Source organism: Oscillibacter acetigenes, from assembly GCF_025567605.1.
Taxonomy (GTDB): Bacteria; Bacillota; Clostridia; order Oscillospirales; family Oscillospiraceae; genus Oscillibacter; species Oscillibacter welbionis.
This window is the reverse complement of record NZ_JAOQKG010000003.1, coordinates 342,525-400,195: the sequence shown is the minus strand read 5'-3', so window position 1 is coordinate 400,195 and position 57,671 is coordinate 342,525. Positions and strand designations below refer to the sequence as shown.

53 protein-coding genes (1 of these 53 only partly in view) are annotated in these 57,671 nt (G+C 63.3%); 43 read left to right on the top strand and 10 right to left on the bottom strand.

Annotated elements, in window-relative coordinates; translation table 11 throughout:
- On the top strand, positions 1-218 hold the final stretch of the coding sequence (locus OCV80_RS08700; protein ID WP_158629831.1) for a helix-turn-helix domain-containing protein. It extends 667 nt beyond the left edge of the window; only the last 218 of its 885 coding nucleotides appear in the window; the start codon falls outside the window, past its left edge; its stop codon occupies positions 216-218.
- Positions 219-270: 52 nt separating this feature from the next.
- Here OCV80_RS08700 and ygfK read toward each other — a convergent pair whose 3' ends face one another.
- Positions 271-3,222 carry a putative selenate reductase subunit YgfK gene (gene ygfK, locus OCV80_RS08695; protein WP_119310859.1) on the bottom strand — a complete coding sequence of 984 codons (2,952 nt, stop codon included), beginning with the start codon at positions 3,220-3,222 and terminating at the stop codon, positions 271-273.
- A 72-nt stretch (positions 3,223-3,294) separates the two neighbouring features.
- Positions 3,295-4,638: a putative aminohydrolase SsnA gene (ssnA, locus tag OCV80_RS08690; RefSeq protein WP_021747815.1), complete on the bottom strand. Its 1,344-nt coding sequence runs from the start codon at positions 4,636-4,638 to the stop codon at positions 3,295-3,297.
- 324 nt (positions 4,639-4,962) lie between these two features.
- Between ssnA and OCV80_RS08685 the strand changes: the two genes are divergently transcribed.
- From OCV80_RS08685 to trhA, 3 genes are all read left to right on the top strand, one after another.
- On the top strand, positions 4,963-6,156 hold the full coding sequence (locus tag OCV80_RS08685) for an immunoglobulin-like domain-containing protein (RefSeq protein WP_119310860.1): 1,194 nt from the start codon (positions 4,963-4,965) through the stop codon (positions 6,154-6,156).
- A gap of 158 nt (positions 6,157-6,314) precedes the next feature.
- Positions 6,315-7,721: an alanine/glycine:cation symporter family protein gene (locus OCV80_RS08680; protein ID WP_021747812.1), complete on the top strand. Its 1,407-nt coding sequence runs from the start codon at positions 6,315-6,317 to the stop codon at positions 7,719-7,721.
- 188 nt (positions 7,722-7,909) lie between these two features.
- A complete protein-coding gene (gene trhA / locus OCV80_RS08675; protein ID WP_021747810.1) occupies positions 7,910-8,569 on the top strand; it encodes a PAQR family membrane homeostasis protein TrhA in 660 nt (219 codons plus the stop codon).
- A 96-nt stretch (positions 8,570-8,665) separates the two neighbouring features.
- On the opposite strand, the gene OCV80_RS08670 is transcribed toward trhA, so the two are convergent.
- The 4 genes from OCV80_RS08670 to tsaE all read right to left on the bottom strand — a co-directional run bounded on the left by OCV80_RS08670 (position 8,666) and on the right by tsaE (position 11,140).
- Complete coding sequence (locus tag OCV80_RS08670) at positions 8,666-9,253, bottom strand: hypothetical protein (protein ID WP_036629516.1); 588 nt, start codon at positions 9,251-9,253, stop codon at positions 8,666-8,668.
- A 65-nt stretch (positions 9,254-9,318) separates the two neighbouring features.
- The gene (upp, locus tag OCV80_RS08665; RefSeq protein WP_021747808.1) at positions 9,319-9,951 is read right to left on the bottom strand and encodes a uracil phosphoribosyltransferase; all 633 of its coding nucleotides are present in this window, start codon (positions 9,949-9,951) and stop codon (positions 9,319-9,321) included.
- Between the two features lie 65 nt (positions 9,952-10,016).
- A complete protein-coding gene (tsaB, locus tag OCV80_RS08660; protein ID WP_021747807.1) occupies positions 10,017-10,715 on the bottom strand; it encodes a tRNA (adenosine(37)-N6)-threonylcarbamoyltransferase complex dimerization subunit type 1 TsaB in 699 nt (232 codons plus the stop codon).
- Positions 10,712-11,140, bottom strand: a complete 429-nt coding sequence (gene tsaE / locus OCV80_RS08655) for a tRNA (adenosine(37)-N6)-threonylcarbamoyltransferase complex ATPase subunit type 1 TsaE (protein WP_021747806.1) — start codon at positions 11,138-11,140, stop codon at positions 10,712-10,714. Before tsaE ends, tsaB begins: the two co-directional genes overlap by 4 nt.
- 154 nt (positions 11,141-11,294) lie before the next feature.
- Here tsaE and OCV80_RS08650 point away from each other — a divergent pair, with 154 nt between their 5' ends.
- The 18 genes from OCV80_RS08650 to OCV80_RS08565 all read left to right on the top strand — a co-directional run bounded on the left by OCV80_RS08650 (position 11,295) and on the right by OCV80_RS08565 (position 31,674).
- Positions 11,295-12,470 (top strand): FtsW/RodA/SpoVE family cell cycle protein, encoded by a 1,176-nt coding sequence (locus OCV80_RS08650; protein WP_119310861.1) that lies wholly within the window; start codon positions 11,295-11,297, stop codon positions 12,468-12,470.
- 117 nt (positions 12,471-12,587) lie between these two features.
- Positions 12,588-13,568 carry an Ig-like domain-containing protein gene (locus OCV80_RS08645; protein ID WP_119311894.1) on the top strand — a complete coding sequence of 327 codons (981 nt, stop codon included), beginning with the start codon at positions 12,588-12,590 and terminating at the stop codon, positions 13,566-13,568.
- A 181-nt stretch (positions 13,569-13,749) separates the two neighbouring features.
- Positions 13,750-14,805, top strand: coding sequence for a D-alanine--D-alanine ligase family protein (locus OCV80_RS08640; RefSeq protein WP_119310862.1), 1,056 nt, complete (start codon positions 13,750-13,752; stop codon positions 14,803-14,805).
- A 5-nt stretch (positions 14,806-14,810) separates the two neighbouring features.
- On the top strand, positions 14,811-16,184 hold the full coding sequence (locus OCV80_RS08635; protein WP_119310863.1) for a UDP-N-acetylmuramoyl-tripeptide--D-alanyl-D-alanine ligase: 1,374 nt from the start codon (positions 14,811-14,813) through the stop codon (positions 16,182-16,184).
- A complete protein-coding gene (gene abc-f / locus OCV80_RS08630) occupies positions 16,177-18,084 on the top strand; it encodes a ribosomal protection-like ABC-F family protein (RefSeq protein ID WP_119310864.1) in 1,908 nt (635 codons plus the stop codon). Before OCV80_RS08635 ends, abc-f begins: the two co-directional genes overlap by 8 nt.
- The gene (locus tag OCV80_RS08625) at positions 18,065-18,886 is read left to right on the top strand and encodes a YdcF family protein (protein WP_136891701.1); all 822 of its coding nucleotides are present in this window, start codon (positions 18,065-18,067) and stop codon (positions 18,884-18,886) included. The genes abc-f and OCV80_RS08625 overlap by 20 nt, the downstream gene beginning before the upstream one ends.
- A gap of 19 nt (positions 18,887-18,905) precedes the next feature.
- Positions 18,906-19,394: a flavodoxin family protein gene (locus tag OCV80_RS08620; RefSeq protein ID WP_021747798.1), complete on the top strand. Its 489-nt coding sequence runs from the start codon at positions 18,906-18,908 to the stop codon at positions 19,392-19,394.
- Positions 19,395-19,436: 42 nt separating this feature from the next.
- Positions 19,437-20,504, top strand: coding sequence for a peptide chain release factor 1 (prfA, locus tag OCV80_RS08615; RefSeq protein ID WP_119310866.1), 1,068 nt, complete (start codon positions 19,437-19,439; stop codon positions 20,502-20,504).
- A 155-nt stretch (positions 20,505-20,659) separates the two neighbouring features.
- On the top strand, positions 20,660-22,336 hold the full coding sequence (locus OCV80_RS08610; protein ID WP_119310867.1) for an L-threonylcarbamoyladenylate synthase: 1,677 nt from the start codon (positions 20,660-20,662) through the stop codon (positions 22,334-22,336).
- Positions 22,317-23,723 (top strand): aminopeptidase, encoded by a 1,407-nt coding sequence (locus tag OCV80_RS08605; RefSeq protein WP_267288356.1) that lies wholly within the window; start codon positions 22,317-22,319, stop codon positions 23,721-23,723. The genes OCV80_RS08610 and OCV80_RS08605 overlap by 20 nt, the downstream gene beginning before the upstream one ends.
- 205 nt (positions 23,724-23,928) lie before the next feature.
- Positions 23,929-24,369: an ACT domain-containing protein gene (locus OCV80_RS08600; protein WP_021747794.1), complete on the top strand. Its 441-nt coding sequence runs from the start codon at positions 23,929-23,931 to the stop codon at positions 24,367-24,369.
- Positions 24,370-24,388: 19 nt separating this feature from the next.
- On the top strand, positions 24,389-25,582 hold the full coding sequence (locus tag OCV80_RS08595) for a homoserine dehydrogenase (protein WP_025545204.1): 1,194 nt from the start codon (positions 24,389-24,391) through the stop codon (positions 25,580-25,582).
- An 85-nt stretch (positions 25,583-25,667) separates the two neighbouring features.
- Positions 25,668-26,879, top strand: coding sequence for an aspartate kinase (locus OCV80_RS08590; RefSeq protein WP_021747792.1), 1,212 nt, complete (start codon positions 25,668-25,670; stop codon positions 26,877-26,879).
- 110 nt (positions 26,880-26,989) lie between these two features.
- Positions 26,990-27,463 carry a hypothetical protein gene (locus OCV80_RS08585; RefSeq protein WP_021751668.1) on the top strand — a complete coding sequence of 158 codons (474 nt, stop codon included), beginning with the start codon at positions 26,990-26,992 and terminating at the stop codon, positions 27,461-27,463.
- Between the two features lie 108 nt (positions 27,464-27,571).
- A complete protein-coding gene (locus OCV80_RS08580; protein WP_025544749.1) occupies positions 27,572-27,841 on the top strand; it encodes an ACT domain-containing protein in 270 nt (89 codons plus the stop codon).
- A 250-nt stretch (positions 27,842-28,091) separates the two neighbouring features.
- On the top strand, positions 28,092-29,447 hold the full coding sequence (locus OCV80_RS08575; protein ID WP_333635502.1) for a PFL family protein: 1,356 nt from the start codon (positions 28,092-28,094) through the stop codon (positions 29,445-29,447).
- Positions 29,448-29,634: 187 nt separating this feature from the next.
- On the top strand, positions 29,635-31,227 hold the full coding sequence (locus tag OCV80_RS08570) for an amidohydrolase (protein ID WP_119310871.1): 1,593 nt from the start codon (positions 29,635-29,637) through the stop codon (positions 31,225-31,227).
- Between the two features lie 102 nt (positions 31,228-31,329).
- Positions 31,330-31,674 (top strand): cyclic-di-AMP receptor, encoded by a 345-nt coding sequence (locus OCV80_RS08565; protein ID WP_021749406.1) that lies wholly within the window; start codon positions 31,330-31,332, stop codon positions 31,672-31,674.
- Between the two features lie 80 nt (positions 31,675-31,754).
- On the opposite strand, the gene OCV80_RS08560 is transcribed toward OCV80_RS08565, so the two are convergent.
- Positions 31,755-32,339 carry an epoxyqueuosine reductase QueH gene (locus OCV80_RS08560; protein ID WP_119310872.1) on the bottom strand — a complete coding sequence of 195 codons (585 nt, stop codon included), beginning with the start codon at positions 32,337-32,339 and terminating at the stop codon, positions 31,755-31,757.
- Between the two features lie 229 nt (positions 32,340-32,568).
- On the opposite strand from OCV80_RS08560, the gene OCV80_RS08555 reads away from it, so the two are divergent.
- The 9 genes from OCV80_RS08555 (at position 32,569) to OCV80_RS08515 (ending at position 43,605) form a co-directional block, all read left to right on the top strand.
- Positions 32,569-35,502 carry an acyl-CoA dehydratase activase gene (locus OCV80_RS08555; RefSeq protein ID WP_051319934.1) on the top strand — a complete coding sequence of 978 codons (2,934 nt, stop codon included), beginning with the start codon at positions 32,569-32,571 and terminating at the stop codon, positions 35,500-35,502.
- A 3-nt stretch (positions 35,503-35,505) separates the two neighbouring features.
- Positions 35,506-36,846 (top strand): 2-hydroxyglutaryl-CoA dehydratase, encoded by a 1,341-nt coding sequence (locus tag OCV80_RS08550; protein ID WP_394802912.1) that lies wholly within the window; start codon positions 35,506-35,508, stop codon positions 36,844-36,846.
- 175 nt (positions 36,847-37,021) lie between these two features.
- Positions 37,022-38,743 carry a glycosyl hydrolase family 18 protein gene (locus tag OCV80_RS08545; protein ID WP_267288355.1) on the top strand — a complete coding sequence of 574 codons (1,722 nt, stop codon included), beginning with the start codon at positions 37,022-37,024 and terminating at the stop codon, positions 38,741-38,743.
- A 124-nt stretch (positions 38,744-38,867) separates the two neighbouring features.
- On the top strand, positions 38,868-39,449 hold the full coding sequence (locus OCV80_RS08540) for a flavodoxin family protein (protein WP_136891706.1): 582 nt from the start codon (positions 38,868-38,870) through the stop codon (positions 39,447-39,449).
- A 150-nt stretch (positions 39,450-39,599) separates the two neighbouring features.
- Positions 39,600-40,463 carry a class I SAM-dependent methyltransferase gene (locus OCV80_RS08535; protein WP_025544755.1) on the top strand — a complete coding sequence of 288 codons (864 nt, stop codon included), beginning with the start codon at positions 39,600-39,602 and terminating at the stop codon, positions 40,461-40,463.
- Between the two features lie 4 nt (positions 40,464-40,467).
- Entirely contained in the window at positions 40,468-41,058 is a 591-nt protein-coding gene (locus OCV80_RS08530; RefSeq protein ID WP_267288354.1) for a VanZ family protein, read from the top strand.
- Between the two features lie 16 nt (positions 41,059-41,074).
- Complete coding sequence (locus tag OCV80_RS08525; RefSeq protein ID WP_025544872.1) at positions 41,075-41,923, top strand: energy-coupling factor transporter ATPase; 849 nt, start codon at positions 41,075-41,077, stop codon at positions 41,921-41,923.
- Positions 41,924-41,941: 18 nt separating this feature from the next.
- Positions 41,942-42,808 (top strand): energy-coupling factor transporter ATPase, encoded by an 867-nt coding sequence (locus tag OCV80_RS08520; protein WP_021749415.1) that lies wholly within the window; start codon positions 41,942-41,944, stop codon positions 42,806-42,808.
- Entirely contained in the window at positions 42,802-43,605 is an 804-nt protein-coding gene (locus tag OCV80_RS08515; RefSeq protein WP_021749416.1) for an energy-coupling factor transporter transmembrane component T family protein, read from the top strand. Before OCV80_RS08520 ends, OCV80_RS08515 begins: the two co-directional genes overlap by 7 nt.
- Here the strand turns inward: OCV80_RS08515 and OCV80_RS08510 are convergent.
- Positions 43,598-43,846: a hypothetical protein gene (locus OCV80_RS08510; RefSeq protein WP_119310876.1), complete on the bottom strand. Its 249-nt coding sequence runs from the start codon at positions 43,844-43,846 to the stop codon at positions 43,598-43,600. The two genes, OCV80_RS08515 and OCV80_RS08510, sit on opposite strands and share 8 nt — an antisense overlap.
- A gap of 132 nt (positions 43,847-43,978) precedes the next feature.
- Between OCV80_RS08510 and OCV80_RS08505 the strand changes: the two genes are divergently transcribed.
- Together OCV80_RS08505 and OCV80_RS08500 are read left to right on the top strand one after the other, a co-directional pair.
- Positions 43,979-44,206, top strand: a complete 228-nt coding sequence (locus OCV80_RS08505) for a helix-turn-helix domain-containing protein (RefSeq protein ID WP_021749418.1) — start codon at positions 43,979-43,981, stop codon at positions 44,204-44,206.
- Positions 44,207-44,398: 192 nt separating this feature from the next.
- A complete protein-coding gene (locus tag OCV80_RS08500; protein WP_021749419.1) occupies positions 44,399-45,295 on the top strand; it encodes a L,D-transpeptidase in 897 nt (298 codons plus the stop codon).
- Between the two features lie 107 nt (positions 45,296-45,402).
- Here OCV80_RS08500 and OCV80_RS08495 read toward each other — a convergent pair whose 3' ends face one another.
- The gene (locus tag OCV80_RS08495) at positions 45,403-45,651 is read right to left on the bottom strand and encodes a hypothetical protein (protein ID WP_025544875.1); all 249 of its coding nucleotides are present in this window, start codon (positions 45,649-45,651) and stop codon (positions 45,403-45,405) included.
- 161 nt (positions 45,652-45,812) lie between these two features.
- Here OCV80_RS08495 and OCV80_RS08490 point away from each other — a divergent pair, with 161 nt between their 5' ends.
- The 8 genes from OCV80_RS08490 (at position 45,813) to OCV80_RS08455 (ending at position 53,670) form a co-directional block, all read left to right on the top strand.
- Entirely contained in the window at positions 45,813-46,040 is a 228-nt protein-coding gene (locus tag OCV80_RS08490) for a helix-turn-helix domain-containing protein (protein WP_021749421.1), read from the top strand.
- A 70-nt stretch (positions 46,041-46,110) separates the two neighbouring features.
- Positions 46,111-46,866, top strand: coding sequence for a tRNA pseudouridine(38-40) synthase TruA (gene truA, locus OCV80_RS08485; protein WP_119310877.1), 756 nt, complete (start codon positions 46,111-46,113; stop codon positions 46,864-46,866).
- Positions 46,859-48,058: a DUF5711 family protein gene (locus tag OCV80_RS08480; RefSeq protein WP_021749423.1), complete on the top strand. Its 1,200-nt coding sequence runs from the start codon at positions 46,859-46,861 to the stop codon at positions 48,056-48,058. Before truA ends, OCV80_RS08480 begins: the two co-directional genes overlap by 8 nt.
- 58 nt (positions 48,059-48,116) lie before the next feature.
- Positions 48,117-48,818, top strand: coding sequence for a CvpA family protein (locus OCV80_RS08475; protein WP_136891709.1), 702 nt, complete (start codon positions 48,117-48,119; stop codon positions 48,816-48,818).
- Positions 48,819-48,870: 52 nt separating this feature from the next.
- Positions 48,871-51,189 (top strand): ATP-dependent Clp protease ATP-binding subunit, encoded by a 2,319-nt coding sequence (locus OCV80_RS08470; RefSeq protein ID WP_267288353.1) that lies wholly within the window; start codon positions 48,871-48,873, stop codon positions 51,187-51,189.
- A gap of 25 nt (positions 51,190-51,214) precedes the next feature.
- Positions 51,215-51,424: a hypothetical protein gene (locus tag OCV80_RS08465; RefSeq protein WP_021749426.1), complete on the top strand. Its 210-nt coding sequence runs from the start codon at positions 51,215-51,217 to the stop codon at positions 51,422-51,424.
- Positions 51,425-51,496: 72 nt separating this feature from the next.
- Positions 51,497-52,318, top strand: a complete 822-nt coding sequence (locus OCV80_RS08460) for an EFR1 family ferrodoxin (protein ID WP_119310880.1) — start codon at positions 51,497-51,499, stop codon at positions 52,316-52,318.
- Entirely contained in the window at positions 52,315-53,670 is a 1,356-nt protein-coding gene (locus OCV80_RS08455) for an esterase/lipase family protein (protein ID WP_025545558.1), read from the top strand. Before OCV80_RS08460 ends, OCV80_RS08455 begins: the two co-directional genes overlap by 4 nt.
- 18 nt (positions 53,671-53,688) lie before the next feature.
- Here OCV80_RS08455 and OCV80_RS08450 read toward each other — a convergent pair whose 3' ends face one another.
- Positions 53,689-54,873, bottom strand: coding sequence for a D-alanyl-D-alanine carboxypeptidase family protein (locus OCV80_RS08450; protein ID WP_119310881.1), 1,185 nt, complete (start codon positions 54,871-54,873; stop codon positions 53,689-53,691).
- A gap of 212 nt (positions 54,874-55,085) precedes the next feature.
- Here OCV80_RS08450 and OCV80_RS08445 point away from each other — a divergent pair, with 212 nt between their 5' ends.
- The gene (locus tag OCV80_RS08445) at positions 55,086-56,153 is read left to right on the top strand and encodes a hypothetical protein (RefSeq protein ID WP_119310882.1); all 1,068 of its coding nucleotides are present in this window, start codon (positions 55,086-55,088) and stop codon (positions 56,151-56,153) included.
- A gap of 118 nt (positions 56,154-56,271) precedes the next feature.
- Positions 56,272-57,671 (top strand): RecQ family ATP-dependent DNA helicase (locus OCV80_RS08440; RefSeq protein ID WP_267288352.1); only part of this gene is annotated, 1,400 nt, incomplete at its 3' end.

Here is a 57,671-nt window from a genome sequence, read left to right as displayed (position 1 = left end):
CGGTGCGGCAGTTTTGGCGGCTGGGCGGGGAGCCGGACGAGACCCGCAGGCGGCAGGAACGGATCATTGCCCTGCTATACACCGTCGCACAGGGAGTCCTTCTCCTGCTGACGGCGGAGGCGGGCTTTGGCCTGGTGGCGCTGGTGCTCCATATTGGGGTGTATTTCATCTGCGCTGCAGCCATAACCTGGAGGCGGTCCGGCAGGGGAAAGCACTAAACACAAAAACAGGAGGCCGGTCTCCCGGCCTCCTGCCTTTGTGTCTGTTCGGTTATCCCATCAGATAGGCGTACTTGGTCAGCACCGTCCAGATGAACACCTCGATGTCGGCGGGCAGGTCGTTCTTGGCGTCCAGATCTGCCTCGAACACCTTGCTGTCCAGGCGCACCAGCACCTTCTTCCCGCCCAGAGGCAGGAAGCCCTGATTGTTTACACTCTCGTCAAAGCCCTCCCGGGTCAGGAACAGGGTGAACTTCTCCCGGTAGGGGGCGGAGTCGTAGGGGCAGAACACGGCGCAGTTGCCGCACTCGTTGCACATCCGGTCCACATGGAGGATCTGCTGGCGGCCGTCCGGCAGCTCGATGACCACATTGGCCCGGTTGGGGCACACGTCGGCGCAGACCTGGCACACCACGTTGCAGGTCAGGCACCGGTTGCCCTCGCACTTGGCGCTCTCGCAGAGGACGCCCTTCTTGGCGACGGCCTCCTCCCGGGTGGCTACGGCCTTGGCGGGGATGGCAAACTTGTGGGCCTCGCCGATGACGGCATTGGCGAAATACTGGGCGTCGGCAATGCCCTCCACCACGGTGGCGGGCCCGCGCATGGCGTCGCCGCCGGCGTAGACGCCCTCGAGATTGGTCTTGAAGGCGGGGATGCCCTTCTCGTCCACGGTGATGCCGTTCCGGGTGAAAACCTCGCTCTCAACCTTCTCGCCCACGGCGGAGACCACGGTGTCGCAGGGGATCTCCACCATTTCGCCGGTGGGGACGGGCTTGCGGCGGCCCTTGTCGTCCGGGTCGCCCAGCTTCATCTTCTCACAAATCAGCTTGCCGTCCTTCTGCTCCACAGGGGCTACCAGCTCCAGGAACTCCACGCCGTCGGCAATGGCCATCTCCAGCTCCTCCGCATCGGCGGGCATATACTTCTTCGTCCGGCGGTACACCAGGGTAGAGGATTTGGCCCCGGCCCGCAGAGCGGCCCGGGCGGCGTCCATGGCGGTGTTGCCGCCGCCCACCACGGCCACATGGCCCAGGGAGACGTCCTTACCCGCCTTCATGTCGCGCAGCCAGCCGATGACCGGCACCACGTTGCCGGGGATGTCCAGCCGTCCGGCCTTCCAGGCGCCTACGGCGAAGAAGATGTGGGTATAGCCCTGTGCCTTCAGCTCTGCCACAGAGGGGGCCTCGGTGTTCAGCTTTACCTCCACGCCCATCTTCTCCATCAGAGCCACGTCCTTGTCGATAGCCTCGTCGCTGATGCGGAAGGCGGGGATCACCTGCCGGACGATGCCGCCCAGGCGGTCCGCTTTTTCAAACAGCGTCACGGGGATGCCCGCCCGGCCCACGAAGTACGCCGCGGACATGCCGGTGGGACCGCCGCCGATGACGGCCACCTTCCGGCCGTCCGTCACCGGCGCGGGAGGCGTGATCTTGGACATGTAGGCGTCATAGCCCTTTTCGGCCGCCACCAGCTTGGTGGCGCGGATGTTCACGGGCTCGTCGTAATAATTCCGCATACACTTGGTCATGCAGTTGTGGGCGCAGATGGTGCCCGTGATGAAAGGCAGGGGGTTCTTCTCGGTGATGAGCCGCAGGGCGGAGGCGTACGCGCCCTTCCGGCACAGCTCGATATACTCCGGAATGTCCTGGTGGATGGGGCAGCCGCCCTTGCAGGGAGCGGTGAAGCAGTCCAGCAGGGGCACCTTGTCATACAGCTTGCGGCGGGGCAGGGGCTTGATGGCTTTCACATGGTACTTGTCGGACCGGGCCGCCAGAGAGAGGGCCTCGATGCCGACCACGTCCACGCCGGTGAAGGGCTTGAAGTCCAGAGCGTCCAGCTTGTCTCCGATCTGGGTGAACCGCTGGTAGCCGCCGGGCTTCAGCTCGGTGGTGGCCATGGTGATGGGCCAGATACCGCAGGCGAACAGCTTGTCGATGTTGAAGGCGTCGGCACCGCCGGCATAAGAGAGGCGCAGCTTCCCGCCAAACTCCTTGGCCATCATGGCGGCCATGGTGGTGGTCAGGGGGAAGAGGGACTTGCCCGCCATGTACATCTCCTCGCTGGGCAGTTCCCCGGCCTTCACGTCCACAGGGAAGGTGTTGGAGAGCTTCAGGCCGAATTCCAGCCCCTCCTTGTCTGCCAGGGCCTGGAGGCGGTGGAACATGGGCACCGCGTCGGCGTACTGCAGGTCCTCCTTGAAGTGGTGATCGTCGAAGGCGATATAGTCATAGCCCATGGAGTCCAGAATGGACCGGGCGGTCTCGTACCCCAGGATGGTGGGATTGCACTTGACGAAGGTGTGCAGGTGCTTCTTCTCCAGCAGGTAGCTGGCGATCCGCTCGATCTCGTCCGGCGGGCAGCCGTGGAGGGTGGACACCGTCACGGATCCGGACACATGGGGAGTGATCGTGTCGATATAATCGCTTTCTCCCGGGAAGAACTCCTTCAAAACAGCGATGCACTCCTGGAAGATGGGCGTCTTGGAGGCGTCCACCATGCCGTTCAGGAAGGTGTCGATCTTCTCACCCTGGATGCCTGCCAGGTCATAGCCCACGGACATGTTGAACACGAATCCGTTGGGATCGCCCAGACCATAGACCTTTGCCATGATCTTCAGGGCGCACCAGGCCTTCACATACTCCTCAAAGGCCTGCTGGACATACAGCTCCGTGGACCACTCGCAGTTGTAGCACTCATCCTCCGCCAGGATGCAGGGGCGGTTGATGCAGGCGGCCAGATCCGCGCCGTCCATCTTCTGGACGGTCTTCAGCTCGAAGAACCGGGCGCCGGCGAAATAGCCGGCAATGATGTTCTGGGCCAGCTGGGTGTTGGGGCCGGCGGCGGGGCCGAACGGAGTCTCGATGGTCTCCCCGAAGATGGGGAGCTTCTTCATGCCGGCCTTGTAGGGCTTGTGGACGCCGAACACGGCGCCGTCCCGGCGGTATTCGGTGGTGATCCAGGTCATCAATTCCCGAAAGGGAATGGGGGTCATTAACTCAGACATAGTTTTTCCTCCTCAGAATAACTCCTGAAATACGAATGCGCACTGCTTCCGCAGGGGCACATCGGCCGGTCATCAATACTCCTTGTGGTTCAGCCGGCCCCACAGACGCTTGCTGCTCTCCAGAATGTGGGCATTCACGGCCTCCTCGTCGATCTCCGTCAGGACCCGGTCCTTCATCAGGATTCTGCCGTTAATCATGGTGGTCTGGCACTGCCGCCCCGTCATGCCGAAGAGCATGTGTCCGTCGATGTTGGCATCAGAGAACGGTGTGAAGGGCTTGTAGTCCATGACGATCACGTCCGCCGCCGCGCCGGGCTTCAGCACGCCCAGAGTGGGGAAGCCGGTGCGCTCCGCCATCTTGGCGTTGTTGCGGAACAGCATGTCCGTCACCTCGCACCAGCCCACGTTGGGCATACAGGCGTTGTGCCGCTGGGAGCACAGGGCCACCTTGATGGACTCCAGCATGTCGTTGGTGTAGGCGTCGGTACCCAGACCGATCAGAATGCCCTTCTTGTAGAGCTGCAGCACCGGAGAGATACCCACGGCGTTGCCCATGTTGCTCTCCGGGTTGTTGACGCACATGGTGTCCGTGGCCTTGATGATATCCATTTCCGCCGTGTTCACATGGATGCAGTGGCCCAGGATGGTCTTGGGTCCCAGGATGCCGTGGTCCTGGAGCCGCTGGACGGGCCGGCGGCCGTAGTTCTGGAGGGAGTCGTACACGTCGTTCATGCCCTCGGACACGTGGATGTGATAGCCCACCCGGCCGCTGTTGGCCGCCGCCATCCGGTCAAAGGTCTTGTCGGAGATGGTGAACAGGGCATGTCCGCCGAACATGGCCTTCAGCATATCGGAGGGGTTCTGCTCGCAGTAGTCGATGAAGTCCTTGTTCTCCTGCACGGACTGAAGGGATTTCTCCTCCCCGTCCCGGTCGCTGACCTCATAGCACAGGCACGCCCGCATCCCGAATTCCCTCGTCACCTCGGCGATCCGCATCAGGGAGCCGGGGACCTCACAGAAGCTGGCGTGATGGTCGAAAATGGTGGTGACGCCCTGCTTGATGGAGTCGATCACCAGGGCCTGGGCGCTGGCCTTGGTGGCCTCCAGGTCCAGATTCCGGTCAATGTACCACCACTGGCCGTCCAGCACCTCATAGAAGCTGGTGGGGTTGTACCCATCGATGGAGAGGCCCCGGGCCAGGGCGGAGTAGATGTGGGTGTGGGCATTGATAAGGCCCGGCATGATGACGCCGCCACGAGCGTCCACAAATTCCGCCTGGGGGTACTTGGCCTTCAGATCCGCGGTGGTGCCGACCTCCACGATCTTGCCGCCATCGGTGACCACGCCGCCGTCCGGCAGGTAGCCGATGCCCTCCGGATCCCGGGTGATGACCTTGCCGTTTGCCAGTAAAATCATAAAAATGACCTCCTTTTGTCCGTCTTTTGCATATCTGATAAAAAGAAAAGGCGCTTCAAACCGCTGTCGGTTTGAAACACCTACCAAAAGACCGGAATGATAGGTGTCAGCCCGTGCGCGCAGCACTTCGTTGCAGCTATCATTCTTCCCTTGTACTTGTATTTTACCGGACAGCAGCCTAAAATGCAAGCAGGGAAGCTCAAAAATTTTCAGATGGATTTTGTGTAGTTTGCCGGAAAGCGGCGGAACTTATTCCCAACCGGGTCCGTCTACATGAAATGAAATAAAGAAAGCGATGGAATCAGAGAAAGAGGAGGCGTCAGAATGAAACGGCTTTGGATTTGCCTGCTGGCTTTTGCGCTGCTGACGGGATGCGGCGATTCCGGCGACATTGCGGTGACAACGGTATACGAAACAGATGACCCGCCCCGGACCGCCCTGACCACGGAGTGGGAGACTTACGACCCGTCGGTGGAGACGGTGTGGTGCATCCTGTCCTATGAGGGGGAAGGGGAATCTCTGGAGTATGGGGCGCCCTATTGGCTGGATGTGCGGGAGGCGGACGGCAGCTGGACCCAGGTGCCCCTGGCTGAGAACGCCGGATGGGATGCCATGCTGTATACCCTGCCGTCCGGTGAAAAGCAGGCGTTTCCGTGCATCCTGTCCCTGTTTGACTACGACTTCTCCGGCGGCAGTACGTTCCGCGTCATCAAAGAGATCGGAGAATATACGGCCGCGGCGGAGTTCACCCTGACAAAGGGGGCGGTCATCTCCGCAGAGACGCCTTACGGCTTCGGCCCCATGGAGGAGGTGCCGGAGTACGGCGACCCGGCGGAGCTCTCCGCCGGCGGTGCCGTGGTGTTTACCGAGGCGGGAACGGAGAATGCGGATGCGGCGGAGATATTTTTGGAGAAGGTCTCCCTGGGCATCCCCTGCCAGCTGCGGACCCTTCAGAACTACTATGAGAGCTGGCCCATGCTGATCGACGTCATCTATGACGGCCGCGGCTTTCTCTGGCGGATGCGGACCGGCGGAGAGATCACGGAGAAACGATTTTCCTACATCGTGACGGACGGCACGGACGTATACCTCTCCAACGGCGCAGACTGGGAGAGCACAGAACAGTACGACAGTGAGAAGGCGTTTCTGCTGCCCTCCGGCTCCGGATCCTTCCTGGTACCCGCGGCGGAGGCGATGACAGATGACCGGCTGGCGGAAAATACCGCCCGCTATCGGATCTGGTCAGGCGACGGGATGCGGGCTGCTTCCCTGACGGAGGACCCTGCAGAATTCAGCGTCATACGCTGTGACCCGGAGAGCGGAACATGGAGCAGGTCCTGGACCATCCGGGAGCTGGATGACCGGGCCACGGCAGTGAGGGACCTTTCCTGGCTGGAATCCGGAGCACTCCTGCACATCACTTATGAAACGGAGAAGGACGGCACGCTGACGGTTGACTTTGTGCCGGACGCTGAACTGACTGATCCCGGCGATCTCTGCGGCTATCCGGCGGAATAGAGACTGCGGGGCCGGCGGTTTGCCGGTTTTTCCGTAGAATACTGCAAAATCTTGGGATTTTCCATTGACAAGGGCACAAAAGCTCTGATATTCTATTCGGGCTGATTGAAACGATTTCCCGACCATTCCCCAACATTAAAAAGGAGAGAGATGCACACATGCTGGGAGAGATCATTGCGGATTTGAGCAACTGGATGTATACCTACCTGCTGGTGATTCTGCTGGTGGCCGCCGGACTGTTTTTCACCATTCGGAACCGGTTCCCGCAGCTGCGGCTGCTGCGGGAGGCCATCCGCGTGGTGGTGGAGCGGCCGGAGAAGGAGGGAAGCGTGTCCTCCTTCCAGGCGCTGATGGTGTCCACCGCCTCCCGGGTAGGTACGGGCAACATTATCGGCGTGTCCGTGGCCATCTGCATGGGCGGCTACGGCGCCGTGTTCTGGATGTGGCTCATCGCCCTGCTGGGCGGCGCCACGGCCTTTACCGAATCCACGCTGGCGCAGATTTACAAGCGCCGGAACCCGGAGACCGGCGAGAGTTACGGCGGCCCTGCCTATTATATTGAGGCGGCCCTCCACAGCCGTCCCCTGGCGGTGCTGTTTGCCCTGAGCCTCATCGCCACCTACGCCGGCGGCTTCAACATGCTCTGCTCCTACAACCTCCAGTCCACCTTCTCCGGATACAGCTTTTATTCCCCGGAGTGGACGCCCTGGATCATCGGCGGCATCGTGGCGCTGCTGACCGGGTACTGCGTCATGGGCGGCGGCAAGCGGATCATCGCCTTCGCCTCCACTCTGGTGCCCATCATGGGCGGACTGTACGTGCTGGTGGCCCTGGTGGTCATCGTCATGAACGTGGGGCTGATTCCCCAGGTGTTCGGACGGATCTTCTCCGAGGCGTTCGATTTCCAAGCCATCTTCGCCGGCTTCACCGGCTCTGCCGTGATGCAGGGCGTGAAGCGGGGCCTCTTTTCCAACGAGGCCGGCGTGGGCTCCGCCCCCAACGCTGCCGCCTCTGCCAATGTCAGCCATCCGGTGAAGCAGGGGCTGGTCCAGATGCTGTCTGTCTTCCTGGACACGCTGGTGATCTGCTCCGCCACCGCCTTCATGCTGCTGTGCTCCGGTGTGGAGCCCGCAGTGGAGCTGCAGGGCGCCCCCTATGTGCAGTCGGCCCTGGCCGCCTCCTTCGGCACCCTGGGTCCCGTTTTCATCACCGTGGCCATGGTGCTCTTTGCCTTCACAACTCTGATCGGAAACCTCTACTATGTGGACAATGCCCTGGCGTATCTGCTGGGGCACGTGCCCTCCAAGCGGTTCATGGTGGTGTTCCGCCTGATTGCCATGGGACTGATTTTCCTGGGCGCCGGCCTCACGCTGGATCTGGTGTGGAACCTGTCTGACGTGCTGATGGGCGTCATGGTGCTCATCAACATTCCGGTGATCGCGGTCCTCTCCCGTCCGGCGGCGGCAGCCCTGCGGAACTATACCGAGCAGCGCAGGGCCGGCAAGAACCCCGTGTTCCGGGCCGCGGACATCGACCTGAAGGAAAAGACCGAATACTGGAACTGAAATAAAAACGGCAGGGCTTTGAAAGCGGACGCTTCGGCGTCCGCTTTTTTTGCATAGAATGGAATAGAAACAGAAAATTTACAAAAACTACTTGAAATAAAAAACGAAATCGCTTAATATAATATCGAAAACTATATTATATGATGCGGACGGCATGATGCCGGATTTCAAGAAGGAGAGACCATTCCATGCGCAAACTGTTTGCAAAGGCCCAGGACCCCATCAGCTGTGAAACCCATGCGCTCGGCGCGGTGGCCGCCCTGGGGGGCGGTCTGCTGTATCTGCTTCGGGGCGTCTGGACGGATGCGGCCATACCGGCGGTGGCGGCGGCCCTGTGCTTCTGTCTGTCTATGGCGGCACTGTATGCCGCCAGCGCCATCTATCACTACTATCCCGGCACTGCCGCCAGCGGCGGAGTGAAGCGGGTGCTGCGGAAAATGGACCACAGTATGATCTATGTGCTGATTGCCGGCAGCTACACGCCCTTCTGCGTGGTGCTGCTGCCCCAGCCCAGGGGAACACAATTCTGCCTGATCCTCTGGGGCGTGGCCCTGGCGGGGGTGCTGGCGAAGATGCTGTGGATCAACGCACCACGGATGCTGTCCACGGCAGTATATCTCATCATGGGATGGTCTGTGGTGTTTGTGGCAAAGGACTTCACCGCTCTGGGCCAGCCCTGCCTGACGCTGGTGGCTCTGGGCGGGATCTGCTACTCGGTGGGAGCGGTGTTCTACGCCGTCAAGAAGCCAAACATCTCTGCAGAGTGGACCTTCCACGAACTGTTCCACCTGTTGATTCTGGCGGGGTCTTTCTTCCACTATCTGGCGGTATATCTGTATGTGCTGTGACGCAGTGGCGAAAAATCTGACTGAAAACGAAAGCAGCCCGGCGGAATATCCGCCGGGCTGCTTTTGGAATCTGTGCAATTGGAACACTGGCGCTGTTTATTGCGGGCTTTCATCCGGTATCGGAAGGCCGTGCGACTCCATCAAGCCGTACGACTCCAGCAGAGCTTTTGCCTCGTCCAGAGATGCTGCCGGAGCGACATAGACGGAGGAGCCGGCTACGTAGGTTGACGTTCCGTCGTCCTCGCCGGGGACCCGCTCAAAGGGGAACAGGAAGAACTGCGTATATTCCCGGTCTGTGTACAGTTCCCCGAAAAACGTGTGGGCGGGGAACTTTCCGTATTCGAGCAGGCCCCGGTTGAGGCCGCCGCCCTCATGGGCCATGGTCAGCCAGACCTTGCTGGCTTCCTCAGAGGTGAAGGGCTGTTCCTCCAGTTCCAGATAGCCGCTGAAGCTGTCATCCTGCCCCCACTGCTTCACCATCTCCCCGTGGAAATGCAGAGTGGTGTTCACGGCCGTGGCCTCGCCATCCTCCCACAGGACCGCCGGGAGTGTCACGTCCACCTGTGACCGGAATTTCACCATGCGGGCAATGACCAGTGCGGCAGCGAGAATCAGTACCAGACAGATCACCGTCGTGGCCCGGTTGGGGCCGTGCCGTTTGGCGTTCGTCTGCTCTGGGGCCATGGTATGCTCCTTTCCGCCGGACGGGACCGGCCTGCCGTGCATCACACACGTAAAGGGAGAGCGCCTTATTTTGTCCCGAAGATCCGGTCACCGGCATCGCCCAGACCGGGGACAATATAGCCGTGCTCGTTCAGATGGTCATCCACGGCGCCGCAGTAGATGTCCACGTCCGGGTGGGCCTTCTGGATGCGCTCCACACCCTCCGGCGCGGCCAGCAGAACCATCAGCTTGATGTTTTTGCAGCCCCGCTTCTTCATCTCGGTGATGGCGGCCTCGGCGCTGCCGCCGGTGGCCAGCATGGGATCCACGATCATGATGTCCCGCTCCGCAATGTCCTTGGGCATCTTGCAGAAGTAGACATGGGGCTCCAGCGTCTCCTCATCCCGGAACATGCCGATGTGGCCCACACGGGCGGAGGGCACCATCCGCAGCACACCGTCCACCAGCCCCAGGCCCGCCCGGAGGATGGGCACCACAGCGAACTTCTTGCCTTTCAGGGTGGGGGCGATGGTCCTGCAGATGGGGGTCTCCACCTCCTTGGTGGTCAGGGGCAGATCCCGGGTGGCCTCATAGGTGATCAGCATCCCGATCTCGGAGACGATCTCCCGGAAATCCTTGACGCTGGTGTCCTTGTCCCGTAGGATGGTCAGCTTGTGGGCCACCAGGGGGTGGTCCATCACATGCACTTTGCCGCTCATACTTATAAACTCCTTTTCTCTGATATCCTTGATGTAAACCGTTCCCTACGATCTAAACCGTTCCCTCAGATCTGGGGCGGCTGCCGCAGACGCTGGGCCTGGGGAGGGCGGAGATAGACCGGAAGCAATTCCTGGGCGGAGACCAGCTTTCCCGCCCGGGCCAGGTCCTCGGCGCACAGGGCCACGGACATGGCGTTCTGCATCACCAGTTGGGGCGGTGCCAGGCGGCAGGGCAGTCCCGACTCTGTCAGCGCCTTCTCACAGAGGACGGCGCCGTCCCCCACGATCACCAGGGGCAGTGGCTCGCTCCGCAGCTCCTCCGCCAGCTCCGCAAGGCCGATGGCGCGATCCGGCGTCCGGCGGGTCAGGCGGCCATGTTCGGAGGTGAAGAGGGCGTTGTAGATCTGGCTACGCCGGGCGTCCATGGCGCAGACCACCAGGGCGTCCATGTGGGCCACGTTCCGGGCCATGGCCTCCAGGGTGGAGACGGCCGCGCAGGGCTTGTCCGCGGCAAAGGCCAGTCCCTTGGCAGCCGAGACGCCGATGCGGATGCCGGTGAAGGACCCCGGGCCTGCCGCCACAGCGACGGCGTCGCAGTCCTGAACGGTCAGGCCGGTGTTTTTCAGCATGGCCTCCACAATGGGCATCAGGGTGCGGCTGTGGGTGAGGCCGGTGTCCTGATAGCCGGAGCAGAGGACTTTCCCATCCTCCGTCACGGCGGCGGAGACCGCCTTGGCGGAGGTTTCCAGTGCCAAGATCCTCATTGTGCAGCACCTCCTTCCACGGTGATGCTCCGCCAGCCGTCGTGCTCCGGATGGCGGGTGAGGGTCACATAGACCGTGCCCTCCGGCAGGGCGTCCGCCACCTGCTCGCTCCACTCCACGGCGCAGACGCCGCCCCGGGAGAGATAGTCCTCCCAGCCGATGTCGAACAGGTCCTCAGACCCGTTCAGCCGGTACATATCGAAGTGGAACAGAGGGGTAGGGCCCTCATATTCGTTGACGATAGTGAAGGTGGGGCTGGTGACCCGACCTCGGCATCCCAGGCCACGGGCAAGGCCACGGGTAAAGGCGGTCTTGCCCATGCCCAGACCGCCCCGGTAGGCCACCACGGCGCCGGGAGAGAGAGCGGCGGCCAACCGTTCACCAAAGGCCTCCGTCTCCGCCTCGCTGTGGGAAATATACTCCACGAAGCAGCGCTCCTTTCCAGTGATATTTCCAAATCCGATTCAGTATACCATATTTTGAACAGTCTGTAAAAACAAATTTGCGGCGTTTACACATCTTTTCATTTGTGGTATACTGCATTCGTCAAATTCTGCGCCGGAGGAAATGGAAACGCCCATGTGGAACCGACTGAAAGCCATTCTGGCAGACTTCATCCAGCAGGCCGACCTGGTGCTGCTGGGGCTCTGCTGCGCCGCCACCCTGTACGGCATGGCGCTGATCGCCAGCGCCACCCGGTATCTGAACATCGGCGGCATCGTGCGATATGTGGGCGTCCAGGGGGCGGCCATGGTGCTGGGCATCTGCGCCTATATCTTCATGTCCATGTTGGACCTGGAGCGGCTGATGCGACGGTGGAAGTGGCTTGTGGCCTTCAACGTCGTGTTCATCGCCCTGCTGCTGACACCTTTTGGCGTCTCGGACAACACGGGCAACACCGCATGGCTGAAATTTCCCTTTCTCCCCTTCAGCATCGGCCCGGCGGAGGTGGTGAAGATCACCTTCACCCTGCTGCTGGCCAAGCAGTTGGAGTGGCTGCGGGAGGTGAAGCGGGATCTGAAATCCTTCCCCTCCGCCCTGATGGTGGCGGGGCACACCATCGCCCTGATGGGGTGGTACGTGGGGATTTCCGGGGATATGGGCAACGGCCTGACATTTTTCTTCATCTTTCTGTGCATGGCCTTTGTGGCAGGCTTCGCTCTGCGGTGGTTCGTCCTGCTGTTCGCCGGCAGCGGGGCAGCCATTGCCGCCTCGGTGGCTCTGGGCCTGATGCCGGACTATATGATCAACCGTTTCCGGGTCCTGTTTGACCACTCCTATGATACCCTGGGAGCAGGCTGGCAGCAGACCCGGGGCCTGCTGGCCCTGGGCTCCGGCGGCCTCTTCGGCCAGGGATACATGCAGGGCACCCAGACTCAGGCGGGGGAGGGGTCCCTGCCGGCCCGGCACACGGACTTCATCTTCTGTGTCTGCGGGGAGGAGCTGGGGATGATCGGCTGTCTTGTTGTGATCGCCCTGCTGGCGGCCATCATCATCCGGGTGCTGCTGGTAGCCCGCCGGGCTGAGACGCCCTTCCACTGCTATGTCTGTGTGGGTGTGGCGGCCATGCTGATCTTCCAGACTGTGGTGAACATCGGTATGTGCCTGTTTGTGATGCCCGTGATCGGTCTGACCCTGCCGTTCTTCAGCTACGGCGGGTCCTCGCTGTTGACGCTGTATGCCGCCATGGGCGTGGTGTCCGGCATCAAAAAGCGATCCCCTGTGGTCCGCCGTCCGGGCAGGCCCCTGGGGTGAGCGGAAGGAGCTCCCAAACACGGCCGGAGTGCGCTCCGGCCGTGTTTTTCTGCATATTTCCGGCGGGCGGGAAGAAACTAGCGGTGCACCCAATTCAATACAGGAGGTATGATCGCCTTGAAGACCCAACTGATGAAACGCGCCGCCGCCCTGTGCCTGGCGGTAGTCCTGACCCTGTCCGTCAACGCCGCCGCCCTGTTCGGCGGCAAGGAGAAGGCCCAGCCGGCAGAGGGGAGCCCCACGGCCCAGGCGCTGGAGATCCGCACCTACCGGGGCATTCCCTATCACGCCCAGTTTCTGGCCGCGGGCGGCGAGGGAGAGGACCTGACCTTCACCGTGGAGAAAGAGCCCAAAAAGGGCACCGTCCAGATTGACGGCGCCAGCTTCACCTATACCCCAGAGGGGGATTCCACCGGAAGCGACAGCTTCACCTATACCGCCACCGACAGCGCCGGACGCGTGTCTCAACCCGCTACGGTGAGCGTCACCATTGAGAAGGCCAAGTCTGGCGTCACCTATGCGGACACGGCGGACAGCACCGCCGCGGTGGCCGCGCAGGACCTGGCGGAGGCGGGGATTTTCACCGGTGCCAAGATCGGAGACCAGTACTACTTTGAGCCGGATAAGCCCGTCTCCCGCAGCGAGTTTCTGGCCCTGGTAATGGAGACCGCCGGGGACGAACCCACCGCCGTTACCATGACCGGCTTCTGTGATGACGCGGCCATCCCCACCTGGGCCAAGGCCTACGCCGCGGCCGGCGTCGCGGACGGCATCATTCAGGGCGTCTCCACAGCGGAGGGCGTGGCCTTCCAGGGAGATGAGCCCATCACCTTCAATGAGGCGGCTACCGTGCTCAACCGCGTCCTGGCGGTGGAGGATGTGGATCTGGCCAGCTGGTACGCAGACCGGGAGGCAGTGCCCTCCTGGGCAGCCCAGGCCGTGGGGAACATGGAGGCGGTCAGCGTCCTCGCCGCGGGCAGCTTCGGCAGCGCCGCCATGGGAGAGACCGTCACCCGGGCGGACGCGGCCCAGATGCTCTCCGCCGCCGGCACCCTGCTGGAGGGAGAACCGGCCGGCCTCTTCGACTGGCTCCTCTGAGCCGGAAATTTCCAGCAGAACAAACAGCCCTCCGAAAAAGCGCCCGTGCTTTTTCGGAGGGCCTGCGGCGTTTTAACAGTTGTATTTGGGGGCGGTTTGTGCTAAACTATGGAACATTAAAATAGGATGATTATGACTACCCATCGGAGAGCAGTCAAGATAGAAGGGACTGGAAACGAGCATGAAGATCGTTGTATTGGCGGGGGGAATCTCCACAGAGCGGGCGGTCTCCCTGGTGACGGGCACCGGCGTGTGCCGCGCCCTGCGGGAAAACGGCCATCGGGCCATCCTGGTGGATCTGTTCCTGGGGCTGGAGGAGGTCCCGGCGGACCTGGAGACCCTGTTTGACGCGCCCGACGGCCTGTGCCCCGACGCGAAGATCGAGGTGGAGGCGCCGGACCTGGAGACGGTGAAGCGCGGCCGGAAGGATCAGGGCCCCAGCCACATCGGCCCCCACGTGCTGGACATCTGCCAGAAGGCGGACCTGGTGTTCCTGGGCCTCCACGGTATGGACGGGGAGGACGGCCGCATCCAGGCCGCCCTGGATTTACTGGGCGTGCCCTACACCGGCGCGGGTCATCTGGCCTCCGCTGTCGCCATGGACAAGGCGGTTTCCAAGCAGATTCTGGACGCGTGCGGCATCCCCACCCCCAAGTGGCGGCTGCTGTCCTATGGACTGGATGAGGCGGAGCCCCTGGCCCAGACGCTGCCTATGCCCTGCGTCATCAAGACCATCGGGGGCGGTTCGTCCCTGGGGGTGTACTTACCGGAGGACCGGACGGAGCTGAAGCGGGCCCTGGAGGAGGTGCTGCGCTACGGCGCCAAGGTCCTGGCGGAGGAGCGGATCTACGGCCGGGAGCTGACAGTGGCGGTCCTGGGGGACCGCTGGCTGCCGGCGGTGGAGACCGTGCCCGCCGGAAAGGAATTTGACTACGTGGCCAAGTACCAGGCCGGCGCGGCGGTGGAGACCTGTCCGGCCGATGTGCCGCCCGCGGTGATGCAGGCCGCCGGTGAGCTGGCCCTGCGGACCCACCGGGCGTTGGGATTGGAGGTCTACTCCCGCACGGACATGATTCTGGACAAAGACGGAAATCTGTGGGTGCTGGAGGCCAACTCCCTGCCGGGCATGACCCCCAACAGCTTTGTCCCCAAGGAGGCCGCCGCCGTGGGCATGAGCTACAACCAGCTCTGCGAGGAGATCGTGCGGCTCTCCTGCGACGTGAAGAGAAGAGGGTGAACTGCATGCAGCCAATGACCATTCCTGAGATCATATCCGCTGTGGACGGCACCTGGCTGAATCCCCGGAAGGGGGCGGCCCCCGTCACCGCTGTGTGCACCGACAGCCGGAAGATTGCCCCCGGCTGCCTGTTCCTGCCCTGGGTGGGGGAGCGGTTCGACGGCCATGACTTCATCGACAGGGCCCTGGACGCGGGAGCCGCCGGGTGCTTGTGCGCCCGGAGGCCGGAGCTGCTGCGGCCAGACAAGTTCTATATCCAGGTGGCGGACACCCGGCTGGCCCTGCGGGCCCTGGCGTCCGCCTACCGGGACCGGTTCGCCATCCCCTTTGTCCAGGTCACCGGCAGCGTGGGCAAGACCACCACAAAGGAGATGCTGGCGGCGGTGCTGGGGGCGAAGCTCCGGGTGCTGAAGACACCGGAGAACTTCAACAACGACATCGGCACGCCCCTGACCCTGCTGGGCCTGGGGCCGGAGCATCAGGCGGCGGTGATCGAGACCGGGATGAACCACTTCGGGGAGATCCGCTATTTGGGGGAGATGGTGCGGCCGGACATCGCCGTCATCTCCAACATCGGTGACGCCCATATCGAGCATCTGGGCAGCCGGGAGGGGATCCTCAAGGCCAAGAGCGAGATTTTTGAGAACCTGAAGCCGGAGGGACTGGCGGTCCTTAACGGGGATGACGCCCTGCTGAACACCCTGGACCTGCCCTTCCGGACCGTCCGCTGCGGACGGTCGGAGCACTGCGCCGTCCGGGTGATGGACATGGCCGACCACGGCGTGGCGGGAATTACCTGCACCGTCGTGTCCCCCCGGGACACCTATCACCTGACCATCCCTGCGCCGGGAGAGCACATGGCCTACTCTGCCGCCATCGCCGTGGCGGTGGGAGAGGAGCTGGGCCTTTCCACGGAGGAGATCACCCGGGGCGCGGCTTCGTATGAACCCGCCGGATCCCGGATGCGGGTGCTTCGTCTGCGGGACGGGCGGCTGGTGCTGGATGACTGCTACAACGCCAATCCCCAGTCCGTCACTGCGGCCCTGGAGATCCTGGCCAAGACTGAGTGCGGCCGGAAGGTGGCCGTGCTGGGGGACATGGGGGAACTGGGGGACCTGACGGACCAGGCCCACTACAACATGGGCGCCCTGGCCGCCATGCTGGGCATCGACGAGGTGGTGGCCATCGGCGCCAAGGCGGAGAAGATCGCCGACGGCGCCGCCCAGAGCGGCGGCTCCGTCACCCATTTTGCCACCAAGGAGGAGGCCGTCCACGAATTGACTGACCAGCTGGGCACCGACACTGCCATGCTGGTGAAGGCGTCCCACGCCATGCACTTTGGCTGGATCGTGGAGCAGTTGAAACAAGCGTATGATTGAGATTCAAGTGAACAACCTGGTGAAGTCCTTTGAGGTGGGGAAGAACGTCCTGGACGGCCTCACCTTTCAGGTGGACCAGGGGGAGCGGGTGGGGCTGCTGGGCCGCAACGGCGCGGGCAAGACCACCCTGTTCAAGATACTGACCGGCGAGCTGGACTACGACGAGGGCACCGTCGTGGTGGGCCAGGGCCGGCGGGTGGGCCTGATCTCCCAGATCCCCGTCTACCCCGCCGGCTGCACAGTAGAGGATGTGCTGCGCTCCGCCTTCGCCCGGCTGGAGAGCCTGGCGGAGGAGATGCGGGCCCTGGAGGCCCGGATGGCCGCCGGGGAGAGCGACCCTGCCATTTTGAAGCGGTACGGCACATTAAGCGAGCGGTTTGAGGCATTTGGCGGCTATGACACAGATGTGGCGGTGAATAAGATCGCCAACGGCCTGTCCATTCCGGACAGCCAGCGGTCCCAGCTGTTCGACAGCCTCTCCGGCGGGGAAAAGACCCGGGTGAACCTGGGCCGCCTCATCCTGGAGGACACGGACATCCTGCTGCTGGACGAGCCCACCAACCACTTGGACCTCCACGCTACCGAGTGGCTGGAGGAGTACATTCGCTCTTTCCACGGCACGGTGGTCACCATCTCCCACGACCGGTATTTCCTGGACCGCACCGTCACCCGGGTCATCGAGATCCAGGACGGGAAAGCGGAGTTTTACAGCGGGAATTACAGCTTCTACGCCGTGGAGAAGGAACGCCGCTACCAGGAGCGGATGAAGCAGTACGAAAAAGAGCAGGCCAAGATCGCACAGTTGGAGAAGGCGGCGGAGCAATTGCGGGTCTGGGCTTTCATGGGCATGGACAAGACCTACCGCCGGGCCATCTCCATGGAAAAGCGCATCGAGCGGATGCGGACCACCTCCAAACCCACCAAGGCGCGGAAGATGGACGCCCGGTTCTCCTCCGCAGAGTTCCACGGGGACGAGGTGCTGGGCATCCGGAACGTGTCCAAGTCCTACGGGGACAAGCACCTCTTTGAGGGCATCAGCCTGAAGGTGGAGGGGGGCGAGCGCATCGCCCTCATCGGCGACAACGGCACCGGAAAGTCCACCCTTATCAAGATGATCGTGGGGGAGCTGTATCCGGACGACGGCCGCATCAAAACCGGCCCCCAGGTGAAGGAGGCATACCTGCCCCAGATCGTCCGCTTCGACCACCCAGACTGGAACCTGGTGGAGAATATGATGGCGGCGAAAAAGGGCCTCTCGGCCCAGTCGGCCCGAAACCGGCTGGCGGCATACGACTTCCGGGGCGAGGACGTGTTCAAGCCGGTGTCGGTGCTCTCCGGCGGGGAGCAGAGCCGCCTGCGGCTGTGCATGCTGATGGATGACGAGATCAACTTCCTGATCCTGGACGAGCCCACCAACCATCTGGACATCGACTCCCGGGAGTGGATCGAGGAGGCGGTGGAGGCCTACGACGGCACGCTGCTGTTTGTCAGCCATGACCGGTACTTCATCAACCGCTTCGCCACCCGGATCTGGGAGCTGACGGATGGCACCATCACGGATTATCCCTGCGGCTTTGCCCAATACCGGCAGATGAAGGCTCAGGAGGAGGCGGAGAAGGCCGCCGCTCCCAAGCCGGAGAAGGAGCGGGAAAAGCCCGCTGCGGAGCGGCCCCAGCGGGGCAACAAGGCTCAGCAGGCGGCCCGACGGCAGCTGACCATCTGTGAGCGGGACATCGCCAAGGCGGAGGAGCGCATCGCCGCTCTGGAGGCAGATATGGAGGCCGCGGCCTGCGACTATGAGAAGCTGAACGAGCTGGTGGGGCAGAAGGACGCCGCCCAGGCGGAGCTGGACGCCCTGTACGAAAGGTGGGAGCAGCTCAGTGAAGAGGCAGAGGGCTAAACAGCGGCCCCTGTACCGGTACGATGTCTACCGGGGCCGCAGAAGAGGACAGGCCCGGCTGATCGGGGCGGCGGGCTGCGCCGTTTTCGGCCTGCTTCTGGTGCTGATCCGGAGCCTGGGCATCCGGTTTTCCGGCTTTCTGCTGCTGGGGCTGGCGGCGCTCCTGGTGCTTTCCTGGCTGCTGGATCGCCTGGCCGCCGGAAATCACCGCTGGCGGCTGATCCGCCGGGGCTTTTATGGCTGCCTTACGGTGGGACTGGCTGCGCTGCTGGGGCTGGAGGTCTTTATCATTAACCGGGGGCGCAGCGACATGACGCCCCTGCCGGCAGACGCGGTCATCGTCCTGGGAGCGGGGGTCAACGGCACGGAGCCGTCGTTGTCCCTGCGGACCCGGCTGGACGCGGCCCTGGACTATCTGGAGGCCCACCCGGAGATCCCGGTGGTGCTCACCGGCGGCACCGGCTATGGCGAGGAGATCAGCGAGGCGGCGTGCATGTACGACTACCTCACGGCCCATGGCGTGGAGCCGGGGCGGCTGATTCTGGAGGATCAGGCATCCAACACGGCGGAGAACTTCGCCCTCTCCAAGCCCCTGCTGTATGAGGCGGGGGTCGACCCAGCGGAGGGACGGGTGGCTGTTGTCACCAACGACTTTCACATCGCCCGGTCGGAGCTGATCGCCGCCCGGGAGGGCTACGGAGACGTGGCCGGGATCCCAGCGCCGCTGCCCTGGGTTCATTTGGAGATCAATTACACCCTGCGGGAGGCCTTTGCCATGGTAAAGACCTTTCTGTTTGACTGAGCGGATACGGAGGAACCAAATGAGCGATATCTTATGTATCTATTACTCCCGGACGGGGAACACCAAGAAGGCCATGGAGGAGATTGCCGCCGCCCTGGACGCGGAGCTGGCGGAGCTGCGGGACAACGCGGACCGGAGCGGCTGGCGGGGCTGGCTGCGCTGTGGGCTGGACGCCATGCGCAAAGACACCCGCCCCGTGGCCCCGTTGGAGACAGCCCGTCCCCTGGGGGACTACCGCTTGGTGATTCTGGGCACACCGGTGTGGGCCGGGCGATCCAGCGCCGTCATGCGGTCGTTTCTGAAAGACCGGGGCGGGGAGATCCGCAACGCGGCCTATGTGCTGACCCGCAGCAGCGGCTCCCAGTACCAGGAGGTTTATCGCCAGATGGATCTCTGTGTGCCCGCCGGTCATCTGGCGGCGGTGTCCTTGCGGAGCGGGGACGTGGGCTGGGCATTCTGGCAGGAGGAGTTTCTCCGCCAGGTCCGGGCCTTTCTGGAGGGGCAGTAGCGGCAGACCCTTTTCTGAAATCAACGGGAGAGGAGATGCCCCATGCAGGAAAAACTGAAGGAGCTGGCCCTGCGGTATGAGGACCTGCAAGCCCAGCTGGCAGACCCGTCTGTCTATGGCGACGCGGAGCGGCTGAAGACTGTGAATCGGGAGCTGAAGGACCTGACTCCGGTGGCAGAGGCGTACCAGGCATACCGGCAGGCGGAGGCGGACCGAGCCGCGGCGGAGGAGCTGCTCTCCGACCCGGAGATGCGGGAGTTGGCCCAGGAGGAGCTGACCGCCGCACGGGAAGAGATGGAGCGGCTACGGCAGGAGCTGAAGCTCCTGCTGCTGCCCAAGGATCCCAATGACCGGAAGAACGTGATCCTGGAGATCCGGGCGGGTACCGGCGGCGAGGAGGCGGCGCTGTTCGCCGCGTCGCTGCTGCGGATGTACACCATGTACGCTGCCGCCCGGGGCTGGAGGACTGACACCGTGGAGCTGAACGAGACGGAGCTGGGGGGCGTGAAGGAGTGCAGCGTCCTTATCGAGGGCGAGGGCGCCTGGTCCCGGCTGAAATTCGAGAGCGGCGTCCACCGGGTCCAGCGGGTGCCGGTGACGGAGTCCAATGGCCGCATCCAGACCTCCGCCGCCACGGTGGCCGTGCTGCCGGAGGCGGAAGGGGTGGACGTGAAGCTGGACCCTGCGGACATCGAGATGCAGGTCTACCGGGCCAGCGGCGCGGGTGGCCAGCATGTGAACAAGACGTCCTCCGCCGTGCGGCTGATCCACCGGCCCACCGGCCTGGTAGTGGAATGCCAGCAGGAGCGCAGCCAGTTCCAGAACCGGGACAAGGCCATGCGCCTTTTGGCGTCAAGATTGTATGAGATCGAGCGGGAAAAGCAGGATGCCGACATCGCCAGAGAGCGGAAGAGTCAGGTGGGCAGCGGCGACCGCAGCGAGAAGATCCGCACCTACAACTTCCCCCAGGGCCGGGTGACGGATCACCGGATCGGCCTGACGCTGTACCGGATCGACGCAGTCCTGGACGGGGAACTGGATGAGCTCATCGACGCCCTGGTGACCGCCGACCAGGCGGAGAAGCTGAAGAACGGCGGCGGGGAACCATAAAACAGAGCTGTACGGCGGCCCGGATAGAGCGGCGCCGTGGAGGGGCTGCACTTCCGGCAGCCTGCCGGGACGCCGCGGAGCCCTTTGGAGACGCAGAAAGAGTAAGCAATAAGGCCGGGGAGATCTCCGGCGAAGAGAGATAGAGGCGAAGAGATATGCAGACACGATATTTTGACCTGCGGGACACCAAGGGTCAGCAGAAGGAGATCGAGGACAAGATCGGCGCAGCGGCCAAGATCCTGCGGGACGGCGGCCTGGTGGGCATCCCCACGGAGACGGTGTACGGCTTGGGGGCCAACGCTCTGGACGGCACCGCGGTGAAGCGGATCTTTGAGGCCAAGGGCCGGCCCCAGGACAATCCCCTCATCATCCATGTGACCGGCGCCCAGTGGCTGCCCCGCTACTGCGCCGACGTGCCGCCCCTGGCCTATGTGCTGGCCCGGAAATTCTGGCCCGGCCCCCTGACTATGATCCTGAAGCGGCGGCCCATCATCCCGGACGAGACCACCGCCGGGCTGGACACGGTGGCGGTGCGCTGCCCCAACCACCCGGTGACGCTGGCGATCATCCGGGAGGCGGGCATCCCCATCGCGGCCCCCAGCGCCAACCTCTCCGGCCGGCCCAGCTGCACGACTGCCCAGGACGTGCTGGAGGATATGGACGGCCGGATCAGCGGCGTGGTGGACGGCGGTCCCTGTGCGGTGGGTGTGGAGTCCACGATTCTGGACCTGACCTGCGACCCGCCCAGGCTGCTGCGTCCCGGCGGACTGCCCCTGGAGGACCTGGAGCGGCTCATCGGCAAGATCGACGTGGATAAGGCCGTCAACGGCGCCCTGGCGGAGGGCGAGAAGCCCAAAGCCCCCGGCATGAAGTACCGCCACTACGCCCCCAAGGCGCCGGTCACCGTCATCACCGGCGCGCCGGAGAAGTCCGCCCAGGAGATCCTGCGGCGGGTGGGGCCCACTTCCGGCGTCATCTGCTTCGAGGAGTTTGCGGATCTGTTCCGGGAGCAGGAGGTCCACACCCTGGGGCCTGTAGGCGACAAGCTGGTCCAGGCCCAGCGGGTGTTCGACGCCCTGCGGACCTTTGACACCAGCGATGTGACGGAGATCTTCGCCCAGTGCCCGGACAACCGGGGATTGGGTCTGGCCATCGGCAACCGGCTGAAAAAGGCCGCCGGCTTCCATGTGGTGGAGGCGGACAGTGAGCGGGTGGTGCTGGGCCTCACCGGCGGCACCGGCGCGGGCAAGTCCAGCGCCCTGCGGGCCATCCGCTCCCTGGGGGGCGAGGTCATCGACTGCGACGCCCTGTACCATGAGATGCTGGAGACCTGCGCTCCCCTGCGGGATGAGATCGGTGTCTCCTTCCCCGGCGCGTTTGACGCAGCCGGCCAACTGGACCGGCGCAAGCTGGGACAGGAGGTCTTCTCCCACAAGGACCGGCTGGAGCAGCTCAACGGCATTGTGGCCCGCCATCTGGTGCCGGAGGTGCGGCGGCGCTTGGCGGCGTCGGAGAGCAAGATCTTCGCCATCGATGCCATCAACCTGCTGGAGGGCGGGCTGGACCAGCTGTGCGACCGGACGATAGCCGTCACCGCGCCTTTGGAACTGCGGGTCCGGCGGATCATGGCCCGGGACAACATCACAGAGCAGTACGCCCGCCTGCGGATCTCCGCCCAGCAGCCGGACGAGTACTACCGGGGCAAGTGCGACTGTGAGCTGAATAACGCCGCCGATACCGCCGCGGCCTTTGAAATGGAGGCCCGGGAGTTTTTCCAGCGGCTGATCGACACCATCAAGGAGGAAAAAGCACATGGAAAGCAAGGAATTTAAGGCGCTGAAGGAGCAGCTGCTCTCCTGCCGCCGCAACGGCTTCGACCGGATGGACGCGGCGGAGCGGAGCGCCATGGAATCGTACTGCACGGACTACAAGGCATTTCTGGACACTAGCAAGACCGAGCGGCTCTGCGCAGGAGAGGTTGTCCGCCTGGCAGAGCAGGCCGGCTACCGGCCCTATGTCCGGGGCGCGGCGGTGAAGCCGGGAGACAAGGTTTATCTCTGTAACCGGGGCAAGAGCGTGCTGCTGGCCCACATCGGGGAGAAGCCGTTGGCGGAGGGTGTTCAGATCGCTGCCGCCCACATAGACTCCCCCCGGCTGGACCTGAAGCCCAACCCCCTGTATGAGGACGGGGAACTGGCCTATTTCAAGACCCACTATTACGGCGGTATCCGCAAGTACCAGTGGGTTACCATTCCCCTGGAGCTCCACGGCGTGGTGGCCCTGCGGGACGGCGCCAGCGTACAGGTGAACATCGGCGGGGGCGCGGACGATCCCCGGCTGGTGATCACGGACCTGCTGCCCCACCTGGGCGCGGAGCAGAACAAGAAGCCGCTGGCGGAGGCCATCCCCGCTGAGACCCTGAACCTGCTGCTGGGCAGCGAGCCGATCGGGGACGCGGAGGAGTCCGGCCGTGTGAAGCTGGCGGTGATGAAGCTGCTGAACGAAAAGTACGGCATCACAGAGGATGACTTCACCTCCGCGGAGCTGGAGGCGGTGCCGGCGGTAAAGGCCACGGACATCGGCCTGGATCGCAGCATGATCGGCGCCTACGGCCATGATGACCGGGTGTGTGCCTACGCCGCCCTGCGGGCCCTGCTGGATCTGGAGGGGACCCCTGCCAAGACGGCGGTGTGCGTTCTGGCGGATAAGGAGGAGATCGGCTCCGACGGTGTGACGGGCATGCAGTCCGCCGCTTTCGACACATTTATGGAGGACCTGTGCGAGAGCCAGGGCGCGGCTGTGCGGGTGTGTTTCGAGAAGTCCTTCTGCCTCAGCGCCGACGTGACGGCGGCCTACGACCCTAACTTCTCCGACGTGTATGAGAAGCGCAACGCCGCCTATCTGAACTACGGCATCGGCCTGTGCAAGTACACCGGCGCCCGGGGCAAGTCTGGTGCCTCCGACGCGGACGCGGAGACGGTGGCCTATATCCGCAACCTCTTTGACGAGGCGGGGGTCATCTGGCAGATCGCAGAGCTGGGCAAGGTGGACGCCGGCGGCGGCGGCACTGTGGCCATGTATATGGCCAACCGGAACATCACCACGCTGGACGCGGGCGTGCCGGTCCTGTCCATGCACGCGCCCTTTGAGACGGTGTCCAAGCTGGACTGCTACGAGACCTATAAGGGCATGAAGGCCGTATTCCAGGCGGAGAAGTGAATCGGCTGAGATCAGGAAACAGGCGCCCCGGTGAAAACCGGGGCGCCTGTTTCTATCCGGCATTCTGCTCAGGTGAGGGGGAGAAAACCGGGGGAACTTTTCCTGTTTTCGTCAAAAGAATTTCGGCGAATTTGGTTGCATTGCCTACGGAAATATGGTAAGATGCTTTGCGTGTAAAGACAAATGGCCATAGGAGGCGGACGAGATGGCGAGAGAGATCAAGTATTACATTGTGGCCGCGAACGCCCTGCCGGAGATCTTCGTGAAGGTGGCGGAGGCCAAGCGGATGATGCAGACCGGCGAGGCGGACACCGTGGGCGCTGCCACGAAGCAGGTGGGGATCAGCCGCAGCGCGTTCTACAAGTACAAGGATGCGGTGCAGCCGTTCAACGATATGAAGGCGGAGCACATCATCACCTTTTACTGTATGCTCAAGGACAACACCGGCGTGCTCTCCAGCGTGCTGTCCGTGTTTGCCACTTCTGGGGCCAACATCCTCACCATCAACCAGAGCATTCCCACCAACGGCTGCGCGGCGGTGACGATTTCCGCAGAGACCAGCGGACTGGCGGAGACCCTGGAGAAGCTGATGGCAGACGTGGCCGCCGTGGACGGCGTGGTACGGGTGGAAGTCCTGGCAGGATAAAGAGAGAGGAAACGGACGCATGATACAGATTGCGATTATGGGCCTTGGTACGGTGGGCACCGGCGTGGCCAAGGTAGTGGCGGAAAACGCCCGGCAGATCGAGCGAAAGCTGGGCGAGCCCCTGCAGGTGAAGACCATTCTGGTGCGGCATTTCAAGGACGGGCCCTACCGTCAGCTGATGACGGATGACTTCACGAAGATCGAGGAGGACCATGCTATCCGGGTGGTGGTGGAGACCATCGGCGGCGTGGAGGCGGCCTACGAGTACACGAAGCGGGCCCTGAACGCCGGCAAGCACGTGGTCACCGCCAACAAGCAGCTGGTGGCGGAGAAGGGCGCAGAGCTGCTGGCCCTGGCCAAAAAGCGGGGCGTGAACTATTTGTTCGAGGCCAGCGTGGGCGGCGGTATCCCAGTGCTGCATCCCCTGACCCAGTGCATGGCTGCCAACCGGATCGACGAGGTGTACGGCATCCTAAACGGCACCACCAATTATATCCTTACCCGGATGGTCCGGGCCGGCACCACCTTTGCAGACGCCCTGAAAGAGGCGCAGGAGAAGGGCTATGCGGAGGCAGACCCCACCGCAGACGTGGAGGGCGTCGACGCCGGGCGGAAGATCTGTATCCTGGCGGATCTGGCCTTCGGCTGTCAGGTGGACCCGGCGGATGTGCCCATGGAGGGGATCAGCCGGCTGTCTCTCCGGGACGTGAAGATCGCCCAGCGGGCGGGCTACCGCGTCAAGCTGCTGGGCCGGGCGGTGCGCCTGCCCGGCGGCCGTACCGCCTATGTGGCACCCCATCTGATCCCGGAGGAGCAGCCCCTGGCCAGCGTGGACGATGTGTTCAACGCGGTGGTGGTCCGGGGAAACGCCACCGGGGAAGTGATGTTCTACGGCCAGGGGGCCGGGGAGCTGCCCACGGCCTCCGCCTGCGTGGCGGACGTGATGGAGGCGCTTCAGTCCAGCCCCCGCCGGGAGGAGATCGGCTGGGAGGCGGACCCGGCGGGCTTTGAGGACCCGCAGGCCCTTCGGAGCCGGTACTACTTCCGCATCGGCGGCAGCCTCAGCGCCGCTGCCGCGGCCTTCGGCCAGGTGGAGATCCTCAGCGAGGACGGCGGTGAGACCGCCTTCCTCACCGACTGCATCAGCGGAGCCGAGGCAGGGAAGCAGGCCGAAGGCCTGCGCGTCCTGGCCTGTCTGCGGGTGCTGGGATAAGCCCCAAACCGCCGGAAGATGTGTATACTGGAACAGGCGGGAACCGGGATTTGAGACTTGATTCTGATTTAAAGAAGGAAATGCCATGAGCTTGATCGTACAGAAATTCGGCGGCACCAGCGTGAGAGATGCCAAGCGCATCCGCAACGTAGCCGGCATCATCGCAGAGACCTATCTGGCGGGGAACGACGTGATTGTGGTCCTCTCCGCCCAGGGAGACACTACAGACGATCTCATTGCCAAGGCGGAGGAGATCAACCCCCACGCCTCCAAGCGGGAGATGGATATGCTGCTCTCCACGGGAGAGCAAATCTCTGTGGCCCTGTGCGCCATGGCCCTGGAGGCCATGGGCCTGCCCTGCATATCCCTGGCTGCTTGGCAGGTGGGGATACAGTCTACCTCCGTCCACTCCGACGCCCGGATCAAGAAGATCGACACCGAGCGTATCCAGTCCGAGCTGGACCAGCACCGGATCGTGATCGTCACCGGCTTCCAGGGCGTGGACCGCAACGGGGACGTGACCACCCTGGGCCGGGGCGGGTCCGACACCAGCGCCGTGGCGCTGGCGGCGGCCTTCCGTGCAGATCTGTGCCAGATCTACACGGATGTGGACGGTGTGTATACCACGGACCCCCGCATCGTCCCCAGTGCCCGCAAACTGGATGAGATCACCTACGACGAGATGCTGGAACTGGCGTCGCAGGGGGCCCAGGTGCTCCACAACCGCAGCGTGGAGCTGGCCAAGAAGTTCAGAGTGAATTTGGAAGTCGTGTCCAGCCTGGAGCGCAAGCCCGGCACGAAAGTCAAGGAGGTCACCAAAGTGGAGAAAACCAATATCGCCGGTGTCGCCAAGGACACCAGCATCGCCCGCGTCGCCCTGATCGGTCTGCAGCACAACCCAGGCGTCGCATTCCAGGTCTTTGACCTGCTGAGCAAGCACAACATCAACGTGGATGTCATCCTGCAGTCCATTGGCCGGGAGGACACCAAGGACATCACCTTCACGGTCCACAAGAAGGACCTGGAGGAATCCAAGCAGATTCTGGAGGAACATAAAGAGACCCTGAGGTTCGACCACATTGAGACGGATGAGAGCATCGGCAAGGTCTCCATTGTGGGCGCGGGCCTCATGAGCAACTGCGGCGTGGCCGCCCGGATGTTCGAGGCCCTCTATGAGGCGGGCATCAACATCCAGATGATCAATACTTCTGAGATCCGAGTCTCCGTTCTGCTGGATGAGGAGGACGTGAACCGGGCGGTCCGGGCCATCCACGACAAGTTCTTCGGCGAGATCTGATTCCGCCTGGAGCATCAGCCCAGCAGGGCGCGCCCACCGGCGCGCCCTGTGCTGTTTTCCGGTCTGCTCCGCCGCCGCGCTGCATACAGTGGAGCGAGGTGAGGCGAACCATGAGAGATCCCTTCAATCGTTTTGCCCTGCGGTATCTGGCGGCTGTGGTGTGCGGCCTGGCACTGCTGCTGCTCCACAGCACGGCACAAAGCGGACTGCCTGCCGCGTTCGTGCCCCAGTGTCCCAGCCCCTGGGAGTTGAGCAAGCTGGCCTTCTGGCCGCTGCTTGCCGCCTGGGTGCTGACCGGCCGGCTGGGCAGGGAGCGCCGCACGCTGCTGCAGGATCTGCCGGCAGCGGTGCTGACGCCCCTGGCTATGACAGCGGCGTGCTGGGGCTTGGCGGCCGCCGGGGGAAACGGCGCGGCGAGCCTGGCGGTCTGGGCGGTGCTGCTGGCGGCGGGCACGGCCTTCTGCCCGGACGGAAGAAAGCACCCGGGGCTGTGGGCAGCCCTGGCTCTGCTTCTGGCGGGGCTGTACATGCTGCTGACCTTCACGCCTCCGGGCTGGGGACCATTCGTCAATCCGCTGGGATGAGAGAGGATTTACTTTCCCGCCCATCTGTGGTACAATACGGACGCTGTATACAAGAGAATGCCGCCTCGCCGGGCTTGCCGGCGGGCGGCCATGAGGAGGAACTTCGCTATGAACGCCATCGTCACCGTCGTGGGGCAGGATAAGGTAGGCATCATCGCCGCCGTCTGCGCCCTGCTGGCTGAGCACAATGTCAATATCCTGGACATCTCCCAGACGATCCTCCAGGGCTCCTTCACCATGGTCATGGCCGTGGACGTGGGAGCGGCCAAGGTCTCCGTGGGCGAGCTGCGGGACCTGCTGGAGCAGTTGGGGCAGAAGATGGAGATCTCTATCCGCATCCAGCGGGAGGAGATATTTGATGCCATGCATCGCATCTGACTTCAAGAGGGAGCTGCGCCCACCCTTTAGATTCCCCCTCCCCAGTGAGACGTTGGTCACTGGGGACGCCGTCCCCGGCGGCTGGGTCAAGAAATTTTCGGCAGGTACACGCCCTGCCGAAAATGATTTAATATTCTTCTTTTGCCGGAGGTAAAAGAACTGAGGAAAACCGGAGGTTTTCCCCTAGCCTCTTTTACCCGTTTCCGGAGTCCTTTTGAGAGAGAATTTGTACGTTGGGAGATACGTTATGCTGAACCAGAAGGAAATTTTATCTACCATTGAGATGATCGACCAGCAGCACCTGGACATCCGCACCATCACCATGGGCATCTCCCTGCTGAGCTGCTGTGATCCGGACCCGAAGCGGGCCTGTGAGAAGATCTACGACAAGATCACCCGGTATGCGGAGAAGCTGGTCAAGACCGGCGAGGACATCGAGCGGGAGTTCGGCATCCCCATCGTGAACAAGCGCATTTCCGTCACTCCCATGGCCCTGGTGGCCGGGGCCAGCGAGACGGAGGACTGCGTGCCCTTTGCCCTGGCCCTGGACCGGGCGGCCCAGACCTGCGGCGTCAACTTTATCGGCGGCTACTCCGCCCTGGTGCAGAAGGGCATGACAGAGGCGGACGAGAAGCTGATCCGCTCCATTCCGGAGGCTCTGGCCCGGACAGAACTGGTCTGTTCCTCCGTCAACGTGGGGTCCACCCGGGCGGGCATCAATATGGACGCGGTGGCCCTGATGGGCCGCATCGTCAAGGATACCGCTGCCGCCACGGCGGACCGGGATGGCCTGGGCTGCGCCAAGCTGGTGGTGTTCTGCAATGCCGTGGAGGACAACCCCTTTATGGCCGGCGCCTTCCACGGCGTGGGAGAGGCGGAGAAGGTCATCAACGTGGGCGTCTCCGGCCCCGGCGTAGTGTGTACTGCTTTGAAAGCGGTGAAGGGCCAGCCCTTTGACGTGGTGGCGGAGACAGTGAAGAAGACCGCTTTCCGGGTGACCCGCATGGGCCAGTTGGTGGCCCAGGAGGCCAGCCGTCGGCTGGACACGCCCTTCGGCATCGTGGATCTCTCCCTGGCGCCTACCCCGGCCATCGGAGACAGCGTGGCCCGCATTCTGGAGGAGATGGGCCTGGAGGTCTGCGGCACCCACGGCACTACGGCGGCGCTGGCCCTGTTGAACGACGCGGTGAAGAAGGGCGGCGTCATGGCGTCCTCCTCTGTGGGCGGCCTCTCCGGCGCCTTCATCCCCGTCAGCGAGGACGAGGGCATGATCGCCGCCGCAGAGGCAGGGACCCTCTGCCTGGACAAGCTGGAGGCCATGACCTGCGTCTGCTCCGTGGGCCTGGACATGATCGCCGTCCCCGGCGACACCCCGGCAGAGACCATCTCCGCCATCATTGCAGACGAGGCGGCCATCGGCATGGTGAACAACAAGACCACCGCCGTCCGGCTGCTGCCCGCCCCCGGCAAGACCGTGGGGGACCGGATCGAGATGGGCGGCCTCCTGGGCAGCGCCCCGGTGATGCCGGTGCACCCGGAGTCCAGCGCGGACTTTATCGCCCGGGGCGGCCGCATCCCGGCGCCCCTCCACAGCCTGAAGAACTGAGCCAGCGGGCCGTCCGGAAGGGCGGCCTGTTTTGCCATACAGATGGGGAAAGGCGTTCAGATATGCCGCAGCTTCATGTGCAGCAGGGCTCACGCCTTTTCGCGGCATACTGTCCTATACTTGGAGTTTCACGCCGGGGTATGGGACGCGCCCTGCCGCGGTAAACTGGGAGAAAAGGAGGAATCGCATGGACATTCTCTTTGAAAACGGCACCATCCGCACTCTGGAGCGGAACAGCCCTGATGCCCAGGCCCTGTTGGTGCGCAACGGCCGGATCGCCGCCGTGGGGGGCAGGACGGCGGTGGAGGACCAGACGGGAATCGACGTCCGCCGGGTGGATCTGGCAGGCAGGACGCTGCTGCCGGCGTTTCTGGACGCCCACAGCCACTTTACGGCGGTGGCCAACCAGTTTCTGCAGGTGTCTTTGGAGGGCTGCACCTCCTGGGCGGACATGCAGGACCGGATCCGGGACTACATCCGGCGGGAGCGCATCCCTGCCGGGCAGTGGGTAACGGCACAGGGGTACGACCACAACCTGCTCTCGGAGCGGCGCCACCCGGATCGGCTCTGCCTGGATGCGGCGGCGCCGGACAACCCGGTGGTGATCTGCCACCAGTCCGGCCACATGGGCGTGTTCAACACCGCGGCGCTGGAGCGGCTGGGTGTCACTGCGCAGACGCCTGCCCCCGCCGGAGGCGTCATCGGACGGGAGAACGGCACCCTCACCGGCTACATGGAGGAAAACGCCTTTCTGGAGTTCCAAAAGCGGGTGCCCATGAGGCCGCTGGAGTCGTTTCTGGCGGCCTACCGGAAGGCCCAGGACCTGTACGCCTCCTACGGAATCACCACCGTGCAGGAAGGGCTGCTGCGCCGGGAGCTGGTACCCCTGTATCAGGCCCTGCTGGCGGACGGGTCCCTGAAGCTGGATGTGGTTGCCTACGGAGATCCGGAGGGAGCGGAGGCGGCCCGGCAGGCATTTCCGGAGAGTGTCCGGCAATATCACCGGCGCTTCAAGCTGGGCGGGTACAAGATGTTTCTGGATGGATCTCCCCAGGGACGTACCGCTTGGCTGCGGCGGCCCTATCAGGGGGAGCAGGAATACCGGGGCTACGGCACCCTGACGGACGCAGAGGTGCTGGACATGGTCCGCCGGGCCGGGACAGATGGAATGCAGCTGCTGGCCCACTGCAACGGGGATGCCGCCTGCGCCCAGTATCTGGCGGCGCTGGATGCGGCGGCGCGGGAAGGCGTGGATCTGGCGGCACTGCGGCCGGTGATGATCCACGCCCAGCTGCTGGGCAGGGACCAACTGCCGGAGGTGAGGCGGCTGGGGGTGATCCCCTCTTTCTTCGTGGCCCACGTGTACCACTGGGGGGATGTCCATCTGGAAAATCTGGGACCCGGCCGGGCGGAGGCCATCAGTCCCGCAGGCTCGGCGGCGGAGAAGGGGATCCCCTTCACATTCCATCAGGATGCGCCGGTGATCCGGCCCGATATGCTGGAGACGGTGTGGTGTGCCGTGAACCGGGTGACCCGGCAGGGCCGCGTCCTGGGCCGGGAAGAGCGGGTGGACGTCCGGACGGCCCTGGAGGCGGTGACGGTCCACGCTGCATACCAGTATTTTGAGGAGACGGACAAGGGCACCCTGGCGCCGGGGAAGCAGGCGGATCTGGTGATTCTGGACCGGGACCCCCTGGCGGTGCCGCAGGAGGAGCTCCGGGATATTCGGGTACTGGAGACCTGGAAGGATGGCGTTCCCATCTTCTGCCGGGAGGCATGAGTCTGCCGCCGGGTGGAAAAGAACGCTTGCAATTTTTCGCACGAGAGGTAAAATAAGGAGGAACGACGTGCCCAACGCGTTGGAACATGGGAGGTGAGCAATATGGAGAAAAAGAGCAAGCTGGTGCTGGCCGTTTTACAGGGAAGCGATTCCGACAACACCATCCGTAACCTGAATGAGCGCGGCTTCATGGTGACGGTGCTGAGCTCCACCGGCGGCTTTTTGAAGAAAAAGAGCACCACGGTGATGATCGGCGTGGAGGAGGATCGGCTGGAAGAGGCCCTGGACGTCCTGCAGAAGTATGCGGGACACCGGAAGGAGACCGTGTACCAGAGCGTGACCATGCCCCACGGGGAGATGTCCGCGGTGCCGCCGGTACCCATGGAGGTCATGGCCGGCGGTGCGGCGGTGTTCATCGTGTCGCTGGACGATATCCGCAAATTCTGAATCCCTGCGTCTCAAATGGCAAAAAAGACCTGCGCGGCAGCTGCCGTGCAGGTCTTTTTTGCGCATCGAAGGGAAGCTCGTCAGCCCTGTCGGGCCGCCTCCTCCGCGTCAAATTTTGCCCGGTCCCGGTCGATCTGCTTCTGATAGCGGTCCGCCTCGGAAAAGACGCAGCCGCAGTACTTCTGCATATAGAACCCCAGCTCCCGGGCCCGCTGGTTGCCGGCCCGGAAGTTTGACCGGAAGTCCCGGTAGAGAAATTCCACCCCGTACTGCCGGGCATACATCTCCGCTGCGGCGGCGATGGCCTCGTGATTCTGATAGGTGCTGGCCAGCAGGGTGGAGGTGAAGGCGGCAAAGCCGTGCTCTGCCGCATACTTCGCCGTGCCCTCCAGCCGGTGTTCGTAGCAGTAGGCGCAGCGGTGGTCGATGTCTCCCGCCACATGGCGGACAAAGTCCTTCAGACCGTAGTCCTCCTGTACCCGGACCTCCATACCGATGGTGGGGGCATACGCCAGCAGGCAGTCCCGCCGGGCCTGATACTCCTTCCAGGGGTGGATGTTGGGGTTGTACCAAAACGCCACCGGCTCGATGCCCTCGCTCCGCAGAGGTTCGATGCAGCTGAGGGAACAAGGGGCGCAGCAGGTGTGCAGCAAAACGCGTTCCATGTCGAAAATGCCTCTCTTTGGTTCTGAGATGGAACCAGTATAGCATAGAAGAGAGAAAAGGCCAAGCCCCTTTCCCAGCCAAGTTTCTTAACGAAAAATTAACAGTCTTTCAGAATATTGCCGATTGAACATCCCATGGAAAAAGTGTATGATGTCAACTAATGTGGTATCATGCGGTTAGCTGTTGAAAACTCTGACGCAACCGTTTTCCCAGAAGGAGGAAGCAGAGTTGAAAGTTGGACTTGACGTAGGATCCACCACCATCAAATGCGTGGTGCTGGACGATGCGGATAATCTGGTATACAGTACATACGAGCGGCATTACAGCCATATTCTGGAAAAGTCGGAGGAGCTGCTGCGCCGGGTGGCGGATCAGCACGGCGCAAAAGCGGATCTGGCCATCTCCGGCTCTGCCGGCATGGGCATGGCGGAGAGCGTGCAGGTCCCATTCGTGCAGGAGGTGTTTGCCACCCGCGTGGCGGCCAACAAGCTGGCCCCGGGGACGGACTGCATCATCGAGCTGGGCGGTGAGGACGCCAAAATCCTGTTCCTCACCGGCGGCATGGAGGTGCGGATGAACGGCTCCTGCGCCGGCGGCACCGGCGCCTTCATCGACCAGATGGCGACGCTGCTGAAAATGAGCGCCGACGAGATGGACGCCGCCGCTCAGCGGGCGGAGAAGACGTACACCATCGCCTCCCGCTGCGGTGTGTTCGCCAAGAGCGATGTGCAGCCCCTCATCAACCAGGGCGCCAAGGCGGAGGATATTTCCGCCAGCATCTATCAGGCGGTGGTGAACCAGACCATTGCTGGGCTGGCCCAGGGCCGGCCCATCAAGGGCAACGTCCTGTACCTGGGCGGGCCCCTGACCTTCTCCCGAGTCCTGCGGGAGAGCTTTGACCACACCCTGGGGGTCCAGGGCACCTGTCCGGAGAACAGCCTGCTGTACGTGGCCCTGGGCGCAGCCTTCTATTCCGACCAGGAATTCGACCTGAACCAGGTGGCGGACGACCTGCAGAAGCACGGCGCGGCGGAGACCTACCGCTCCCTGCCGCCCCTGTTCAGCAGCCGTGAGGAGTATGAGGCGTTCCGGGCCCGGCACGCCAAGGCCACGGTGCCCCAGGTGCCCTTCGGCGCGGACTACGCCGCCCCGGTGCACATCGGCGTCGACTCCGGCTCCACTACCGTGAAGCTGGTGGTCATCGACCAGGACGCCCGCATCCTCTTCTCCGACTACCGGCCCAACCTGGGCAACCCGGTGCCCCTCATCCGGCAGGTGCTGCAGGAGCTCTATGACGAGCATCCGGCCCTCCATGTGGCGTCCGTCACCACCACCGGCTACGGAGAGGATCTGGCGAAAAACGCCTTCCACGCGGACTACGGCGTGGTGGAGACGGTGGCCCACTTCACCGCCGCCCGCCACTTCCTGCCCAATGTGGACTTCATCATTGACATCGGCGGCCAGGACATGAAATGCTTCAAGATCGAGGACGGCGCCATCAGCAACATCTTCCTGAACGAGGCATGCTCCTCCGGCTGCGGCAGCTTCCTGCAGACCTTCGCCCAGGCGCTGGGGTACGACGTGAAAGAGTTTGCCCAGCTGGGCCTGTTTGCCGAGCGGCCTGTGGACCTGGGCAGCCGCTGCACTGTGTTCATGAACTCCAGCGTGAAGCAGGCCCAGAAGGACGGCGCCACCATTGAGAACATCTCTGCCGGCCTCTCCATGTCCGTGGTGCGCAACGCCATCTACAAGGTCATCCGGGCCTCATCTCCCGAGGAGCTGGGCCGGAACATCGTGGTCCAGGGCGGCACCTTCTACAACGAGGCGGTGCTGCGGGCTTTTGAGAAGGAGATGGGCGTAGAGGTTATCCGGCCCAATATCGCTGGCCTCATGGGCGCCTACGGCGCCGCCCTGTTCGGCCGGGGAAAGGCCCGGGCGGATCAGACCAGTACGCTTTTGAACCGTCAGGAGCTGGCGGACTTCCGCCAGGAGACGGAGAGCCGGGTGTGCGGCCTGTGCGGCAACAACTGCCAGCTGACCATCAACACCTTCGCCGACGGGGCCACCTTCATCAGCGGCAACCGCTGCGACCGGCCCGTCACCGGCAAGGCGGACACCGGGGAGCGGAACCTCTACGAATACAAGCGCAAGCTGATCCTGGGCTACAAGCCCGTCCCCGGCAGGCGGGGCAAGATCGGGCTGCCCCTGTGCCTGAATATGTGGGAGCTGCTGCCCTTCTGGCACACCTTCTTCACCAAGCTGGGCTTCGCGGTGTACCACAGCCCCTTCTCCAGCCGGGACCTGTATCTGAAGGGGCAGGGCACCATCCCCAGCGACACCGCCTGCTTCCCCGCCAAGTTGGCCCACGGTCATATTCAGTTCCTCGCAAAGCTTGGCCTGGACGCGATCTTCTACCCCTGCATGACCTACAATCTGGATGAGGGGCTGGGGGACAACCACTACAACTGCCCTGTGGTGGCCTACTATCCGGAGGTCATTGCCGGCAACTGCCCAGAGGTCCAGCAGACCAAGTTCATCTATGACTATGTGGGCCTCCACCGGCCCAAGGACTTCACCAAAAAGATCTTCACCATCCTGCGCAGCTACTTCCCGGACATCACCAAGGGCGAGGTGAAGGAGGCAACCGACGCCGCCTACGCCGAGTACGCCCACCACATGTCCCTCATCCGCAAGGAGGGGGAACGGATCATCGACCAGGCCCGGGCAGAGGGCCGCCGGATCATCGTGCTGGCAGGCCGGCCCTATCACGTGGACCCGGAGGTCAACCACGGCATCGACACTCTGATTACCCGCGCCGGCGCCGCGGTCATCACGGAGGACTCCATCTCCAACCGGGTGGAGAAATTCCCCACCACGGTGCTGAACCAGTGGACCTACCACGCCCGTCTCTACGCGGCAGCCCGCTACTGCTGCACCCAGCGGGATATGGACCTGGTGCAGTTGGTCTCCTTCGGCTGCGGCGTGGACGCCATCACCTCCGACGAGACACGGGAGATCCTGCAGGCGGGCGGCAAGCTGTACACCCAGCTGAAGATCGACGAGATCACCAACCTGGGCGCTGTCCGCATCCGGCTGCGGAGCCTGTTCGCTGCCCTGGATGAGCAGGACGAGGCCCGGGAAACTGCCAGAAAGGAGGCGTGAGACATGGAGCTGGAATTCCAGAATTACCCCAAGTTCACCCCTGAAATGAAAAAGACCCATAAGATCCTGATTCCCAACATGGCCCCGGTGCAGTTCCGCATCCTGGCGGCCGTCATGCGGCAGGCCGGCTACACCTGCGAGCTGCTGGAGAACTGCGGCAGCCAGGTCAGCGAGCTGGGATTGAAATACGTCCACAACGACACCTGCTATCCCGCCCTGCTGGTCATCGGCCAGTTCCTGGACGCCCTGGGCTCCGGGAAGTACGATCTAGACCACACCGCCCTGATTATCACCCAGACTGGCGGCGGCTGCCGGGCCTCCAACTACATCCACCTGCTGCGCAAGGCCCTGGTGAAGGCAGGCTACGGCCAGGTTCCGGTGGTGAGCCTGAACTTCTCCGGATTGGAGAAGGACTCCGGCTTCCCCATGACCCTGCCCCTGATGCGCAAGCTCCTGGCCTGCATCTACTACGGCGACCTGCTGGTGGCCCTGAAGGCCCAGACGGAGCCCTATGAGACCCACAAGGGGGACGCGGCCGCTTTGCAGGAGAAGTGGCTGGACACCATCTGCGGCTGGGTCATGGAGGACAAGGGCTGGTCCGGCCGGGAGATCAAGGCCGCCATGCCCAAGATCGCCGCAGAGTTCGCCGCCATTCCCGTTCACCGGGTACCCAAGGTGAAGGTGGGCGTGGTAGGGGAGATCTACGTGAAATACTCCCCCCTGGGCAACAATGACCTGGAGAAGTTCCTGGCCTCCCAGGACTGCGAGGTGAACCTGCCGGGCCTGATGGGCTTTGTGCAGTACTGCGCCTACAACCCCTCCGAAACCGCCCGGCTGTATGGCGGCACCTTCCTGGAAAAGCATGTGTCAAGCGTAATCCTGGACTACATCGAGGGCATGGAGAAGGTGATGATCCGGGTCCTGAAGGACAACGGCTTCCACGCGCCCCTGCCCTTCCAGGAGCTGGTGAAACTGACGGACGGCGTCATCTCCACCGGCAACAAAATGGGTGAGGGCTGGCTCCTCACCGCCGAGATGATCGAGCTGGTGCGGGCCGGGTACGAGAACATCGTCTGCGCCCAGCCATTCGGCTGCCTGCCCAACCACATCTGCGGCAAGGGGATGATCAACAAGATCCGGGAGCTGTACCCCCAGGCCAATATCACCCCCATCGACTACGATCCCAGCGCCACCCGGGTGAATCAGGAGAACCGCATCAAGCTGATGCTGGCAGTGGCCCGGGAGCGGCTGGCGGAGAAGACTGCCGACCAGAGTGCCCGGGAGACTCCGGCGCCCGCAGAGACCCCACAGAGCGCGGCGGAGCCTCAGACAGTCTCCGTATAAACAAAGCCATAACTGGAAGTGCCGGCGCGGCAGACCCGAGAGGGTCTGCCGCGCTGCTGTTTTCTGGCCGTGCTCCCAGCATTTGTGCCTTGAGGCCCGCAGCCCGTTCCGGTAAAATAGGGCGTGACGACACACGCATTTTGGTGACGATCATCTGAAAAAGGAGCGTTTTCCCTTGCGAAATTTCATCAGACGAACCGCCGCCGCGCTGGCCGTCCTGTGTATGGCGGCCCTGCTGCTGGGCACCCCCACGGAGGCGGAAGAGCGTACATATTCCGCCGGAGGAGAGGCGGTGGGCTACTACGCCGGATGGGCGGCCTACCAGGGCTTCACCCCTGACCAAATCCCGGCGGAGCATCTGACTCAGATCAACTACGCCTTTGCCCAGATCGACCCAGATACCCTCACCATTGCTCTGGAGAATCCCGCCCATGACCAAAAGAACCTGGCCGCCCTGCGGAAGCTGCGCCAGCAGAACCAGCATCTCAAGCTGCTGATCTCCGTGGGCGGGTGGTCGGACTCCCAGTACTTCTCCGACGCGGCCGCCACGGCGGCCCGGCGGGAGAGCTTCGCTGCCAGCTGTGTGGACTTTGTGGTGGAGCAGGGCCTGGACGGGGTGGACCTGGACTGGGAGTACCCGGTATCCGGCGGCGCGGCGGGGACCATCCACCGCCCGGCGGACAAGCAGAACTTCACTCTGCTGCTTCAGGAGCTGCGGGAGCAGCTGGATCGGCAGGGCCGCCGGGACGGGAAGGACTATGCCCTCACTATCGCCGGCGCCGCCGGGAGCTGGTACTTAAACCAGATCGAGGCCGTGAAGGTGGCCGCCATTGTGGACCACATCTTCGTGATGGGCTATGACCTCCACGGCACCTGGGATACCTACGCGGACTTCAACGCACCCCTGTATGCGCCCTCCGGCACCTCGCCCCAGAGCAGAAGCAGCATCTCCGATTGCGTACAGGCCTATCTGAAAAAGGGTATCCCGGCGGAAAAGATCGTCCTGGGGATGCCTTTGTACGGCTATGCCTACCAGGGGGTCAAGGCCCAGAACAACGGCCTGTACAGCACTTACACATCAGCCAAATCCGTCAGCTACAAGATGCTGAAGAAGAGCTATCTGGACAACACGGACTACCGCCAGTTCCGCCATGAAGAGGCGCAGGTGCCCTGGCTCTACGGGAACCGCACCTTCGTCTCCTACGACGATGCCATGTCCCTCGCTGCCAAGGCACAGCTGGCCCGGTCTCTGGGTCTGGGCGGCGTGGGGTTCTGGGAGATCTCCCAGGACGATGGGGGAGAGCTGATCGCTGCCGCCAGCGGGGCTTTCCGCAGCACCTGGGATAATCCCTTCCGGGACGTACCCCCCGGCGCGTGGTATGAAGAGGCGGTCCAATATGTGTATGAGGCGGGGCTGATGCAGGGGACCACCGGCAGCACCTTTTCCCCTGACCGGGCATCCAACCGGGGCATGATCGCCGCCATCCTCTACCGACTGGAGGGCAGACCCAGGGCGGGGACGCCTCCCTTCACCGATGTGGCGGCGGACAGCTACTGCGCCGATGCGGTGGCCTGGGCGGAACAGCAGGGAATCGTCCGGGGCTTTGACGACGGAACCTTCCGCCCGGAGGGGCGGATCACCCGCCAGCAACTGGCGGCCATCCTGTTCCGGTACACGGAATACAGAGGAGCGGATACCGCGGGCCGGACGGACCTGAGCCGCTTCTCCGACAGCGCCGCTGTGGCGGACTATGCCCGGGATGCCCTGGCCTGGGCGGTGTCTGCTGGACTGCTCCAGGGCCGGTCCGACGGCACGCTGGATCCGTCCGGCTCCGCCACCCGGGCCCAGACGGCAGTGATCCTCCAGCGGCTGGAAACACTGCTGGAAAAGAACTGAACAGAGTGCCGCAGGGCCGGGACACACTGTCCCGGCCCTGCATGTGTCCTCTCCTTGACGGACCGTCCCGTTCCAGGTATGATGGAACCAACAAGATTGGCCGGCAGAGAAGGGGAGCGATTCGATGAAGGTGTGCATTCTGATGGGCAGCCCCAGAAAACAGGGCAATACCAACGCCCTGCTGGGCCCCTTCCGGCAGGAGCTGGAAGGGCTGGGGGCGGAGACGGAAACTGTATGGCTCCATGCTCTGGAGATCAGGCCCTGCACGGCCTGCCGGGCCTGCCAGCGGGACTGGACGGCATTTGGTTGCGCTCAGCGGGACGACGTGCCCATGATCTTTGACAAGGTGCTGGCGTGCGACCTGATCGTGTTGGCCACGCCCATCTATTCCTGGTACTGCACGCCGCCCATGAAGGCATTGCTGGACCGGCTGGTGTACGGCATGGACAAGTATTACGGGGCGGAAAAAGGTCCCGCCCTGTGGGCGGGGAAAGCCCTGGCTCTGCTGCTGACCTGCGGCTACCGCCCGGAGCGGGGCTGCGACCTGTTCGAGGAGGGGATGCGCCGGTACTGCAAGCACGCCCAGCTCCGTTTTCTGGGCAGCCACGCGGAGCGGCACCTGGGGTATGACGTCCCCTTCATGGACGCGGAGAAAGAGGCCCGCACCCGGGCCTTTGCCCGGGAGCTGTGGGATGCCGTGCATTGAAGCACAGCCCCTGTGAGACCGCCGCCCGGCGGTCTCTTTTTCTGCGCATGGGCGGGATAAAACCGCCCCAAACGGTTGACGGACACGGTCCCAAGGCGGTATAATAACATGATTTACAATGGATAAGAGTTTGTCTGGAGGAATTTTGGTATGTGGATCGCGGAGCAATGGCAGGACTATGAGCTGCTGGACTGCGGCGGGGGAGAGAAGCTGGAGCGCTGGGGAGAGCAGTACCTAGTGCGGCCGGACCCCCAGGCCATCTGGGACAGCCCCCGGAAGAACCCCGCCTGGAAGCGGGCCAACGCCCGGTATCTCCGCAGCCAGTCCGGCGGCGGCCACTGGGAGAAGAAGACCCTGCCGGAGAGCTGGAAGATCCGCTACCGGGACCTGACCTTCCAGGTGAAGCCCATGAACTTCAAGCACACGGGCCTGTTTCCGGAACAGGCGGTGAACTGGGATTTCGCCATGGAGAAGATCCGGAACGCCGGGCGGCCCATCCGGGTGCTGAACCTGTTCGCCTACACCGGCGGGGCCACGGTGGCCTGCGCCAAGGCGGGGGCCAGCGTCTGCCACGTGGACGCGGCCAAGGGCATGGTGGCGTGGGCCAGGGAAAACGCCAGACTCTCCGGCCTGGAAGACGCCCCCATCCGCTGGATCGTGGACGACTGCGGCAAGTTTGTGGAGCGGGAGATCCGCCGGGGTAAGACCTACGACGCCATCATCATGGACCCGCCCAGCTACGGCCGGGGCCCCGGCGGCGAGGTGTGGAAGCTGGAGGACAACCTCTACGACTTCGTGAAGCTCTGCGCCGGCGTGCTGTCGGAGCGGCCCCTGTTCGTGCTCATCAACTCCTACACCACGGGCCTGGCCCCGTCGGTGCTGGGGTATCTGCTGCATCTGTTGGTGGGGGCCAAATACGGCGGCAAGTGCACCTGGGACGAGCTGGGCCTGCCGGTGACGGAGACGGGCCTGGCTCTGCCCTGCGGTGCCACAGGCCGCTGGTGCAGCGAGTGAGGCCGTGGGACGGACTGCGGCATACCTGCTGACGCTGGCAGCGGGGGCGGTGCCTGCCCTGGCGCTCTTTGGGTGCCTGAGCCCCCGGCGCCGGCGGCACCTCGCCGCCGCGGGCCTTGCCAGTCCGGTGGTCCGGGAGGCGGGGATGGCCCTCTTCTGGATGTTCTGCGGCGGCATGGCCCTGGTGACCCTGACGCCCCGATGGGTCGTCCAGGCCCTGGCGGGCCTGCTTCAGGGCTGCGGCTGGAACGGGGAGGGGAATCCCTTCTTCGCTCCGGGGACTGTCAATCTGGTTCCCTTCCGGACCCTGGGCGACGGTTACATCCTGGCGGGGAATCTGATCATGTTCCTGCCCTTTGGCTTTTTCCCCGCCCTGCTGTGGCGGGGGTGCACGTGGAAACGCGCGCTCGCCGCGGGCCTGTGTGTCACGGGGTTCATTGAGTGCTGGCAGCTGCTGGTGGGCCGGGCCTTTGACATCGACGACCTGTGGCTCAACACCCTGGGGGCCTTTTGCGGCTTCTGGAGCTGGTGCCTGCTGGACCGGGCAGCCCCCGGCTGGACCCGGCGGTTCAGGGTCCGGCAAATACAAGACTGACGAAATGAGGACAGCTATGGCGGAGATCATCCGAACGGAGAATTTACAGTACGCCTACCCGGCGGACGAGGGAGCGGAGCCGGTTCTGGCCCTGAAGGGCGTGGACCTGACCATTGAGCAGGGCTCCTTCGTGGTGGTGCTGGGCCACAACGGATCCGGCAAGTCCACCCTGGCCAAGACGCTCAACGGTGTTCTGCTGCCCTGCGGGGGCCATGTGTACGTGGAGGGAATGGACACCCTGGACGAACATCTGCTGCTGGCCATCCGCCGGACGGTGGGCATGGTGTTCCAGAACCCGGACAACCAGATCGTGGCCAACGTGGTGGAGGAGGACGTGGCCTTCGCCCCGGAGAACCTGGGGGTTTCCAGCAGGGAGATCCGGCAGCGGGTGGACGACGCCCTGGCGGCGGTGGGCATGGGCGAGTTCGCCCGCCACGCGCCCCATCTGCTCTCCGGCGGCCAGAAGCAGCGGATCGCCATTGCCGGCGTGCTGGCTATGGAGCCGGAATGCATCGTGCTGGATGAGGCCACCGCTATGCTGGACCCGGTGGGCCGGCGGGAGGTGCTCTCCGCCGTTCACAGGCTGAACCGGGAGAAGGGCATCACTGTGGTGCTCATCACCCACCACATGAACGAGGCGGAGGACGCCGACCGGGTTGTGGTCATGGACGACGGAAAAGTCATTATGGACGGCGCGCCCCGGCAGGTCTTCACACAGGTGGAGCGGCTGCGGTCCATGGGACTGACGGTGCCGGACACGGTGGACCTGCTGGACCGGCTGCGCAAAGACGGGCTGGACGTGCCCCTCACCGCCCTGACGGTGGAGGAGTGCGCGGACGCCATCCTGGCCGCCGTTTCCAAGTAATCGGAAGGGAAGAGAACATTGGAACCGATACTGCAAGTACAACATCTGACCCACACGTACAGCGTGGGCACGCCCTTCCAGCGCAGCGCGGTGGAGGACATGAGCTTTGACGTGTACGATGGGGAGTTCTTAGGGATCATCGGCCACACCGGCTCCGGCAAATCCACCCTGATTCAGCATCTGAACGGCCTGTTGCGGCCTACGTCGGGGCAGATCCTGCTCCATGGGAAGGACATCTGGGCGGAGCCGAAGAAGATCCGGGACGTCCGCTTCCAGGTGGGGCTGGTGTTCCAGTACCCGGAGTACCAGCTGTTTGAGGAGACGGTGTACAAGGACATCGCCTTCGGCCCCATCAACCAGGGCAAGACCGGGGAGGAGCTGGACCGCTGTGTCCGGGAGGCCGCCCGCCTGGTGGGCATCCGGGACGATCAGCTGGACAAGTCCCCCTTTGAGCTCTCCGGCGGCCAGAAGCGCCGGGTGGCCCTGGCGGGGGTCATGGCTATGGACCCCCAGGTGCTGGTGCTGGACGAGCCCACCGCCGGACTGGATCCGGCGGGCCGGGAGAACCTGATGGCCAACATCCGGGACTACCACCGCAATAAAAAGCGCACCATCATCCTGGTGAGCCACAGCATGGACGAGATCGCCCGGAATGTAGACCGAATCCTGGTGCTGAAGTCCGCTCACGTGCTGATGAGCGGGACTCCGGCGGAGGTGTTCGCCCGGGCGGAGGAGCTGCTCTCTGCCGGGCTGGACGTGCCACAGGTGACCCGTATTGCCATGCGCCTGCGGGAGCAGGGCCTCGCCATCGACCCTGCGGTCTACACCGTGGAGGCCCTGGAGCGGGAGCTGCTGGCGCTGAGAAGGGGGGAGACGGGATGCTGAAGGACATCACCCTGGGCCAGTTTTTCCCCGGCGACACCGTGGCCCACCGCCTGGACCCCCGGACGAAGATCCTGCTGGTGGTCCTTTACATCGTGGCGCTGTTCTGCGCCAAGAGCCTGCTGGCCTACGGCATTCTGGCGGCGGTGCTGGCAGTGTGTGTCCGCATCTCCCGAGTAGGGATCAAATCCCTGGTGCGGGGGCTGAAGCCGGTGGTGTTCATCATCGTGTTCACCGGCATTTTGAACCTGTTCTTCACGCCGGGAGAGCACATCCTGGCAGAGCTGGGCTTCCTGCGGATCTCCGCGGAGGGTCTGCAGAACGCCGTGTTCATGGTGCTGCGGATCATGCTGTTGATCATGGGCACGTTCCTGATGACCTACACCACCAGCCCCATCAGCCTCACCGACGGGCTGGAGCGCCTGCTGGGCGGATTGAAAAAAATCCATGTGCCGGTCCATGAGCTGGCCATGATTATGTCCATCGCCCTGCGGTTCATCCCAACCCTGATTGAGGAGACAGACAAGATCATGTCCGCTCAGAAGGCCCGGGGCGCGGACTTTGAGAGCGGGAATATCATCCAGAAGGCCAAGGCCCTGATCCCCATTCTGGTGCCGCTGTTCATCAGCGCCTTCCGCCGGGCGGACGAGCTGGCGGTGGCCATGGAGTGCCGCTGCTACCACGGCGGCGAGGGACGCACCAAGCTCCATGTGCTGCAGTACGAGGGGCGGGACTATCTGGCCCTGGCGCTGGGGCTGGCCGTCACCGCGGGGATCATCGTCCTGCGGCAATTTACGTAACGATTTGCCGGTCCACGGACTGGCTGCCCAGGGTGAGGCCCAGCCGCAGGCCGATGGCAAAGGCAGCCGTGCCCCAGCGGAGATAGCGGCTGGAGAGGAGATCACAGACCTGGATCTGCATGTCCTGCGGCATGGACATCCGGTCCAGCGCCGCCTGGATTTCCGCCTCATCATAGGGCGCCTGCTCCTGCATCAGATGGTCGCCGTAGGTATCGAACAGAAGCTCAAAAACGGATGGCATAGGAGACACTCCTTTGCGAATACAGCTTTTTATGGTATCATTTCGGAATGATGAAACCAGTATAATACAGAAATTTCTGTAAGTCAACAGAACGATCAGAAAAAACTGTATTTTAAGAAAGGGAATGGTCCTTTGGATGTTTTGACTACCTCAGCCAGAATTAAGGCCCGCTGCAAAGCGCAGAAAATTTCAGTCAAAAATTTGCTGGAGCAGACACAGATCAACCGGAATTTTATCTATGACCTGGAAAAAGGCGGACAGATTCCGTCAGCGGAAAAGCTGGAACGCATCGCTGACTATCTGGACTGCTCTGTGGACTATCTGCTGGGGCGGACAGACAACCCGGCGGTCAACCGCTGACCGGCCTCACCGGAAGAGGATTTTCTCCGGGGGGAATGTAGGGGAGACAGTCTGCCGTCCGGCTGCCCCGCATTTTCAATCGCCCGGAGCTGGTAATCATCGAGATCCGTCCGGACGCATGACTGGAAATCATGGATAGTGGACATGGCCTGATTCGGAGCGGCTGTGTTTTGGCAGAGAGGGGAGAGTCCTATGAAGAAGCAGAACATCTGGCTTTGGGCCCTGACTGCGGCTGTGGTTTTGCTGGCAGCAGCCCTGGCGGAGACGCAAGGACAGCTGGGGGAACTTCAGACGGCGTATTCCGCGCTCCAACAGGAGGTGGGAGAACTCCGCCTGGACTTGAAAAGCACACAAAACCGCCTCCAGGAGCAGGAGGAGGCGCTGGAACGAGCGGCCGCCCAAACCGCCCCGCAGCCGGAGGAGTCGCTGCTGGAGCGCTATGAGCTGACGCCCCTTCGGCTGGACGCCGCGGCCCATCAGGTGGAGCTTGGGGTGTCCCTGACCCTGACTACGCCGGACCAGTCGGCGGAAGCCACCCTGAATGTCTATCAGGGCGGCGCGGAGCGCAAGCGTCTGGCCCAGGTGGAGCTGACCCGGTCCGGGGATGGAATCTTCTCCGGTCAGGCGGCGGTGCCTGCGGACAGCACCTCACTCCAGATTCTGGTGACGGTCCGGACCGGCGGCGATACGGCCACAGAGCGGCTCTATGAGGGCCGTGCCACCGGATTGTTGCCGATGGCGCTGTCCAGCCGCAGCGGAGAGGCGGCCCTGCAGGAAGGAGAAGCCCGGATTACCGCCGCCGTCCGGCTGCGTGAAAAGGCGGCCGCAGCCTCCGAGCAGACATTCCGCCTGTACCGGAACGGTCAGTTGGAGGAGACCATCCCGGCCGCCTCCGGCCAGGAATCCGGCACCTGGGAGGGCACCGGGACGGTATCCTGCGCCGCCGGGGACCAGCTGGAGGTGCGGTTCTTCTGCGTGGACGGCCTGGGCCTGGGATATGAGTTCCCTGTCCGGACCTGGACGGTAAAGGAGGACCGGCTGGCGCCGGGCTGGCCCGTCACCAACACCCCGGTGCTGGTCTGGCCGTAAACGGGACGGGGCGCTGGCGGAAGAGGCGCAGGACGGCAGGAGATTCCGGCCGCCCCGGAAGGCTTATCCCCGGATACATGAACTGCGGCGCCGCACAGGGGAGTCCGTCAGATCCGTAGACGGCGACCGGAGCAATCCTGCATCAGCGAGAGGCCCAGCCCCAGGCCGATGGCGAAGGCAGCTGTGCCCCAGCGGAGATAGCAGCTGGAGAGGAGATCACAGACCTGGATCTGCATGTCCTGCGGCATGGACATCCGGTCCAGCGCCGCCAGGATTTCCGCCTCATCATAGGGCGCATACTCTTGCATCAGGCTGTCGCCGTAGGTGTCGAACAGAGTTTCCGAAATGCTTGTCATGGGGATTCCTCCTTAATATGTGTTGTTCCGATATCCTTTTTGTGGTATGGTATTTCTTATTTATACGCTAAACGGATTTTATCATGTAATAGCGTGATTATCAAGATGCTTTTCACGTTTTTTCGTGATTTTAGAGCTTTACAAAAGGCGGGGCAAATTTTATGTATGTTACACAAGACATTGCAGACCGCATTAAATGGCGCCTCAAAGAAAAAGGCATCCGCACAAAAGATATGCTGTCTGATTTGAACATGGGAATTAACGCGATATCAGAATTTGCAAAAGGCAAGCAAATGTCCTGTATTGCCCTTGCTCGCATCGCCGACTATCTGGACTGCTCTGTGGATTATCTGCTGGGGCGGACAGACAACCCGGCGGTCAACCGCTGAGTTGCCCTGCCGGATAAAAAGAGCGTTCCCGCCGGGAACCCCGGGCGGCGGAACTGCCAAAGGAGAGCTTATGCGCAACATTGCCCTGAAACTCATGTACAACGGCACCGCCTACCACGGGTGGCAGGTGCAGAAGAACGCGGTCACCGTCTGCGGGACCCTGGAGAAGGCCATTGCTGACATCTGCGGCGGCCCGGTACACCTCACCGGCTGCGGACGCACCGACGCCGGTGTCCACGCGGAGCACTACATCGCCAACTTCCGCACGGAGAGCCGCATTCCCGTGGACCGGCTCCCCTTCGCCGTCAACACCCACACGCCGGAGGACATCGCGGTGAAGGAGGCCTTCGAGGTGGCGGAGGACTTCAACGCCATCGGCTCCTGCATCAAGAAGGAGTACACCTACCGCATCTACAACTCCCGGTTCAAGAACCCATTTTACGTCAACCGGGCCTACTTCTATCCCAAGCACCTGGACGAGGAATTCCTGAACCGGGCAGCGGGGATGTTCGTGGGCACCCACGACTTCGCGGCGGTGCGTTCCGTGGGCACGGAGACGAAGTCCACTGTCCGCACCATCTATTACTGTGACGTGACCCGGAACGGAGATCTGCTGGAATTGAAGGTCTGCGCCAACGGCTTTTTGTATAACATGGTACGGGCCATCACCGGCACCGTGCTGTACGCGGCGGAGGGCAAGTTCACCCCGGAGGACATCCCCGGCATTCTGGAGCGGGGGGACCGCACCGCCGCCGGTCCCACGGTGCCGCCGGGGGGACTGTACCTGACAAGACTTTGGTATGAGGATGAACGGCTCAATGGCTGATACGACGAACGACATCTGGAACGACAACGACGGGGAAGAGGACGAGGCTCCCCGGAAGGGCGGACGGCTGCGCCGCTTTGGGATCTTCTTTCTGGTGCTGGCGGCGGTGCTGGGCGTGGTGCTCGTGGCCGCGTACCGGGACGGCACCGGCTTTGACGCCCTGCGGCGGCTGTGTTCCTACGGCAGCGGAGAGGAGAGCACTGCTGAGGCCCAGTACGACTACGACGCCTCCGACAGCAACCGCTTTGCCGTCCTGGGGGATTCCCTGGTGGTGCTCTCCGACACAAAGCTGCAGGTCCTGGCGCGGGGCGGAGAGGAGATCTGGTCCACATCCGTGCGGATGAGCGCCCCTGCCCTGGAGACGGGCGGCGGCCGGGCTGTGGCTTACGACGTGGGGGGCACAGAGCTGTATGTGGTGGACGAGGGGGGCGAGATCCTCACGCTCACCGCACCGGAGGACGCCCCCTATTTCTCCGCCCGGCTGAATGAAGACGGTTGGCTGGCTGTGACCACAGAACTGCCGGGCTACAAGGGCGGCGTCACCGCTTATAACAGCCAGGGGACGGAGGTGTTTTCACTCACCGCGTCGGACCGGTTTGTCATCGACGCCCGGGTGACAGATGACGATAACACTCTGGCGGTGGTGACCTTAGGCCAGGAGAACAGCGTGTTCGTCAGCAACATGGTACTTTACAGCCTGGAGACGGCAGGAAATGTAGACCCGGCGGCCGACTACGATGTGACCGACGGTCTGGTGGCTGCCGTCGGAGAGCAGGACGGCCAGCTGGTGACGGTGTCCGACACCTGCCTGACCTACGCGTCCCCGGCCGGGGAGGTGCGCGCTACCTACTCCTATGCCGGCAGCTATCTGCGGGAATACGACTTGCACGGGGACGGCTTCACCGCCCTGCTGCTGAACCGGTACAAGTCCGGCGGTGTGGGCCGGTTGGTGACGGTGGACACGGACGGGCAGGAGATCGCCGCCCTGGACGTGAACGAGGAGATCCTCAGCATCTCCGCTGCCGGACGGTATCTGGCGGTGCTGTATATGGACAGCGTGGTGATCTACACAGAGGAGCTGGAGATCTATGCTCAGCTGGAGGGCACGGACTACGCCCGGTCGGTTCTGATGCGCCAGGATGGCTCTGCCCTGCTGCTGGCGGCAGAGAGCGCCCACCTGTTCCTGCCTTGAGTGGGAAACATTGATCTTGGAATTCACAAAACGTTTACGAGCAAAAAGGTAGGCAAGCATGACAACACCTGTTATAATAGACGTGATTATGGCTGTGGTTTTGATCGCTGCGGTCATCTACGGTGCCCACAGGGGCCTTTTCCGGGCCCTGGCGGGATTGGCGGTGGTGATCGTGGCCCTGGTGGGGGCGGCCATCATCGCAAATACCCTGGCCGCCCCGGCGGCCCGTCTGGTGACGCCCCTGATCCGGGAGCAAATCGAGACGAAGGTGGACGAGGCTATGGCCCGGCAGTCCCAGGAGGTCCAGATGCCGGAGGAGGACGTGGACGAGGGCTTCGCCATCGAGGACCTGCTGGCCCTGATGGGACTGGACGAGGACGTGCGGAACTCCCTGGCCAGCCAGACGCAGGAGAAGATCCAGGACACCGGCGTCTCCTTGGTCATGGCCGTGGTGGAGAGTCTGGCCCAGTCCATTCTCTATGCGGCGCTGTTCCTGGTCTCCTTCGTGGGACTGACGATCCTGCTGAAGCTGCTGATCCGGGCTATGGACTTGGTGCTGCAGCTGCCGGGGCTGCACCTGGTCAACGCCCTGGGCGGCGCCGTGATCGGCCTGATCGAGGGGGCCTTGGTGCTGTTTCTGGCCATCTGGGTTCTGCGGCGCTTCGGCGTCTCCTTTGAGACAGACACCGTCTCAGCCACCCATATTTTACGATTTTTTGCGACACACACGCCCCTGAGCGCGCTGTCGCTTCTGCAATGACGAACGGGGCCGTTGCCCCGCCGGCGTCACGATTTCTGGAGGGATTTACACGATGCAGCCGACACTTTGTTCAAGATGCAAGAAGAACGTGGCCGTTGTCTTCATCTCCAAAATGGAGGGGGACAAGACCACCAACGAGGGCCTGTGCCTGAAATGCGCCAAGGAGCTGGGCCTGCCCCAGGTGGACGATATGATGAAGCGCATGGGCATTTCCGACGAGGATCTGGACACGCTCAACAGTGAGATGCTCCAGGCCATGAGCGGCGTGGAGAATATCGAGGACCTGCCCGGCGGCGAGGACGCCGGGGAAGAGGAGGAAGAGGGCAAGACCGCCACCTTCCCCTTCCTGAACCGCCTGTTCTCCGGCGAGGCCGCCAAGGGCGGCGAGAGCGGCGGCCAGGAGGAAAGCGGTGCCCGAAGCCGGGAAAAGGAGCGCAAGGACCCTAAGAACGGCAAGCGCAAATATCTGGAGAACTACTGCATCTCCCTGACGCAGCGGGCCCAGGAGGGAAAGCTGGACCCGGTGATCGGCCGGGAGCAGGAGATCGAGCGGGTGGTGCAGATCCTGAACCGCCGCCAGAAGAACAACCCCTGCCTGATCGGTGAGCCCGGTGTGGGTAAGACCGCCATCGCGGAGGGGCTGGCCCAGCGGATCTCCAAGGGCGACGTGCCCTTCAAGCTGCGGAACAAGGAGGTCTACCTGCTGGATCTGACAGCTCTGGTGGCCGGCACCCAGTTCCGGGGCCAGTTCGAGAGCCGGATGAAGGGCCTTATCGACGAGGTGAAGCGCCTGGGGAACATTATTTTGATGATCGACGAGGTTCACAACATTGTGGGCGCCGGCGACGCCGAGGGCAGCATGAACGCCGCCAACATCCTGAAACCCGCCCTCTCCCGGGGCGAGATCCAGGTGATTGGCGCCACCACCTTCAACGAGTACCGCAAGTCCATCGAGAAGGACACCGCTCTGGAGCGGCGGTTCCAGCCGGTGACGGTGAACGAGCCCTCCATTGAGGACTCTGTGCAGATTCTCCAGGGCCTGGCCCCCAAGTATGAGCAGTACCACGGGGTGAAGATCTCTGAGGGGATCCTGCGTCAGGCGGTGCTGCTCAGTGAGCGGTACATCACCGACCGGTTCCTGCCGGACAAGGCCATCGACCTGATCGACGAGGCATGTTCCGACCTGAATCTGAAAGACCCGGATATCTCCCGCCGCATGGAGATTCAGCGGGAGCTGGACGACTATGAGAAAGAGCGCACCATGCTGGAGGAGCAGGAGGAGAAGGCCGAGGGCGACTACGCCCGCATGGCGGAGCTGAAGAGCAAGGAACTCCAGCTGAACACAGAGCTGAACAGTCTGCTGGAAAAGGGCGATCCACAGCTCTCCATGGAGAATCTGGCCCATGTTATCGAGCTGTGGACCAAAATCCCGGCGGCCAAGATCCGGGAGCAGGAGTTCCAGCGCCTGAGCCAGCTGGAAGTGCGGCTCAAGAGCCATATCATCGGCCAGGACGAGGCCGTGTCCGCCGTAGCCGCCGCGGTGCGGCGGAACCGGGTGGGCATCTCCCCCAAGCACAAGCCTGTCAGCTTCATCTTTGTGGGGCCCACCGGCGTGGGCAAGACAGAGCTGGTGAAGCAGCTGGCAACAGACCTCTTCAACACGCCGGATGCCTTGATCCGGCTGGATATGTCGGAGTTCATGGAGAAGCACTCCGTCTCCCGTCTGGTGGGCTCCCCTCCGGGCTACGTGGGGTATGACGAGGCGGGCCAGCTGACAGAGAAGATCCGCCGCAAGCCCTACGCCGTGGTCCTCTTCGACGAGATTGAGAAGGCCCATCCCGATGTGCTGAACATCCTTCTCCAGATCCTGGATGACGGCGAGATCACCGACGCCCACGGCCGCAAGGTGAACTTTGAGAATACCATCATCGTCATGACCTCCAACGCCGGCAGCGCCACCAAGGAGGGCACCGTGGGCTTCGGCCGCTCCGTGAACGAGCAGGACGCCGACCGGGCCATGAAGGCGCTCCAGCAGTTCCTGCGGCCGGAGTTCATCAACCGGGTGGACGCGGTCATCACCTTCAACCGCCTCAGCGAGGAGAACTTCCACGGCATCGCACGTATCATGCTGAACGAACTGGTGGGTTCCCTGAAGGAGAAAGGCATCACCTTCATCTACGACGACGCACTGGTGGAGCTTTTGACGAAGAAGTCCTACTCCCTGACCTACGGCGCCCGGAACCTGCGGCGCACCATCCAGAAGGAGCTGGAGGACCCCATGGCCACAAAGATCATCGACAGCTACGAGCATCCCATCACCCAGGTGAAGGCCACGGTGGAGGACGGTGCCATTCGGCTGTACACCCTGTGACCGGAGGAAGAGGAGAGGGAGGACCATGCTGTTTCGGAAGGATATGGATCCCCGCTGTGCCTACTGCCAGCGGGGCCAGCAGATCAACGAGCGGGAGGTGGCCTGCGTCAAGCGGGGCATCGTGGCGGTGGAGCACCACTGCCGGGCATTCAAATACGACCCCTTGAAGCGGGTGCCGCCCCGGCCGGCAGCGCTGGAGACTGAACGGCTGAAAGAGGAAGATTTTTCGCTGTAAGCAGCGTTCAGCACCCGCCTGGGGAAAATCCCCGGGCGGGCGCTGTCACAAATGGGAAGGAGAGGAGACATCATGGAAGTCAAGCGGATCTGCGCGGCGTACTGGAGCGCCACAGGCAACACAGACAAGACGGTGAACACCATCGCGGAGACCCTGGCGGAGAAGCTGGGCGTCCCTCTGGAGCGGAGGAACTTCACACGCCCGTCAGACCGGGCGGAGGATCTGTCTTTTACGGGGAGAGACCTGGTGGTGTTCGGTATGCCCACCTATGCGGGAAAGCTGCCCAACAAGATGCTGCCCTATGTCCAGCAGCAGATCCACGGGAACGGCGCCCTGGCGGTGGGGGTGGTCACCTTCGGCAACCGGTCCTACGACAACTCCCTGGCGGAGCTGTGCGCCGCGCTGGAGGCGGACGGCTTCCACACCGTGGCCGGGGGCGCCTTTGCCTGCCGCCACGCCTTTACGGACGCGCTGGCGGACGGCCGCCCGGACTGGGATGACAAGCGGCAGATGGGGGAGTTCGCGGCCCGCATTGCGGACAAGGTAAAAGACCTGACGGACATCCCTGCTCCGGTGGCCGTGCCGGGCGATGCGGCGGCGCCCTACTACGTGCCCAAGGGCACGGACGGCCAGCCCGTCAAGTTCCTGAAGGCCAAGCCCCAGACGGATTTGGGCAAGTGTACCGACTGCGGCGCCTGCGCCCGCCTGTGTCCCATGGGGGCCATCAATCCCTCCAACGTGGCGGAGGTGCCCGGCACCTGCATCAAGTGCCAGCGGTGCGTCCGCAAGTGCACGAAGCACGCCAAGTACTTTGATGACCCGGCCTTTTTGTCCCACGTGGCCATGCTGGAGCAGAACTTCACAGAACCCAAGGAGAATGAGGTGTATCTGTGAGGCGGTGGGTTCTTGCCTTTCTGATGGCGGTCACAGCCAACTGGGTTTCTCTGATCTATGCGTTTGGCCCGGTGAGCTGGCTCTTGACGACGATACTGCTTCTGGGGGAGTTTCTCTATTTTAATCTGCGGCCCATTGAGAAGAGCGGTGCGCCTACAAAGCGGATCTGGTATTTGAAAAGCGGCTGCGAATTGCTGCGCCTGTTTTTGATTACAGCTACGGTCACAGTCTTTGTGCAGATGGTATGGCTGTGGTGCCAGATTTCCATGATAACGCCGGAGAACAGCCTTGCCGCTGGAACAGCTGTTGCAGGTGCGGCTTTTGGTGTTCTCTGGGCTGTCTTGCTGGAGGCCATCGTCTTCTGGAACGGCATGATCCGGGTGTATCTCACCTCCGTCCAGCTGGGGCTGAAGCACCGGGTGCTGGCGGCCCTGTGCGGGTGGATCCCCATTCTCAACATCTGGTATCTGCGGAAGATTATCCGCATCACCGCCGACGAGGCGGAGTTCGAGACGGAGAAGTGGGAGCTGGACACCGCCCGGGCGGAGAGCGAGATCTGTAAGACGAAATACCCGATCCTTCTGGTCCACGGGGTGTTCTTCCGGGACTTCCGCTATGTCAATTACTGGGGCCGCATTCCCAAGGAGCTCCAGCGCAACGGCGCAACAGTGTACTACGGACAGCAGCAGTCCGCCGCCGCGGTGGAGGACAGCGGGCGGGAGCTGGCGGACCGTATCCGGCAGATCCTGGCGGAGACCGGCTGTGAGAAGGTGAACATCATTGCCCACTCCAAGGGGGGACTGGACAGCCGGGCCGCCATCGCCCACGCTGGATGTGCCCCCTGTGTGGCCAGCCTCACCACCATCAACACGCCCCACCGGGGCTGCATCTTTGCCGAATATCTGCTGAAGAAGATCCCTGCAGCGGCTCGGCAGAAGATCGCAGATACCTACAACGCCGCCCTGAAGCGGCTGGGGGATGAGGCCCCGGACTTCCTGGCGGCGGTGACAGATCTGACCGCCTCTGCCTGCGAGGCCAGGAACGCGGCTACCCCGGACGCCCCCGGCGTCTTTTACCAGAGCGTCATGTCCTATTGCAGAAAGGCCCAGCACGGCAAGTTCCCTCTAAACATGACCTATCCTATCGTCAAGCACTTTGATGGATTGAACGACGGGCTGGTGGCGGTGGACTCCGCCAAATGGGGCGATCAGTTCACCCTGCTGGAGCCAAGGGGGCACCGGGGCATCTCACACGGGGATGTGGTGGATCTGAATCGGGAGAACATTCCCGGCTTCGACGTCCGGGAGTTCTATGTCTCCCTGGTAGCGGATCTGAAAAACAGAGGCTTTTGAGCGGAAAAAAGCGGAGCGTCACAGGGACGCTCCGCTTTCGTGTTCCGTGGTGTCTTTTATGGTGGGGGCCACCGGTTCCACAAGGGGATCCGCCGCCCCGCCATCCTCTGTGGTGTCATCTGCGGGGGAACAATAGGTTTTGTACAGCGCCACATGGTCGTAGATGGCCCGCCAGGAGCTGTAAGCGTCTGCCGTCACACAGATATAGCGTCTGCCGTCCGCTGTTTCGCCGCAGCTGGCGGCGCAGTTGCCGGACTCCACCACATAGCCGGTCTTGGCGCCGGTGACCTCAATGCCGCCGGTATCCTTGTCCTCGATCCGCCGCAGGAACCAATTGGAGAGGATCTGCCCCTCCGGGTGGTCCGCAGTGGGGAGAGTCTCATAGGTCCGGGCCCCCAGCACCTCCCGGCACAGGTCGTTGTCCATGGCCGCCTCCAGGATCACCGCCATGTCGGAGACCGTGCACTTGTGGGCCTCGTCATACAGTCCCACGCAGTTGGTGAAGTGGGCGGTGTCCGCGATGCCAAGCTCCTCCAGCTTTTCGTTCATCAGCGCCACGAACGCCTCCTGGGAGCCCGCCACATAAGTGGCCAGCCCCAGCGCCGCGTCCGCACCGGAGGAGAGGATGGTGCCGTAGAACAACTCACGCACCGGGACCGTTTCGTCAACCATCAGCCCCACCACGCTGCACCCGTTGACATAGCAGTAGTCGGTGATGTCGATGGTCATGGTGAAGGTGTCGTCCAGCTCCGCTTCTGTGATGTGCTCAGCGGCCACCAGAACCGTCAGGACCTTCGTCATGGAGGCGGGAGAGATCACAGTATCCGCGTTTTTCTCCGCCAGGACCGTCCGGGTGTCCAGGTCAACCAGGACCGCGCAGCGGCTGGGAAAGTCCTCTCCCAGCTGGATCGTGTCCGGGCCGGACACGGCCCTGGCATAGGGCTCCGGCGCAGGGGCGCTGGCGACGGATGTCACCTGAAAGGGCCGTTCGGCCTTAACCATCTCCGGCGCAGGCTTTTCAATCAGCTGGGCTCCCACGGTCACCAGGCCTACACACAGAACGGCCAGCAGCCCGCAGGGCACCAGACGGCGAAGCAGCCGCCGCCGCTTTTCCCGCTGCTTCTTTCGGCGGGCCTCCGCCCGCTGGGCCCGCCGGGTGGCCCGCTCCTCGTCCGTGATAATGGGCTTGTACTCCTCGTCCATATCGGCGCTCCTATCTGAAAGGCGGGCCTGTCCGGCACCGCCGCAGTCTCGTACTCTTCATTATAACAGATGATGGAAGAAAATGCATCTCCTATTTTCCGGTTTGGCAGAGGGAATTTTATCCATCCGGCTTTTGACCCGTGAAAAACCGCTGTCAGGCCAAGTTGTTTTTGCATAGCCTGAGTGTAAGAACAACACTTGGAGGGGAGCGTATGGCTCAAGTTACCCATTTTTTCGCAGGCGCTAACAGCGGTGACGGCTTCCAGAACCTGTTTTCGGAGATCGTGGACCTGGAAGACACCTATGACCTGATGGTTTTGAAAGGCGGCCCCGGCGTGGGCAAGGCCACCTTCATGCGGGAGATCGGCCGAAGCATGGAGGAGGCCGGCACACCGGTGGAGTACTTATGGTGTTCCGGCGACCCGGATTCCCTGGACGGCGTGGTGCTGCCGGAGCTCCGCTGCGCCGTGGTGGATGGTACGTCGCCTCATGTGGTGGAGCCCCGGTACCCTGCGGCGGTGGACCGGTATGTGGACCTGGGGCGGTTTTACGACCTCACCGCCGCCAAGGCCGCGGCAGAGGAGGTGAAGGCTCATACCCGGGCCTACAAGGCCGCATATATCCGGGCCTATCACCATCTGAAGGCTGCCCGGCAGGTGGAGCTGGATGCAGTGGCGGCGGTGCGGAAGACCTTCGACCGGGAGAAGGCGGACCGCCGGACGGCGGGCATTCTCTCACGGGAGCTGCGCCGCCGGGGCGGTGAGGCGGGGAAGACCACCCGCCGCTTCCTGGGCAGTATTACCCACAAGGGGTACATCTGGCGGTTTGACAGTGTGGACGCCCTGTGCCCCAAGGTCTATGAGCTGGCGGACAGCTGGGAGCTGGCAGGGGAGATGCTTGCCCGGCTGCATCGGGCGGCGGCGGATAACGGCTGGGACACCATCGTCTGCTGCGCGCCGGAGGAGCCGGGGCGGATCGAGCACCTGCTGATCCCCGGACTGGGGCTGGCCTTCGTCACCTCCCGGCCCGGCATGGAGTACGGGCAGAAGCCCTTCCGCCGGGTGCGGCTGGACGCCATGACGGAACCTCAGGGCAAGGCCCGGCTGCGGTTCCAGACCCGGATGGCGGCACTCCTGCGGGAGGAAGGGGCCGCGGCGCTGAAAGACGCCAAAGCCAACCACGATAAGCTGGAGGCAGTCTACAACCCCTATGTGGATTTCGACGGTGTCCGAACCCTGGCGGCGCTGGAGGCGGGGCGGCTTCTCAGCTGGCTGGGTTGAATCAGATCAGGATGCGGGCCCCGGCGGTATACCGCCGGGGCCTTGCCTTATGCGAACAGATGTGCTACAATGCTGGAAGCGAAAACAGGGGCAAGACAGCCCCAGAGGGAACGGGACTATGACCAAGGAAGAAGCACTGAAAACCTATTACGGCTACGACGTCTTCCGGGGCGGCCAGGAGGCGGTCATCGACGCGCTGCTCTCTGGGCGGGATGCGCTGGCCATCATGCCTACCGGGGCGGGGAAGTCCGTCTGCTACCAAATCCCGGCCTTGCTGCTGTCGGGGATCACCCTGGTGGTCTCGCCTCTGGTGTCCCTGATGCGGGACCAGGTGACGCAGCTGGTGCAGATGGGCATCCCGGCGGCGTTTCTCAACAGCTCCCTAACCTTCCGCCAGTATCTGCTGGCCCTGGACCGGGCCAGGGCGGGGCGGTACAAGATCATCTACGTGGCCCCGGAGCGGCTGGAGACCGAGGGCTTCCAGGCCTTTGTGCGGGAGGCAGACATCTCCCTGGTGGCGGTGGACGAGGCCCACTGCATCTCCCAGTGGGGCCAGGATTTCCGGCCCTCCTACCTGAACATCCCCGCCTTTGTGGAGAGCCTGCCCCACCGGCCCCCGGTGGGAGCCTTCACCGCCACCGCCACGCCGGACGTGAAGGCGGACATCCACCGCCTGCTGGACCTGCAGGACCCGCTGGAGCTGACCACCGGCTTTGACCGGGAGAACCTGTATTTTGAGGTCCAGCAGCCTGCGGACAAGCGGGCGGCGCTGCTGGAGCTGGTGAAGGGCCGCCCCGGCAAGTGCGGCATCGTCTACTGTGCCACCCGGAAGAATGTGGAGGAGGTGTGCGACTTCCTCCGCCAGCGGGGGGTAGCCGCCGCCCGGTATCACGCTGGCCTGGCCCCAGAGGAGCGGCAGAGGAACCAGGAGGACTTCCTCTACGACCGGGTGCAGGTGATGGTGGCCACCAACGCCTTCGGCATGGGCATCGACAAGTCCGATGTCCGGTATGTCATCCACTACAATATGCCCAAGGACATGGAGAGCTACTACCAGGAGGCGGGCCGGGCGGGCCGGGACGGGGCGCCCTCCAGCTGCATCCTGTTGTACAGTGGCCAGGATGTGCGGACTAATGAGTTTCTCATCACCCACAGCGAGCCCCGGGAGGACTTGGATCCCCGGACGGCCGAGCAGCTGCGGGAGCGGGACCTGCAGCGGCTGCGGCAGATGACCGGCTACTGCCGGACACGCCGGTGTTTGCGGCAGTATATCCTGCACTACTTCGGCGAGCACGCGCCGGACACTTGCAGCGCCTGCTACAACTGCCTCCATAACTTCGAAGAGGTGGATGTCAGCCGGGACGCCAAGGCCATCGTGGCCTGCATTGCCAAAACCGGACAGCACTTCGGCGTGGGTGTCATCGCGGAGACCCTCTGCGGTGCGGACACGGAGCGGGTGCGGAAGTACCACATGGACCGGGAGGATACCTACGGCGCTTTGGGTCAGCTGACCCAGAA

Coding starts and splice junctions, on each gene's coding strand:
- trhA (WP_021747810.1), top strand. CDS start 7,910: ATGCGCAAACTGTTTGCAAAGGCCCAGGACCCCATCAGCTGTGAAACC.
- ssnA (WP_021747815.1), bottom strand. CDS start 4,638: ATGATTTTACTGGCAAACGGCAAGGTCATCACCCGGGATCCGGAGGGC.
- OCV80_RS08495 (WP_025544875.1), bottom strand. CDS start 45,651: ATGACAAGCATTTCGGAAACTCTGTTCGACACCTACGGCGACAGCCTG.
- OCV80_RS08480 (WP_021749423.1), top strand. CDS start 46,859: ATGGCTGATACGACGAACGACATCTGGAACGACAACGACGGGGAAGAG.
- OCV80_RS08585 (WP_021751668.1), top strand. CDS start 26,990: ATGAGAGATCCCTTCAATCGTTTTGCCCTGCGGTATCTGGCGGCTGTG.
- OCV80_RS08470 (WP_267288353.1), top strand. CDS start 48,871: ATGCAGCCGACACTTTGTTCAAGATGCAAGAAGAACGTGGCCGTTGTC.
- OCV80_RS08640 (WP_119310862.1), top strand. CDS start 13,750: ATGAAGATCGTTGTATTGGCGGGGGGAATCTCCACAGAGCGGGCGGTC.
- prfA (WP_119310866.1), top strand. CDS start 19,437: ATGCAGGAAAAACTGAAGGAGCTGGCCCTGCGGTATGAGGACCTGCAA.
- OCV80_RS08460 (WP_119310880.1), top strand. CDS start 51,497: ATGGAAGTCAAGCGGATCTGCGCGGCGTACTGGAGCGCCACAGGCAAC.
- OCV80_RS08540 (WP_136891706.1), top strand. CDS start 38,868: ATGAAGGTGTGCATTCTGATGGGCAGCCCCAGAAAACAGGGCAATACC.
- OCV80_RS08570 (WP_119310871.1), top strand. CDS start 29,635: ATGGACATTCTCTTTGAAAACGGCACCATCCGCACTCTGGAGCGGAAC.
- OCV80_RS08620 (WP_021747798.1), top strand. CDS start 18,906: ATGAGCGATATCTTATGTATCTATTACTCCCGGACGGGGAACACCAAG.
- OCV80_RS08635 (WP_119310863.1), top strand. CDS start 14,811: ATGCAGCCAATGACCATTCCTGAGATCATATCCGCTGTGGACGGCACC.
- OCV80_RS08515 (WP_021749416.1), top strand. CDS start 42,802: ATGCTGAAGGACATCACCCTGGGCCAGTTTTTCCCCGGCGACACCGTG.
- ygfK (WP_119310859.1), bottom strand. CDS start 3,222: ATGTCTGAGTTAATGACCCCCATTCCCTTTCGGGAATTGATGACCTGG.
- OCV80_RS08595 (WP_025545204.1), top strand. CDS start 24,389: ATGATACAGATTGCGATTATGGGCCTTGGTACGGTGGGCACCGGCGTG.
- OCV80_RS08650 (WP_119310861.1), top strand. CDS start 11,295: ATGTGGAACCGACTGAAAGCCATTCTGGCAGACTTCATCCAGCAGGCC.
- OCV80_RS08535 (WP_025544755.1), top strand. CDS start 39,600: ATGTGGATCGCGGAGCAATGGCAGGACTATGAGCTGCTGGACTGCGGC.
- OCV80_RS08500 (WP_021749419.1), top strand. CDS start 44,399: ATGAAGAAGCAGAACATCTGGCTTTGGGCCCTGACTGCGGCTGTGGTT.
- OCV80_RS08610 (WP_119310867.1), top strand. CDS start 20,660: ATGCAGACACGATATTTTGACCTGCGGGACACCAAGGGTCAGCAGAAG.
- OCV80_RS08590 (WP_021747792.1), top strand. CDS start 25,668: ATGAGCTTGATCGTACAGAAATTCGGCGGCACCAGCGTGAGAGATGCC.
- OCV80_RS08565 (WP_021749406.1), top strand. CDS start 31,330: ATGGAGAAAAAGAGCAAGCTGGTGCTGGCCGTTTTACAGGGAAGCGAT.
- OCV80_RS08670 (WP_036629516.1), bottom strand. CDS start 9,253: ATGGCCCCAGAGCAGACGAACGCCAAACGGCACGGCCCCAACCGGGCC.
- OCV80_RS08475 (WP_136891709.1), top strand. CDS start 48,117: ATGACAACACCTGTTATAATAGACGTGATTATGGCTGTGGTTTTGATC.
- OCV80_RS08490 (WP_021749421.1), top strand. CDS start 45,813: ATGTATGTTACACAAGACATTGCAGACCGCATTAAATGGCGCCTCAAA.
- abc-f (WP_119310864.1), top strand. CDS start 16,177: ATGATTGAGATTCAAGTGAACAACCTGGTGAAGTCCTTTGAGGTGGGG.
- OCV80_RS08510 (WP_119310876.1), bottom strand. CDS start 43,846: ATGCCATCCGTTTTTGAGCTTCTGTTCGATACCTACGGCGACCATCTG.
- OCV80_RS08525 (WP_025544872.1), top strand. CDS start 41,075: ATGGCGGAGATCATCCGAACGGAGAATTTACAGTACGCCTACCCGGCG.
- OCV80_RS08580 (WP_025544749.1), top strand. CDS start 27,572: ATGAACGCCATCGTCACCGTCGTGGGGCAGGATAAGGTAGGCATCATC.
- OCV80_RS08445 (WP_119310882.1), top strand. CDS start 55,086: ATGGCTCAAGTTACCCATTTTTTCGCAGGCGCTAACAGCGGTGACGGC.
- OCV80_RS08600 (WP_021747794.1), top strand. CDS start 23,929: ATGGCGAGAGAGATCAAGTATTACATTGTGGCCGCGAACGCCCTGCCG.
- OCV80_RS08605 (WP_267288356.1), top strand. CDS start 22,317: ATGGAAAGCAAGGAATTTAAGGCGCTGAAGGAGCAGCTGCTCTCCTGC.
- OCV80_RS08680 (WP_021747812.1), top strand. CDS start 6,315: ATGCTGGGAGAGATCATTGCGGATTTGAGCAACTGGATGTATACCTAC.
- OCV80_RS08465 (WP_021749426.1), top strand. CDS start 51,215: ATGCTGTTTCGGAAGGATATGGATCCCCGCTGTGCCTACTGCCAGCGG.
- tsaB (WP_021747807.1), bottom strand. CDS start 10,715: ATGAGGATCTTGGCACTGGAAACCTCCGCCAAGGCGGTCTCCGCCGCC.
- truA (WP_119310877.1), top strand. CDS start 46,111: ATGCGCAACATTGCCCTGAAACTCATGTACAACGGCACCGCCTACCAC.
- upp (WP_021747808.1), bottom strand. CDS start 9,951: ATGAGCGGCAAAGTGCATGTGATGGACCACCCCCTGGTGGCCCACAAG.
- OCV80_RS08450 (WP_119310881.1), bottom strand. CDS start 54,873: ATGGACGAGGAGTACAAGCCCATTATCACGGACGAGGAGCGGGCCACC.
- OCV80_RS08685 (WP_119310860.1), top strand. CDS start 4,963: ATGAAACGGCTTTGGATTTGCCTGCTGGCTTTTGCGCTGCTGACGGGA.
- OCV80_RS08560 (WP_119310872.1), bottom strand. CDS start 32,339: ATGGAACGCGTTTTGCTGCACACCTGCTGCGCCCCTTGTTCCCTCAGC.
- OCV80_RS08550 (WP_394802912.1), top strand. CDS start 35,506: ATGGAGCTGGAATTCCAGAATTACCCCAAGTTCACCCCTGAAATGAAA.